Below are 47,309 nucleotides of genomic sequence, written 5' to 3' on the forward strand. Positions count from 1 at the left end.
TCGGGCACAGCTATTTTTCCAATATCATGTATTAAGCTTGCCCATTTAATATTTGTTTCTTCCGTACGTGACAGCTTTAATTCTCTGCTAAGCGCAACAGCTAATTTCATCACATTGATACAATGGCCATTTGTATATTTGTCTCTTGCTTCTGTCGCTTTCGCTAATGAGGAAATAATCGATGTTCCTATTTCATCTAAATATTTTTGCTGCTTCCGAAAGCGTTCGAACAGCAATCCTGCTAAAAAACCAAAAGAAGCAAAAAAAACTAAACGCAGTTCCCAATTTACGGAAGTCTGCTGAATATTGTGGATAACATCAAAAGGCATAAGCGGTCCGACTAAAAGTCCAGCAGCTATTCCAACAAGTAAGCCTCCGAATCTTCCAAATCCATATGCAGTTAAAATAATCGAAAAATAAAATAAATGTGCATACACACTTGAAGAACCATTTTGGATATAAACAAGGAGCCAGGTTAATAGGAGTGTGAAGGTGATGATGCTGGCAAATGCAAAGTGGTGTTCACGAAGTTGAGTAAGTATATTCTTTTTTTCCTATTCATTTTTCACCTCCTCAAGCTATTGTTCTTGCTGCTTGAATAGATAGGTTCATAGTAATGTACTTAAGTATCTAAATATCTAAATCTAATTCAATAATGTATCATACAATTATTTCAAGTGCAAGCGAATATTAACATATGTAAATAATTATTAGGGTAAGGGTAGACTGTCACAAAGTGGACAAATAAAAGCAGGGGATTTTTTGAATTTCAGAAGGCAGTTTTAGGAGGGTACTACGAAAGGTACGCTTGCCTCTTGGTTTCAAGTTAAGTGTTGATTTCCTGGCTGATGTATAGCACATACATAATAGACAAGCGTTCTTCATTAAGCTTTATCCTAAAGAGAAAATGAATTATTCAAATGGATAAACGATTCCCCATTTATTTCGAACTTCTGTCATAATATCCATAACATCTAATGACAAATCCAACGTTTCTTTGCTGCTCTTATTTTGAATGTATTTTTCCATATCTTCGATTTCATAATGCAAAGCTTTTGCTGTGTCGCCAGCTTCTATTTTTTCTTGTGATCCATCAAGATATGTAATGGTTGCTTTTTGTGCTCGTGGGAAATTCTCAACAGTGATATAGCCTAAATCACCTGCTACGACACCAAGCTTTGGCATTTTCGCTCTCATTGTCAGTGTTATTACGGCCATTTCATTATCCCCATTTTTTAAAACAATGCCGGATTGTTCATCCACACCTGTTTCAAATTCTTTAACGGTTGTAATAATTTCATGTGGCTGGCTGGTAAGAAAGAATCGTGTAAAGGATAGTGCATATGTACCAATATCTAAAAGTGCTCCGCCAGCTAAATCTTTATTAAAAAATCGATTGGATGCATCGTTTTCTTTACAGCTTCCAAACGAAACCGTAACCATTTTTAAAGTACCGATTTTTCCAGATTGAACGACTTCGCGAAGCTGTTTAAATAACGGCATATGATAGATGGTCATTGCTTCTGCTACAATTAACTGTTTTTCTTCTGCTAAGCGCACAATTTCATCTAATTGCTTACTATTTACAGTGATTGCTTTTTCACAGAGTACATGTTTATTATTTTCTAAGCTTTGTATGATATATTCATAGTGGTTCGAATGAGGGGTGGAAATATAGACAACATCTATTTTTTCATCTTGAAGCATTTCTTCGTAGTCACCGTACGCTTTTTCTACATGATACTTTTTGGCGAATTGTTCGGCCTTTTCTAATGTTCGTGATCCTACGGCATAAATAATGCCGTTCATTTCATTAACCGCTTCTGCAAATTCTGCTGCAATTGTTCCAGGTCCTAAAATAGCCCAATTTAATTTCATCATGCTATCACCCCATTGTTATTTTTGGAGATTACTTGAAAACCAGTTTCTGTTGCAATAAGTAGTTTCGTTACTTCTTTTGTAAATAAAGATGTTTCCACTACGCCGCTAATTGATTTCAACTTCGTTTGAAGAATCTCAAAATCCTCTGTTTTTTCAAAGTGGACGTCCATTAATAAATTTCCATTGTCACTTATGGTGTAGCCATCTTTTTCTGCCGAATGGCGAATAGTAGGTGATCCGCCAATGTCACGAATTATTTTTTGAACAAATGTTAAACTGTCTTCTAAAATTTCTAAAACAACTGGATATTTATTTGTCAATGATGAGACAAATTTGCTTTCATCGATGAGAAGGATATACTCATCTGCCATACTGGCAATAAGCTTTTCTTTTGTATGAATGCCACCGCCGCTTTTTAAAGCATAAAGCTGTTCATCGACTTCATCACAGCCATCAAATGCAACAGAAACTTTCTCTACACTGCTTGTAGGAAGCACCTCTAATCCACGTTTTATGCAAAGCGTTTTCGTTTTCGCGGAAGGGGTTACAATTTTTACCGAAAGGTTGGCAGATTGAATATATTCGATTAAATAAGCAATGGTGCTGCCACCCCCTAATCCGATGATTGTATTTGGCTGAATAAATTGCAGCGCTTCCTTGGCACACCGTTTTTTAATATTGTCCATGTTACTTTTCACCTCCAAATATGTATTTCAATTCCACTCTAAGTTTATGCCTCCTGTTTTTTTCTGTCAATTAATTAAACTAATAGTTTTTGAGTGAAAATAGGATGCAGATAATCGTGTCGATAGTTATTCATATGTTTTTATTATAGAATATTTAGGGTATAGAAATATTTTTGATTTTCAAGTGTTTTTTATCTATTCAAAATAGTGAATGGCATGTAAAATAATGAAGGGTAAAAAATTTAATAATAAGGTGGAATACAATTGGATAAAGCCAAAGACACAAAGCGGATCAGATTAGCATTGCTGCTTGGATCACTTGCTATTTTAGGTCCGTTCACTATTGATATGTATTTGCCATCTTTTCCAACAATAGTAATAACGTATCAAACGAACGCCTCTTTCGTACAAATCAGTTTAACGACTTGTCTTTTGGGACTTGGTCTTGGCCAATTGATCATTGGTCCCATGAGTGATGTACAGGGGCGGAAGAAACCATTGCGCTTATTTTTGATTTTATATTTTTTGGCATCCATAGCATGTACATTTGCTCCAACTATTGCTTTTTTTATTGGAGCTCGATTTGTGCAAGGTTTTGCCGCTGCAGCAGGGCTCGTTATTTCACGGGCAATTGTTCGGGATGTTTATAGCGGGAAAGAACTGACGAAGTTTTTTGCTTTATTGATGCTTATCAATAATCTTGGACCAATTATTGCTCCTGTGGCAGGCAGCAGTGTACTCTCTCTAACAGAATGGAAGGGTGTTTTTGTTGTCTTGGCTGGTGTGGGCATTATTTTATTTTTGATGGTTACCGCTAGATTAGAAGAAACGCTGCCTAAGGAGAGAAGAGTGCCAAGCAATATTTCTCAAACAGTAAAGAATTTTGGCACCTTATTTAAAGACAGGCAATTTATTGGGTATGCCCTAACACAAGGTTTTATCGTTGCTGGGGTATTTGCTTATGTATCAGGCACACCTTTTGTTTATCAGAATATATACCAAGTTTCACCACAAACCTTTAGTTTGTTATTTGGAATGAATGGAATTGCTTTAATGATTGGAACTCAACTAGTCGGCCGTTTTACCGATGTTATTCCTGAGAAAACCTTTTTGAAAATCGGCTTGTTTATTTCAAATCTTGCTGGAATCTTATTAATAACAGCTATTATATTAGAAGCACCGCTCCTGGCTATTATAATTCCTATTTTCTTTTATGTTTCATCTATCGGGATTATCTCGACAACCTCCTTTTCCTTAGCAATGGAATCACAAGGGCATATTGCAGGAAGTGCTTCGGCATTATTAGGATTATTGCCATTTATGCTAGGATCGTTAACAGCGCCGCTTGTTGGTATAGCAGGAGATGGAACCGCTGTTCCAATGGGAGTCATTATGTTTTCTGCTAGTTTTATTGCCATGCTTTCGTTTTTTGTTTTAGTTAGAAAAGGAAAAAGAGTTATGCCTGTTTCTAGAATATGAAACGATGTTCAACTGCTGAATTTTGAGTTTAGCAGTTTTTTTGTGCGGAAAACCAGAGGGAAGCGGCGGAAAAACGGAGGGAAGCGGCGGAAAAACGGAGGGAAGCGGCGGAAAAAGCGGAGGATGCGGCGGAAAAACGGAGGGAAGCGGCGGAAAAAGTGAGGGTGCGGCGGAAAAACGGAGGGAAGCGGCGGAAAAAGTGAGGGTGCGGCGGAAAAACGGAGGGAAGCGGCGGAAAAAGCGGATGAAGCGGCGGAAAAACGGAGGGAAGCGGCGGAAAAACGGGAGGAAGCGGCGGAAAAACGGAGGGGTGCGGCGGAAAAAGCGGAGGAAGCGGCGGAAAAACGGAGGGAAGCGGCGGAAAAACGGAGGATGCGGCGGAAAAACTGGAGGATGCAGAAAAAAACCAGAGGATGCTACGAGAAAAACGAGGGAAGTGTTGAGATGGACAAAAAGGAGAACATTGAAAATGAATTTCTAGTTTAAAAGCATAATGAATTAGGTTACGGTGGAGCATATCCAACGGGATAATAGATTTTCCCTTTCGTTTTTCCTATAGAAGGCAAATTCATTCTCCAGAGTAATTTAGTTGCTGTGTCGCTCGAATTAAGTTGTACGAAATGTCGAAATTCTTTATTTGTAATAGAGCGTTTAATAAGGAGAAAATAGTCTGATACAGCATGAACATGTCCATCACGGCTGCTATTGCAGCAATGAGAACAAATCCACTTCCCATCTATACGATTCATGCCAAAATTTTTACATTGTTCGCATTGCACTCCTGTTATAATATCTGATTCTACCAATCCGTACTTTTTCAATATATTAAGATCTTCAGGAGCATCATTTTTTAGTAAAATCTTTGCGATTTTGCGAAGCATTTTTACGTCTATTGCTACCTTTTTGTGATAAGATGATAAGTTCTTCCATCTTTCGAACAATTGATGACTATGGATAACATGATGTTTAATAGCATCATTTCCTTTGATGATGGTAGAAGGACTGCTAATAACTACTAGGCATTCTACTGGAATAAAAGGGAGATTGTTTGCTTTTAAAAATTGTAGGAATTGCTGCTGTTGTCTTTTTACTTGAGAAATGGGATCTGCAAATGCCTCGGATTGGTCATTTGCTGTGCGGATTAACTGATGGAAGGTAGTATCGAAATGCAATTCACCATAAATATTTTTACATTCGATAATGAGGGCAAAGCTGAAGGATAAAACTAAATAGTCTATTTGAAAATAGGATTTACCGTTCCACAACCGGAGATTATGAAATATATAGCACTCTTTTTCCGGAAAAAAATCTAAATAATATTTTAAATTTTTTTCTCCTTTATAGCCTGCTAAAAGCTTTTTCAAATCTTCTACTACTTTTGGGCTTACGGGATGATTCTTTACAAGCCGATTTATTAAGGCTTCTGTTTTAAGTATTCTTTCATTCTTGCAAACTTCCTTATAATACAAAAATTCCACATCCTTTCAATATAATTAGTTCTCTAAAATTAATTAGTTTCCTTCCTAATTTTTTATCAAAAAAAAAGGAGGAAAACCACCCAAAATAAATCGAGTGGTTTATATATTTGCATGTTGAAGTACAATGCTTTCTAGCACATCTATTCCTATTAAAATATCTTCAAGGTCTGTATGTTCGTCCGGATGATGACTTAATCCATTTACAGATGGAATAAAAATAAGGCCAACAGGTCCAAACAAGTCCATGTTCATTGCATCATGCCCTGCACCGCTTTGCATTAATTTATAGGCTAATTTATGCTCTTCGCAAATAGTTTTAAGATCATGTACAATTTCGGTTGATAATAATACAGGTTTTTCCATACTGATTTCTTCAGATTCTACTGCTAATTGTCGGTTTTTTTCAATCATAGCGATCGTGTGGAATAAATGATCGATTACACGTTGTCTAGATTTAGTGGAGGAAGACCGTATATCCACCTTTAATTCTACTTTGCCTGGCACAACATTCATTGCACCTAGAGGTAAATTTAAAACACCGACCGTGGCGACTGTACCAAAATCTTTTTCCTCGTTTGCTGCTTTTTCCAGTTCCAGCGCAATCTCAGAGGCTCCAAGCAGGGCGTCATTTCGCATATTCATCGGAGTTGTGCCGGAGTGGGACGCCTTTCCATTTATTTTCACAATGAATCTTGCTGGAGCAGCAATGCCAGTAACAACCCCGATTTTTTTGCTTTCGTTTATGAGAACAGGTCCTTGCTCAATATGCAGCTCCAAAAATAACTTGAACTTTTCTCCTGCTCTGCTTGCTGTGTCGATTTGGTCAAAATGGAGGGCGCAGTGGGAGAATGCTTTTTCCATTGTAATTCCATCCCGATCCTTAAGTCGGCGGTATTTCTCTTTATCGATTAAACCGGCCATTGCTTTACTTCCAACGGTTGCAACACCGAATCGAGCAGATTCCTCACAAGCGAAGGAAATAATTTCAATTGGATGATCGGTTGTAATATTCTTTTCGTTTAATCGTTTGATGACTTCTAAAGCAGCAGTAACGCCAACAACTCCATCATATTTTCCACCTTGATAGACAGTATCTAAATGAGAGCCCAAAACAACTGGAGGCAAGTCATTGCTTTTTCCTTCTCTTCTGGCAATAAGGTTTCCACAGCTATCGAGACGAATATCAAGTCCTTCATTTTTACACAATCGCATAAATGCATGGGTGCAGGCCTGTTCTTCATTGGAATAAGCAATTCTGGTAATACCTATTTGACCAGAATTATATTGATTTATGTTATTTAAAAGGGCTTCGTACCGTTTTCTTTTTTCCATAAGTGTCTCCTATTAGCTTGAAAAATTTGTGGAAATGCAAGTTGCATGATAATTTTTTGTTAAAAAAACAATAAATGTATGTCCACCATACATTTATTATGCAGTTCATATGTAGTTTATCCCATTCTTAACTGGCAGTAAGACCCCCACTGATGGAAGTTTACTTTATAAAATGAGCTCGTTTTTGTTATCATACTAAGCAACTTTTTTTCTGTCTACTATAAAAAACAAATACGTTCTTTTATTAAACCTCTATTCTATTATTTTTCTCAAGTTATCGATTACTCGACTCATGGCTGAAATAGATGCTATAGTATTTAATTTCTCTACATCCAACGAATGATCAGCATTTGCGATAACCTCAACTAGTAATGACGTTTGCTGAATTTGTTTTAGTTTGTTTGAATCATAATGTGGGTCTTTGTCTCCGATTATAAGAATCCCGTTATGATTACTAGCAGCAATGGATTCACACATACCATCCATTTTTAATAATGGGGTAAGCAAAATCATTTTTGATGCTGAGAAGCGGCTGTTTTTCATGATTCCATTCACTAAAGGAATCGTGCCAAGCGATTTTCCTAAAAAAAGGCTTTGGGAATAATCATGCTTTTTAAGCACCTCATCGATAATGGGCTCGATATCACCCAGCATAGCCTCTGTAATCAATTCAGGAGACTGTTTAATAAATTCATTTTGATAGGAATAATTGACTTGCACAACATCGATCTTTTTTTCGAGCATCAGCATAGTGGAATAATAAAACAACGGTTTGTCATAGGTGTATCCCAATCCGGAAAACATGAAACAAACTGTATCAGATCCTGAATCAGTGAATGTGTATTTTATTTCTTTCTTTTTGGATTGCAAAATTCTTTTCGTGCTGGTCACAACATATCCTCCTATTTTGTTCTTATTCTACTTATTCGACAATTTGGTAAAAATACCTTTTTAATAGGAGAAATTATCTAGTGGAAGCAAGAACATAAATAGTATAGGAAAAAAATAATAGAAAAAGAATTTAATTTTCTTATACAAGTAGGAAGCTTTCACTTTTCCCATAATATACACTCAAATATCTCATTTTGATACTAAAATCTCTAATTTCTTCATCCGCGTAATCTAGAGAACTAATTTACAAACTTCTGGATGAAAATTACTATTGTAGGATGATTTTATTTTGGGAAAGTCCTATAATGGAAGTTTTTCCATTAATAGTTGTTTGTAACATTTTCTGACATGATTGTAGACTTTTTATCCTATATGGTACATAATTTAGAATATTCATAAAATACTATATGATAAGGCTTACTTATGGTGAGAAGAGGTGAACTTATGTCACGATCACAATATGCAGTGGAGATGAAGGACATAGTAAAAAAATTTGGTGACGTAGTCGCTAGTGATCATGTCAACTTCTTTGTTAAGAAAGGTGAAATCCATGCTTTATTAGGTGAAAATGGTGCTGGAAAAAGTACGATTATGAGCATGCTTTCCGGAATTTATAAAGCGGACAGCGGATCTATTGCCATACAAGGACAACCTTGCAGAATCCGTTCCCCAAAGGAATCAATGGAATTGGGAATTGGGATGGTTCATCAAAATTTTAGGCTGGTTGACACATTAACTGCCATTGAAAATATTATATTGGGTGAAAAAAGAAATATTTGGAGAGGCAGCTCCTGGAGAAAGAAAAAAGAAAAAGAGATAAAAGATATTGCAGAAAAATATGGCCTGTCATTTCCGACGAATGTCCCGATATGGAGATTGTCGGTTGGAGAACAGCAGCGGGTGGAAATCATCAAAACGCTTTATCGTGGAGCAGATATTATTATTTTTGATGAACCAACTTCTGTTTTAACGCCTGGTGAAGTGGAGCAGCTTATCCTGACAATGCAGGAATTAAAAAATGACGGGAAAACAATGATTATTACGACGCATAAATTAAAGGAAGTAATGGCCATTTCTGATCGAATTTCGGTTATGAGAAAAGGAAAAATGATTGCACATATGAATAAGTTGGATACTTCGGTAGAAGAGTTGGCACAGTTAATGGTTGGTCGGGAAATGACTAACGGGATTTCTATTGAGACAGAACAAATAGGAAAGCCAATTCTTGAAGTGGAAAACTTAGTAGTAAAGGCTGAGCATGGCATCGCTGCAATAAATGATATTGATTTAACTATTCATGAACATGAAATTGTCGGGGTGGCTGGAGTTGCTGGGAATGGGCAAAAGGAGCTTGCAGAAGCTTTGACTGGTCTCATTCCTTGGTCAAGTGGCAAGGTTTGCTTCTATGAAGAAAACTTGCAATCTCCAACTGTACAGCAGTTAATTGATAAAGGGATTGCCCATATTCCTGAAGACCGCATGAAAAGTGGACTTGCCGGCAGTTTAGGTATTATCGACAATTTGCTTGCTAAAACATATAGAACGAAAAAACGAACAAAATATGGACTGCTGCAAAAGAAAAAGAATGAAGAATGGGCAGCAGAGCTTGTTGGAAAATATGATGTACGTACACCTGACTTGCAAAGTCCAGTTCGTCAGCTGTCAGGGGGAAATCAGCAAAAATTATTATTTGCAAGAGAAATGGACCAAAACCCTAAATTGATGGTTGCTGTTCATCCAACGCAAGGATTGGACGTCGGAGCAACGGAAGCGGTTCATCAAATGCTAGTAGATTTGCGGACCACCGGAGGCGGTGTTCTTCTTATCTCAGAAGATTTAGATGAGGTGATGCAATTGTCGGATAAAATACTTGTTCTATATAATGGGAAAATCAGCGGAGTGCTCGATCGTGGACAGGCTGACAAAGAATATATTGGCCAGTTAATGGCAGGGTTAAGCCAAAAGGAAGGAGCCATGGCATGAACCAAAAAGCATCTATTGAACAACAGCAGCAGAATGCCAACTTAAAAGAAAATGCGAATAAATTATCTTTTCTTCCGTTTACATTAGAATTTGATCCGATGAAAAAGGCCGGGAGCTTCTGGGTGCCAATTATTTCGATCATTGTGGCCCTTTTTATTTGTGCTCTGTTTATTTTGCTCAATGGAATGAACCCTATCACAATTTATGCAAGAATGGTGCAGGGAGCATTTGGCTCAAGCTTTGGAATTAGTGAAACATTAGTGAAGGCCATTCCGCTTTTGCTTTGTGGCCTTGGTGTTGCGATCGCTTATAGAATTTCGATCTGGAATATAGGTGCAGAAGGACAATTTATCGTAGGTGCGATTGGGGCTACTGCTGTCACGGTTTACTTTCCCGATTTGCCTGGACCAGTTTATCTTCCATTAATGGTATTAGCAGGAGTACTGGCAGGTGCTGTATGGGGACTGTTTACAGCTATTCCACGTACATATTTTCAAGTAAACGAATTAATTACATCTCTTATGTTAAATTATGTAGCCTTATTACTTTTAGATTATTTTGTTTTTGGACCATGGAGAGATCCAGATGGATTTAATTTTCCTGGAACAGCTATTTTTACTCCTTTTCAAATGCTTGCAAACATCGGTGGGACAAGATTGCATATTGGCGTTATCATTGCATTGATAATCGTACTTCTGTTTGCATTCGTAACAGCAAAAACCCGCTGGGGATATGAATTAAGATTGCTTGGAGCAAACCCTTCGGCGGCAGCTTCTTCAGGAATCCGCATCAATAAGCATATTCTTATCGTCATGATGATAAGCGGCGGACTTGCAGGGCTTGCAGGAATGCTGGAGGTTTCTGGAGTAGCACATCGTCTTATGTATGGTATTTCTCCAGGTTATGGCTATACAGCCATTATTGTGGCATGGCTTGCAAAACTGAATCCTTGGGCAATGATCGGTACTTCCATCTTTATAGGAGGATTAACGGTTGGAGGGTTTAGTGTGCAGACAATCGGCCTGCCTTCCTCTATGTCACTGATGCTGCAGGGAGCCATTCTTTTCTGTTTAATCGGCGGCGAAATGATGAGCAAATATCGTTTCAAATGGAAGAAAAATAACATTTAGAGTGTGTTAATTAGAGAAAGGAGGCTATTTCCATGGAAATAACGATTTTAATTATCGCTGCAGCAATATCTTCCGGTTCTTCCTTATTATTTGCGATTTTAGGTGGGATCATAAGTGAAAAAGCAGGTGTCATTCATTTAGGAACGGAAGGGATTATGCTGATTGGAGCAGTGATGTCCTGTATAACGTATATTAAAACCGAGAGCCTGTTTCTTTCCCTTGTTGTTGCATTGGTATCAGCCGGCTGCCTTGGATTGATTCATGCATTTTTATGTGTTACTTTACGTGCAAACCAAATCGTTTCTGGATTAGCAATTACTTTATTTGGGACAGGTTTCAGCGCTTATTTAGGAAAATCTGTTGCTGGTGCTGCTTTATCTGTTTCTGTTCCAAAAGTAAATTTATCCTTCCTTGAACCAATTCCTTTTATCGGAAGAATTTTTTCGCATTTGGATATATTTATTTGGATCAGTATTGCATTAAGTATTCTTTTATATGTTTACATGTTTAAAACATCATGGGGGCTGCATTTAAAAGCTGTAGGAGATAGTCCATCTACATCCGACGTAATGGGGATTTCTGTTATGAAAATTCGCTATCTTCATGTTATTGCCGGCTCTATGCTAATGGGATTTGCCGGTTTTTATTTAATAATGGTATATTCGCCAAACTGGATAGAAGGCATGACGGCAGGAAGAGGATGGATTGCAATTGCACTCATTATCTTTGCCCGCTGGAATCCGCTTCTTGCTCTCCTTTGTGCGTATTTTTTCGGGGGACTCGATGCGATTGGATTCCGTATTCAGCTGTTCGATATTGGCATTCCATCTTATTTCCTAAAAATGATTCCTTATATTGCAACAATTGTCGTGTTGATGTTTATTGGATGGAAAAATAGAAAGAAACAAACAATAGAACCTAAATCATTAGGAATCCCTTATTTCCGGGAACAGAGATTTTAAATTCTGTTTATTGGAAAGGATGTGATGCTGGTACTTAGGAACACTTATTCAATCACTCTTGTTAAGAAAAACTAGTTTAAAAGATATATGGGGGGCTATAACTTGAAAAAATTATTTCGCTTATTCGTATTTATTCTGGTCGTTGCTTTAGCAGCGGGTTGTTCTCAGGCATCTACTACTCCAAAGGAAAACAAAAAAGAAAATACTAGTGGCCAAACAGAGAAAAAAGAAAAGCCTAAAGTTGCATTTGTGTACATTGGCGTGCCTGGTGATGGCGGATGGACATTTCAACATGATGAAGGAAGAAAAATGGTGGATGAAAAGTTTGGCATTAAATCTACTGTTGTAGAAAACGTTCCAGAAGGACCAGATGCAGAACGTGTAATTGAAGAGTTGGCGCAAAAAAATGATATTATTTTTACAACGAGCTTTGGCTACATGGATCCTACTTTTAATGTGGCAAAAAAATATCCAAAAGTTGTTTTTATGCATGCTACAGGCTATAAAAAAGCAGAAAATATGGGAACATACCAAGGAAAAGGCTGGGAATCTGGTTATCTAGCAGGAATTGCAGCAGGAAAGCAATCAAAAAACAATAAAATTGGCTATGTTGGAGCATTCCCAATTCCTGAAGTTATCTATACCATTAATGCTTTCACATTAGGAGCACAAAGTGTAAATCCTGATGCAGAAGTTTCTGTCGTATGGAGCAATACATGGTTTGACCCTGCAACTGAAAGACAAGCAGCAGTCAGCTTATTAGACCAAGGGGTAGATGTGTTGGCAAACTATCAAGATTCACCAGCAGGCATTCAAGCTGCTGCAGAGAAAAAAGTTTGGGGAATGGGAAATGACTCAGATATGAATCGTTATGCACCAGATACTTATATAACAAATCCTACATTACATTGGGGAGAATATTATGTTAGTGTCGTGCAAAGTGTAATGGATGGAAATTGGAAATCTGAGGGCTATCTTGGAGGATTAAAAGAGGGAATGGTGGATATCGCACCGTTTGGAAAAAATGTTCCAAAAGATGTGCAAGACTTAGTGAATACGAAAAAACAAGATCTAATAGATGGGAAACTTTCTGTATTTAAAGGTCCAATCAAGGATCAAAGCGGAAAAGTTAGAGTAGAAGATGGAAAAGAATTGTCTGTTGAAGATATACTAAGCATGAATTGGTTTGTACAAGGGATCAAAGGGAAAATCCCACAATAATAGGGGGAGATGTCTCGAATGTTAGTACAAGATCCAGTTTTACTTCAGAAATGGCATCCTGTCATGGTTTCGAATGAACTGTCGGAGCTTCCAAAAGCAGTCGAAATACTTGGCGAAAAAGTGGTCGTTTTCCGTACTTCTTATGGAGTTCATGCGTTTAAGGATTTATGTATTCACCGAGGGGTTCCTTTATCCCTCGGTAAAGTAGTAAATGATGAAATTGTCTGTCCGTATCATGGGTGGACCTACAATCATTGTGGAAAATGTACACGAATTCCTTCAATGCCCGAAAATAGAGCCATTCCAGCAAAAGCTAAAGCAGCTGCTTATGCTTGTGCCGAGGAATATGGATTTATTTGGGTTTGTCTTGGAGAGCCAGAGCAAGAGAAACCAACAATAGGGGATGAAGCCTTAAATGATCCTGCATTAGTTCGAGTGACAATGGGGCCATATGAATTAGAAGCTGCAGGTCCAAGAGTAGTGGAAAACTTTTTAGATGTATCTCATTTGATGTATATTCACGAAGGAATATTAGGAGATAGTCAATTTTCGGAAATCAATGATTATCGTGTTCATGAAAAAGGTGGTGTTCTTTACACAGATGAAATTATCGTCTATCAGCCAGATCCTGATGGGAGAGGACATGGAGTTAATTCACGGTATACGTATAAGATTTTTCATCCACTTTGCGTTTCGTTTACAAAAAGAATAGATGATTCCGATGATTATTTTCATCTGTTTCTGATGGTACTGCCGCAAAATGAACAAAAGAGCATGGCATTTATGATAATGGAGCGAAATTACGCATTAGATGAGGAAGCAAAAGCCTTTGTTGATTTTCAAAATATGGTGCTCGAACAAGATCGAATTATTGTTGAAAATCAAAAGCCAGAGCTGCTGCCCCTTGATCTGCAAGCCGAATTGCATCTTACATGTGATCGATTAAGCATTGCCTATCGTAAAATGCTGCAAGAAGCCGGCATCACATTTGGAACAGCATAATATTGTAAAAGAGGCTGGGACATAACTAGCTTCAAATATTGAAAAAGGTGAATTACGCAAGGAAGGATAGATAGTATCCTCCCTTGCGTTTTTTTGTATTTTTAAAGATAGTCCTTTATCCCATTCTTAACGGGCAGTAAGACCCCATCTCGGGGATGCCGAGAAATCGAGGAAGCTAGGTGGGGGATAACTGCCCGTAAAGGTCCGATAAGTGCAACTAACCATCAGTGGGGGGATGAGGAAAAACCCCCACTAATGGAAGTTTACTTTATTTAAGCCATGGTTTTATTCTCTGTTCCTATTAATTATTTTCAAATGTGTAAATTATATGTTAAGAATTTACCTTTAATTAACAAAAAAATCAGTTTTATCATCCTCTAAATACTGAAAAGGTAAGCTTTTTTCATTTAATTCTACTTTTTAAAGAGAATGTAAACAAATTCCATTTACATTGCTTTAAAGAAATCTATAAATCTTCTATATATGAACTTTATAAAGAAGTCTTAACATTAAAGATGTAAGGAGGGAGGAATTGGGATGAAGATCGATTTACATATGCACACTACTTGTTCAGATGGAGAGCTGTCTCCAGAAGAATTAGTTTTTCTAGCAAGACAAAAAAGCGTAAATATCATGGCCATTACGGATCATGATGAAATTGCTGGGTACTGGTCAGCTAAAAACAACGCGGAAAGATGCGGGATTTCCTTGATACCTGGAATAGAGATAAACACAAGTGGACCTAATGGAGAATTGCATATTCTTGGATATGGAATCAACTTTGATCATCCGAAACTCCAACAATACATAATTTGGCGTAAACAGGAGAGAAAGAGATGGAGTAGACAAATAGTAGAAAAGCTTCGAGAGCTTGGCTACAACATAGAATGGGAAAATTGCTTTAAACGAGCTGAGGGAGGAGTGATCGTGCGAACACATATTGCAGAGGAACTTGCAAGTAATCAATATTTTTCTAATGCTAAAGAAGCATACGATGCATTGTTGATAAAAGGAAAAGCTGCATTTGTGGAGCGTTCTCCATTTTCGTCATTAGATGCAATTGAACTAATTCACCTTTGTGGAGGAAAAGCTTTTATCGCCCACCCAAGCCTTTATACCTTTTCTTGGTCGCTGGAAGTGTTGGTAAAAGAAGGAATTGATGGAATAGAAGCTTATTATTTCACACATGATCAAGAGGCAACAGAATATTGGCTTAATCAAGCAAAACACCATCAACTGCTTATAAGTGCCGGAAGTGATTTTCATGGAAAATCCAGAAGGGAGAAGGTTGGTTCGGTTGATTGTGACCCAAAACTAATTTTGCCTTGGCTGGAGTCTATTAGGAAGGTAGATGTTAGAACATGAAACTGTATGGATCTTCCACATTATTATGGGGGAAATCATGGGAGGAAATATGCAAGGAGTTTGCTGGTCTTGGTTTAAGCGGGATTGAATTATGGGCCGAACAATTTTGGCATCATCATTTTTCCGAACATGATGTTGTTAGATTAGCAGACCAATACGGTTTGGAATTAACATTGCATGCTGCTAGCTGGGACTTGAATCTTTGTTCATTAAACAAGGGAATTCGCCAACAATCGATAGCAGAAGTTCATCGTTCTATAGAGTTAGCGTCAGCTATACAAGCAGTAAATATGACAGTTCATCCTGGAAGGCTAACATTGTCTGGCGATTGGGCGGATTGGCATTTGCAGTGTTTGCATGAAACAGTTGATTTGATTGAGGAATTGGGGATTCAAAATGATGTCATTATCTCGCTGGAATTAATGGAAAATGTGAAAAAAGAGTTTATCACGATGCCGGAAATAATGAATGAATTAACGAAGAACCGATCTGAAAAAATACAAACTACTTTTGATGTAGCACATACGCCTATTCATATTGATCCGTTATTGTATTTAAAAAAACTAAAAAGAATTAACAAAATTCATTTAAGCGATTCACGTGATAACGTATTTCATATTCCATTAGGAGAGGGGGGAATAACATTATTCCCTATTTTAAAGGAATTGACTTCATTCCATTATCCAATCGTACTGGAAGGGTATGATCCTTTTGGCCAGAAATTATTGCTGAAAAAACATCTTAAGTATTTAAGTGCATGCTTGTTAGGAGAAGAAAAGGGGAGAGTTATATGAGATTTTTGGTCACAAATGATGATGGAATATTTGCTCCAGGTGTTGCGGCATTGGTGGAAGTATTACAGCATTTTGGAGAGGTATATGTTGTTTGTCCTGACCAAGAACGAAGTGCTATCAGTCATTCTATTACACTGCGAATGCCGCTTAAAGCCACACCGGTTTCCGTGTTTGGACAAAATGTAAGGTCCTGGGCTGTGAATGGAACACCTGCTGATTGTGTGAAATTAGGAGTAGATGTTTTAGTCAACAAAAAAGTGAATTATGTGTTTTCCGGAATGAATCTTGGTGCCAATTTAGGACGAGATGTCCACTATTCTGGAACGATTGCCGCTGCAATGGAAGCAGCACTATTAGGAATTCCAGCAATTTCTTTGTCGCTTAACCGCTACGATATAAATACAGTCGATTTTTCTATTCCAAAAAGACTGCTTTATGACGTGCTGGAATCCATACTTGCTAATAAAATTCCAAAAAATATTGTGTTGAATATGAATCTTCCATACATTTCAAAAGAATTGTGCAAAGGTGTTAAAGTAGTCCCTCTAGATTTATCAGTGTCCCGCTATAGACACGTAGGGATAAATGATCCGAGCGGACAAGTTTTTTATTGGTTAAAAGATCATCTACCGCAATTAGATAATTTTAAAGAAGTAGGAGATTATGCTTTTTTAAGAGAGGGGTATGTAACGATTACTCCAATTGAAGGGAAAATGAGTGAACGAAAACATATAAAAAAATTACAGCGCTTCTTTGAAGAACCGTTGCAAATAAATTCTTAGGAGGAATTTAATGATGAAAAAAGCCCTTGTCTTTTTATTGCTTTCCTTTATTTTATTGCTTAGTGCTTGTGGAAAAACCAAAGATACGGCCTCTTCCGAAACAAATACAGAAAAGAAAAATGGTGCTGATGCTATTTCAGGAACACTGCAATTTTATACTTCACAGCCTGATACTGATGTAACAGAGCTTGTGAAAGGATTTAATAGTAAATACCCAGATGTAAAAGTACAAGTTTTTCGTTCAGGAACAGAAGAAGTAGTCGGAAAAGTATTAGCAGAAAAACAAGCAGGAAGTGTACAGGCGGATGTTCTATTAGTTGCTGATAATGTAACGTTTGAAAATTTAAAGGAACAAGAATTGTTAATGCCATACGAATCGAAAGAACTAGCGGAAATTCCTGCTGATTTTGTCGATCAAGATCATATGTACACAGGTACAAAAATAATGTCTACTGTTCTTGCTGTAAATACGAATAAAGTGAAAGAACTTCCATCTTCTTGGAATGTCTTAATTGATTCAGCAGGAAAGGGGCAAGGAATTATGCCAAGTCCCCTTTATTCTGGCGCTGCTGCATATAATGTTGGTGTCATCAGCCGTGATGCTGGGTTTGGCTGGGATTATTTTAAAAAGCTTCATGAAAACAAATTAACGGTAGTTCAAGGAAATGGAGCAGTATTGAAAGCCATTGCAAGCGGAGAGAAACAATATGGCATGGTGGTTGATTATTTGGCAGCACGTGCAAAACAAGAAGGTTCACCCGTTGATCTAGCGTATCCAAAAGAAGGAGTGCCAGTTATTACAGAACCAATCGGCATTATGAAGGATGCAAAAAATAAAGCAGCCGCAGAAGCATTTGTTGATTATGTATTATCTGAAGATGGCCAATCATTGGCAAAAGGACTTGGATATACACCAATCCGCAAAGGAATGGATGCTCCAAAAGGATTAAAAACAATGGATGAAATGAAAATTTTATCAGCACCAACAAACGAATTATTAAAGACTCGAGATGCAGACAAACAGCAATTTAAACAGCTGTTGGGAGAATAACAAGAAAAGCGTAAGCGTCCGGTTATCGACGTATGGACTGGAGCAATCCGAAGAGCAGAGCGATTCGATGTTGACTTATCGTAAGGAGGAGTGCAAAGTACATTAGGCGCTGGCCGGCTAAATACGCTACGACCTGTGGCAACGTCGATTGACTCGCATCCTTCGAGCTTCAAATTGCACAATGGTATCGTTCTGTTGGCAGTTTGAGCTCTTTTAAAAAATGAAGAGAGAAATGAGGTGTATATCATGTCAGTGCCTTTATTAGAAAAATTGAATGTTTCGTCTATTTTGATCCCAACGAAACGAAGTATTGTGATACATACGATAAAGGCATTTTTTCTTGTATTGCTAGTGATTTTTTTTATGGTTCCGATCATTCGGTTAGTTTGGATGAGTTTTTCTAGTGAGCAAGGAATTTCATTGGATAACTATCTAAATATTTTATCGGAAAAAGCTACATGGACGATGCTAAAGAATACTTTCTTCATTGTAAGCGGATCTACATGCATCTCTCTATTGCTTGGTATAGTGATGGCATGGATAGTAGCTTACAGTGATATTCGTTTTAAAAAAGGACTGCAATTTTTAATTATTCTTCCTTTTATTATCCCTTCCTATATCGTTACGTTATCGTGGACTCAATTTACAAATGAAAATGGATTTCTGATGAAGATGCTGTCCTTGCTGCCTTGGCAAGTGGAATCCATTAATTTATACAGTTATGAAGGCATCATATTTGTTCTTGGCATTTCCCACTATCCTCTTGTCTATTTATTTACGGTAAATGTGCTGCGCCGCATTCCCCGAGACTTAGAATGGGCAGTTCGATCGTCAGGTGGATCAAACAGAACACTTTTCCTTCATGTAACGCTCCCACTTGCTTTTCCAGGCATTGTCAGTGGTGGATGGATTGTGTTTTTAACGAATTTAGATAATTTTGGAATTCCTGCTTTCCTTGGCATTCCAGCAAATATCAATGTGTTAAGTACAGCTATTTATCAGGAAATGGTCAGTTTTGGTCCAAATTCATTTGCTAGGGCAGCAACATTATCCGTTATTTTAGGCATGGTAGCATTGCTTGGAACTTTTCTGCAATGGGGATTATTAAGGAGATCTAACCAAACTGAAACAACTATTCCCGATAAAGCTCCCAGATTTTCTTTTGGCAAATATCGTTTAGCTGTTGAGTTTATTATCTGGTTCTTTTTAATTTTTATTAGCATTGTTCCTATTTTATCCATGATTGCAGCTTCGCTGATAAAAGCATATGGTTTGCCTTTTACGTTAAAAAATATCACGTTTGATCATTATCGATATGTATTATTTGAATATGATAAAGCCCAGCAAGCCTTGCTAAATAGCTTAAAGCTATCTGTTTTCACAATGGTTGTCTGTCTAATTGTTGGGACGGCTGCTGCTTATTATCGTGTACGCAAAAATAATGCAGCTGCAAAAGCAATGGAAATTATCATGGGAATTCCTTATGCTCTGCCTGGCATGGTATTGGCTCTCGCCATGATTTTTGCATGGATGCAGCCTATTTCAGGCTGGAACCCAGGTATTTATGGCTCCATATGGATATTAATTATTGCCTATGTTACACGATTTATGATCTTGCAGCTTCGTGGAAGCATGACTGCAATGTCGCAAATATCTGTTGAAATGGAGGAGGCAGCACATGTATCAGGTGCAAGTGGAATCGCAAAATGGCGCAATATTATGCTTCCCTTGTTAATGTCAGGTATATTAAGTGGTGCATTTCTTGTACTAGTTACAACATTTACAGAATTAACTGTGTCCTCCTTATTATGGTCGAGTGGTTCCGAAACGATTGGTTTAATTATTTTTAATTTTGAACAAGCCGGATATACAATGTATTCCACTGCTTTTTCCGTTTGTATTATTGGAACGATGCTGCTGCTTAGCTTAATCGTTAGGGTCATTCAAAAAATAGGAAAAAAGAAGGTGAACAATTCATGAGCACAAGCATTCGTCAAGTTAGTAAGAGGTTTAATCAAACATCGGCATTATCTTCTATCGATTTATCTATTGAAGATGGAGAATTTGTGGCAATCTTGGGGCCTTCTGGTTGTGGAAAAACAACTTTGCTGCGATTATTAGCTGGTTTTGATACCCCCACAGAGGGAGAGATTGATATGAATGGAAAGCTCGTTGCTCAAAAGGGAAGAAGAATACCGCCAGAACAGCGGAATATCGGAATGGTTTTTCAATCATTTGCACTTTGGCCACATATGAAAGTGAAAGAACAGATTCGCTTTCCTTTAAGATATCACCACTTTGTTGAAAAGCAGCTACAGGAAAAAGCAGATGAGCGGGTTGGGGAAATGTTGTCTCTTGTAGGATTAGAGGATTTTGGAGAGAGGATGCCACATGAATTATCAGGAGGACAAAAGCAGCGTGTGGCCATTGCTAGGGCTCTTGCTCCTAAGCCATCTTTATTATTGATGGATGAGCCGTTAAGTAGCCTTGATGCTGAATTGAGAATGGAATTGCGAAATGAAATTCAAAGAATTCATCGAAAAACACATATATCGATTGTGTATGTAACACATGATCAATCAGAAGCTTTGGCAATGGCAGATAAAATTGTAGTAATGAAAGATGGAAAAATAGAACAAGTAGGCACACCAGAAGAAATTTATAGAAAACCAAAGACTGTTTTTGTTGCTGCCTTTGTGGGCAAGGCAAATATTTTTCGTGGGAGTTGGAATAATAGCATCTTTCATCCATTTGGCGATAACAGAATTCATTGGACTGTTCCTTATGTATCAGAAAATTTATATAAAGAACAGCTTTGTCCTATTCGTCCAGAGCAATTGGGTTTATCGAAGCAAGGCTCAGGGGTAGAGGGAATTGTGCGCAATGCTCAATTTCAAGGAAAAGAGATGCATTATACAGTGGAAGTACAAGGTGAACTGATTCTTGTCCACTGCGGTTTATTTGAACAATTTAAAATAGGTGACAAGGTTGTTATTCAGCTAAAACAACAGAATACGGTAAACGATTTTTTGTTTGATGAACGGTTGGGAAATGACAGAAGCAAGCTTAGAGAAACAATTCCGCTCCACTAGAAAAAAACTGATTTATTTATTAGTAGTATAAGGTGAAGTGAAAATTAGAGGAACGCGGAATTATGGAAAGAAACGGGGGGAAACGAATCATAACGCATAAATGTTTTCTTCCAAGCGATTGAAAAAGTGCGACTAATAGAGTGAACCTTCCATAAGTGAGGGGGGCTTCATCCCCTATAGCTTCCTTGATTTCTCAGCATTTTTGAGATGGGGGTTTTACTCAATGTCATCAAGTTAAATTTCAATATATTAGAAATCGAATGAAAAATGTGAGTATACGTAGGTTTTCCGAGGCTTACCGCTCGCTTTCCATGGGGATACGCTTGAGCCTCCTCGTCGCAGACACTCCTTGTGGGGTCTCAATTGTCTCGCAATTCCCATAGGAGTCGAGCAGACGCCTCTCCAAACCAATCACTTTTAAAATATTACAATTTATGGAATCTAAGTTGATGACATTGGGGTTTTACTGCCCGTCAAGAGTGGGATAAATGATTTCGACCAAGACGATAAGACTTCTTGATTAAAAGAATCAGATGCCTTATCAACTTGGTTATTTTTATTGGAGTTTAGGAGCCCCTGGTGGATAATAATAAGGAGGCACTTTAATCCAGCCTCTTTTTCTCATAAGATCCTTTAATGTGGTTCCAAATTTGATTTTTTCCAGCATACATTGTGTAAAAAGAACGCTGACATCATTTCGGACGCATTGTGAAGCTGCTGTAGCACAATGAACAACAGCAGCAACTGTTTTTATGCTTAATCCGTTCATAATTTCATCATCTGTTAACTTCGTTCCTAAAGGAACGCCATTTGGATCTGATTGGGGACGCTCCTCACTCGAAGGAGGCAAGTGTATCCCTTCCTTTTCCATAAACTCTTTGAATCCTTGCCCCTGAGAATCCATTGTTTTAAACTATCTTGCAGCATTTGTTTTACATCATCATCTGTTGTTGTATTTAATCCAATTTGAATATAAATAGCAGCTTCATCCATAATGGTTAAATAGAGCCATGTGTTCATTACTTCCCCAACATGCATTGGATTTGTTGGTTCATCATCTAAATTCATCTGCAAATTATCTTTTACAGCATCTATTATGGTAGTCATTAAATTCACCCTAACATTTTTTGTTATTTTTTACAAAAAGCTTCATTTGATACATAAACTATATTTTTTTAATAAAAAATTTTTCTAATAAATAGGGAAACTTAAAAGAAAAAGTCAACCGGATGTGGGAAGAAAGTCCGCAGGATAAAAAGGAAAAATCACCGTAAAAAACAGAAACTCTCCTGCAAAAAGATCCGTTTTTCGTTAGGGAAACTTTTTCGGTACAAACTTAAACTGTTTTCCTGTTACTTCAAGTGTGAAGGGTATCAACACTGTTTCTATAGACCCACTGTATTCTCATTTGTTAAGATACAATGGTGATTTTTTATGAGGGGAAGGTTTATGTTGTCGACAAGAGAGTCTTTAGCAAAAAAGGTAGCTTGGATAAGTGTTATCAGCAATATTCTTTTAACAGTAGGCAAGTTAATGGTCGGGTGGATCGGAAATAGTGATGCTGTATTTGCAGATGGTATTCATTCAGCAGCCGATGTTTTTGCTTCTATTATTGTTCTGTTAGTAATAAAAATTGCAAATAAGCCTGCTGATCAGGAACACCCTTATGGACACGGGAAAGCAGAAATTATTGTGTCGGGGATTGTTGGAATTGTGCTGCTCGCTGTTTCTTTTTATGTTGTATATGAGGCAGCTGTTGGATTGTTTCATCCAATCGCTACACCAAACTTGCTTGCTATGTGGATTGCGGTTATTTCATATGGGGCAAAAGAATTTCTTTATAGATATTCGATGAAAATTGCGGAAGAACAGAACAGCAAGGCGATTGAGGCCATTGCTTATGATCATAAAGCAGATATCGTTGCCAGCATTGCTGCAGCTGTAGGGGTTCTATTGTCCATCATTGGAGCAAAATTTCACATTCATTTTCTGCTGTTTGGCGATAAAGTAGCGAGTATTGTTGTAGCTTATTTAATTTTTAAAATAGCGAGGGAAATGCTGAAAGAGGCATTTGATATTTTATTAGAGCGAAATGTTGATTCTGAAATACTGGTAGATTACCGTGCCATTATCTCTTCTTTTTCGGATGTGAAGAGAATCGACCGGATCAGGGCTAGAGAACACGGTCATTATGTATTAGTAGATCTCAGGATCGCAATTGATTACAATAAAACGATCAAAGAAGGACACGATTTGTCCAGAGAAATAAAAAAGAAGCTGATGAAAAAATACGATAATATCGAAGAAGTGCTCATTCATTTGAATCCTTATTTTGAGGAAGAATAAAGTAAACTTCCATCAGTGGGGGTCATACAGCCCGTTAAGTGTGGGATAAATAATAGTCCATCTTTTTGGATATGTAGTTCCGATATTGTGGAGAAAATGGAAAATAATATATTAAAAAAGATTGAAAATCTCAACAGAAATAGCGGTTCAAATAACAATATAATTAGAACGAAAAAACGCTTGGATTAAAAATTAAATCCAAGCGTTTTAATTTACTTGTCCCATTAAAAGATTAAAGTATTATACCACTTAGAACCATACCAATATTCACAACAAAGTGAAATATTATTGCAGGATATATGCTATTCGTTTTTATTACGACAAACCCATAAAACAATCCACCGAAAGAAAATAATAGACTAATAATGAAGGGGATCCCCACTATAAGGTGCAATAAACCAAAGCCAATACTCGTAATGATAACTGCATTAGTAACGGAAATATACTCTTTCAAACATGTTAGCATTATACCTCGCCAAATAAGTTCTTCAAGTGTGGCGTTGATTATCGAAAACAATAACCCAAAGAGTAAAATTGATTTAATATAACTAAACTCTTGTTCAAGAATAAATGGGATAAAAACTGTTCCAGATATGATTACTCCAATTATCATAAAGTATGATAATTTAATTGAATGGAAAGGCATAGAAATAGAATTACTCCATTTTACTTTGTGGTTAAAAAAGGATATTTTCTTTTTGTGAAATAGGTTAACTGTACTCAATCCAATAATGATAATGATAAGTAATCCTCTATTTATAAGAACTCTTAACTCTCTTGAAATTTCAAATTTATCTATAAATATATTTGCTAGTTGATAGAGTAAAAAACTCATAAGGAAGGTGATAAAGATTGAAGTTACAAAACGATTATCTACATTTGCAATGTAGATAATCAATAAAAGGAAAATAATACCTGCAAAATCAAGCCATATACTATATGTAATAAAGATGATGCCAATAAAAAAAAGTGTAGCAATTAATGATAAAGTTAAATTTTTTTTAATAGATGAAAACACCTCAAACCCCCTATATAAAAAAAACAATATTATACCTATTTAAATGTACTATTAGTTTAAGTACATATCTACACATTCCATAAATTTATTTTAACAATTCCTTTTCAGACATAACATAATTAGTGTAGTGATTAACAGACTTTTTAACATTTCATTTAACACTTTAACCATAACTATTGTCACTATGTTATTTAGTGAGTTAATTGCTATGCAATTATATATGTTGAAAAACCCTAAATTAGTATTCGATTTAGGTTGTTAATTGATATGTTATTTCCTATGTTTCTCCACGAACGGAACAATTTACTTTTTTTGAGGTAGGGCTTTTATTATTTGTGCAGTCCACTTTTTAGGGAGCGGGTTCGTAAGTAGGGCCTGCGCAGAAGAATTTCCAATTCATTGGCGATCCTGCTGTTCCACTATTAATCACATTGATTATTGCTGTTTATACATTAGGATTAAAGAAAGGAAAATCGTTAGCTTCCATCATGAAAAGTTTAGAAGCATCGGTAATATCGATCAATCTATTGAACAATTGTGAATATCGTTAAGATGTTATTTTTTAATGTATAAACGATTAGGGAATTTTATCTATTTTATTGAAAATCTTTTCTACTATTCATATCAATTTAAGGGACTTTACTACCCTGAAATGTTATAATTTTCAAAAAAGCATAGAGTAAATGGAATATGTATTCGTTTTAAGTTTAAAAGAGAGATGGGGATGTTTAAGTCTCCTGCTTTAAAGGTCATAAATGGATATTGCAAAATTAATAGATTGTAAAGTCAACTTCTATTAAAAGGCTCTGTTATAGCTTAATGTTGTTTTTTAGATATTAGAGTGCTTATTTTCAGTGTAGACACCCATGCAAAAGAAATTTGCACCATGGCACATGAAAAGAAGCAGTATCCCTATTTTTTAGCACGGAGCAGCCGGCATACACGAAGACTCCTATGGGATTAGCGGGACAGCCGAGACCCCGCAGGAGCGAAAGCTCCGAGGAGGCTCGACGCCCGCCCCATGGAAAGCGAAGTGTATGCCGGCTGCGGACTACTCACAAGAACACCACACTTTTCAGGGTTGCCATTTGAAATATATAGATGAGGATATTCTTTTTATCCCACTCTTAACGGGCAGTAAGCCCCCCGCCTCAAGATTCCGAGAAATCGAGGAAGGTAGATGGGGATAACTGCCCGTAAAGGTCCGATAAGTGCAATTAACCATCAGTGGGGGATGAGGAAAACCCCCACTGATGGAAGTTTACTTTATCTATCTTTTAAGGCAGAAAAACCACTCTACTGATGAAGGTTCCACTTACTAATCATAAGAAAGGGTTGTCAGAAATAGAGGTTTGGTTTAGGAGGAATAGGCATGGAGCGAGAAAAAATCCTGATTGTGGATGATGATGATGACATTAAAGAGGTTTTGAGTTTATATTTACATAAAGAGGGTTTTCAAATTTTTTGTGCATTCAACGGATATGAAGCATTAAAGATAATTGACGCAAATGAACCAGATTTAATTTTCCTGGATATTGTTCTTCCTGATCTTGATGGATTTGAAATTTGTCAATTAATACGAAAAAAAACAGATGTTCCCATCGTATTTTTAAGCTCTAAAGATGATGATGTTGATAAAATATTAGGTTTAAGAATAGGTGGGGATGATTATGTTACAAAGCCCTTTAGTCCGGGTGTTTTAATTGCAAGAATAAAAGCCCATTTAAGAAGAAGCCGTCAAAATCGATCACAATGGAATGGCAATGAAAAAATAGAAAAGAGAGAAGGTGTATTATCATTTCCTGGACTATCCATTGACATGGAAAGCTGTGTTGTAAAGAAGAATAATACGCCTATTTCTCTCTCTGCAAAAGAATTTCAGTTAATATGCTTATTAGCTAAAAATCCTGATCGAGTCTATCCTATTGAGCAATTATTTCAGCACATATGGGGTGAAGAGAGTTTAGGAGATAATCGAACGGTTATGGTACATATTAGCAACTTAAGAAAAAAGATAGAAAGTGATCCTTCAAAGCCTATGTACATTATTACAGTTAGAGGAATTGGTTATAAATTTAATGGCTTTCGGGATTTGTAATGCGTCGTTCCTGTAAAAATTTTCTCACCTCAGAAGTAGTTAATCCTAATTTTTTTGCTTTTATAATCAGAAGGTACCATTCCTGATCTATTTTTTGTTCTAATTGATTAAGGTTAGGCTTTACGAAATGAATATTTTCAAATTGATTTTTCATTTTTACCTCCATATTATCCCACCCACAATTGAAGGAAGTTTCAATTAATAATATTTCTACTAACAGAATAATAGAAATATTATAAATTTCGTATAAGTCTACCTTAAGTTTTGCTAAAGTTTTGAGTCGAAAGATGTTGTGCAAAAAATCCAGAAAATAGCTTGTGAATTTCAGCTCCATTTGGTTATCCGCTCTATGGATTAAATAGAATACTTCAACTAATAACGCTCATGTCCTGTGAGCAACGTTGGAGTTGCCACCTTCTTTAGAAGCACGGTGCTCTAAACTGAACTGCCTTGAACTTCTAGGCTCTTTTCGCCTAAATGCTTAACACTCATTTAAAGTAAGGAAGGAAGAATAATGAATAATTTAATTGGCTATAAAGTGAACCAACTAATAGAGTCAAATACATTTTGGAATTATTACGCAGCTTATTCGACTATTGATAAAAAAGAAGTCATCATTAGAATGCTAAATATGCGTTATAAAGACATGTATCATGCAGATGATTTACAAAAAGAATTTCAATTTTTATCTAGTCTTCCTTTTGCTTCCAACCTTCCTTTATTAAAGTATGAGAAAAAAGGGGATAGTGGATTTTTTGTATATACACCTTTTCATGTAAAGTCCTTAGAAGTATTTTTAGCCTTAAGCTCTGTAACATTAACTGAATTTTTTTCCTTTGCTCTGCAATTGACAGAGATTATTATTGGCATCCATGCAGAGAATATCTTAATAAGGAATCTTCACCCTGCTAATATTCTTATTGATTTCACCAATCAGCAAGTTGATTTAATCGGTTTCCAGGAAGCCGTCGCAAGTCAAGAAAAAACATCTACTGAAAAGATAAAAGGAATAAATGATGTCAATCAAATTGCCTATTCTGCTCCAGAAATCACTGGAAGAATGGATCGAGAGGCTGATGTTCGGACAGACCTATATGCTTTAGGCGTTATTTTTTATGAAATGCTTACCAAGACGCTGCCTTTTGCAAAAAATGATCTAGGTGACTTAATCTACGCTCATTTTACAAAAATTCCTAAATCTCCCATCGTCATCAATTCTCAAATCCCTAAAAGTTTGTCCAAGATCATTGAAAAATTACTATTGAAAATGCCAGAAGACAGATACCAAACTGCTAATAGCCTATTGTTTGACTTGAGAAAATGCTTTAAAGAATATAACGAAACTGGAGAAATTCAAGATTTTTTTCTTGGAAGCTACGATCAGAACAAACCAAAAGCACAGATAATGTATGGTCGCAAGGAAGAATTGGAGTTTCTTATTGATGCTTATGAGAAGGTAAAGACAGGGAAGATGGAAACTTTGTTTATTTCTGGTCCCTCAGGCAGTGGGAAAACGACCCTCGTTAACCAATTAAAAATGATGATGAAAGAAAATGAGGGCTTTTTTCTTTCTGGGAAATTTGATCAATTAACAAAAAATACTCCATTCGTTCCGATTACTCAAGCTTTTCAGATGTTTGTTAGGAAAATAATATCCTCAGGTGAAAAAAACATTCTAGAGTGGAACTACTTGTTAAAGAGGAAGTTAGGGGAGCAAATGAATGTTATCACTTCCTTTCTTCCCGAACTAGAGTGGATTGTTGGTGAAATGGAGCAGCCAGAATATTTGTCTTCTGTTGAAACTCATACACGATTTTTATTCACTTTTCAATCTTTTATTCAGGCGATTACAGAAAAATCTCCCGTCGTCTTATTTATTGATGATATTCAATGGGGGGATTCAGGTACTTTTGAAATACTCAATTATTTAATCAAATCTCCGGAACTAAAAAATATTTTGTTTATTTTAGCGTTCAGAGATGGTGAAGAGATGGGAAATACCGAGTTTATTGATAAGCTTCAAAAGGATTTGAAGGCAAGTAACAGATCCTACCTTCAGATTCCAGTATCATTGTTAAAAAAAGAAGAAGTGCAAGCATGGATTTCCAATCACTACGAGCTATCTTCTGCTCCATTAAGTGAGCTGTCATCATACATTTATCATGTTACGTTAGGAAATCCATTTTATATTCATCAACTATTGCAAACAGTTGAATTTCAAAAATTAATGAAACGGTACATAACGGAAAAGGGTAAGAAACCAATTTTAGAACCTATTCTTCAGCTGAAGTTGAATGATAATGTTATTGATTATTTAATTTTTCATATTAATAAACTGCCGGATGCTTTAAAAATACTTTTAAAAATGGCAGCTTGTTTTGGAAATGAGCTGTACTTAGATGATTTTTCTTTTATTTATGGTCAAAGGAAGGAGAGTGTAAGAAAGCAGCTATTGGAAGCAGTAGAAAAAGGCTTTATGCTTTCTAAATATTCCCCCCTTATGAACCATGATGGAGAAGGGGATTCACATTTTTTATTTATTCATGACAGAGTCCAGCAAGCACTTTATCAAATGATGCCCACATCTGAAAAAGAAAAAATGCATAAAAGAATTGGTTATTTTTATGCTGAAAAACTTCAAAGGCAAAGAGACAAAAATGATATATTCAACGCTGTCGAGCATTTGAATAATAGCAGGAATATCTTAGATGAAAACGACCGTTTACAATTAGCTGTATTGAATAAAGATGCAGGTGAAAAAGCAATGCTTACATCTGCTTTTGAATCCGCGTTTCAATATTTTCAAAATGCAAAGGAGCTTCTTCCACAGAATCCTTGGATGCATAACTATTCATTAACCTTTCAAATTTATATAGGCTTTGGTGAATCTGCCTATTTAAATAGGCGTTTTGAATTATCGGAACATGCATTTAATGATTTATTAAAGTATGGAAACACAATAGAAGAGAAGCTTGAAGTTTATAACTTGAAAATCATTTTATACAATTATTTGTTTCGAGTCGAAGAGGCTGTTTGCACCGGTATGGAGGCACTAAAACTGTGCGGTTGGAAAATATCGAAAAACCCTCATAAGCTTGCCATTCTAAAAGAACTTATATTAGTAAAATGGAGATTAACGACAAATAACAATAAAAACCTTTTGGAATTGCCGGAAATGGAGGGGAAACAGAAAAGATTATTAATCCAAGTCATCAATAATATGAATGGTTCAGCTTACCATGATGATCAAAATTTATCCGCCCTCTTAATGCTTAAAGCTTTAACATACACATTAAAATACGGTGATACGGACCTTTCTGCGATCGTATATAATAACCATGCTTTAATTCAAAGTGCAGCTTTTGGAAGGATAGACAAAAGTAATGAATTTGGAGAGCTTTCGATTACACATGCAAAAAGAGAAGGAAAAAAGAGTATTTTGGCACAAGTGTATCTTGTCTATGGAATATTTATTAATCAATGGAATAGTCACATTCATCATAATATAACCTACTTGCAAAATTCTCAGAAATATAGCATCGAGTCAGGTAATCTTTTTCTAGCTAGTGCAGTAAGTCCATTTATTTCTTTGATTAAGCTGATAAATGGAGACTCCCTAGAAAAAGTATTAGAGGAGGTAGACAAGCAATTTGAATTTGTAAAACGAATGAATCATGAGTTATCTATAAAGTTTCTTTATGAAATGAAGTATTGGCTTCAATTCATGATGGGGGAGGATTTGAAGCCTAACTTTGGCATTCCTTTTTTGCAAGACAGTACTTCAAATGAAATAATGCATAATACATTACGATTGCAAATGGCGTATTTAATAGATGAAAAGGAGGAAGCCATAAAAATTATCCAAAAATTAAAACCTTTAATCAATAGTACTTTCATTTTAGTGAATGCGCCTGAATATTATTTTTATCATTCATTATGGATATGCCGTTTGTACCGAGAGGTCTCGAGATCTAAACAGAGAAAATATAAAAAAGCACTCTTGTTTGATTTAAAAATAATGAAAAAATGGGCGGAACAGTCCCCGCAAAATTATCAACATAAATACTTAGTCATAAAAGCGGAAATAGAATCGATTGTTTATTTAAACAAAAATATGGATGGAATGTACGATCATGCTTTCCGTGCAGCTATGGAAAATGGCTTTGTTCAAGATGCAGCTATTATTAGTCAATGTACGGGGAAATATTACGATGGAAAAGGGCTTTCAAAGTTAGGTAGCATATTTCTGAAAGATGCATATGACCTTTTTCAAACTTGGGGAGCTGTAAGAATCTGCGAAAAAATGGTAGAAAAATATCCAATTATTAAAAATGACGTTTCAGATGATGATCAAAAAAGTTATCTTCAGACAGAGATGGATGTAAAAGCGATTATTAAAGTTTCACAAGCTTTATCCAGTGAAATAAAATTAGAACAGCTCGTCAAAAAAATGATGCAGACTTTAATGGAAGTTGCAGGCGCAGAAAAAGGATTTTTATTAATAAAAGAAAAAAATCATCTGCACAAAATAATCAAAGGAAGTAGTCAAAGCGGAATACATCTGCTTGGAAGCATGGAACTCGAAGCACTTAAGAATGAACTGGCTGTAGAATTAATACATTATGTAAATACAACACTAGAGCCAATTGTTCTTGAAGATGCAGCTAATATTGGACTGTTCACTAATGAGCATTATATGAAAACGTACAAACCTAAATCCGTTCTTGCTTTTCCTATTTTGCATCAAAACCGTTTAATTGGAGTATTGTATTTAGAAAATAATTTAATTACGCATGCTTTTACACAAGAAAGAATGGAAGTGCTCTCCTTACTCGCTTCTCAAGCAGCGATCTCTATTCAGAATGCCCAAATTTATTCGATTCTTGAGGAAAAGGTAAAAGAAAGAACGATAGATTTAGAAAAAGTAAATCAACACCTTGAAGAAGAAAAGAAAAAAAGAAGTGAGCTTCTTTCGGATATATCGCATGATTTGAGAACACCCATTACATCTATTCAGGGCTATATAGAAGCAATTCTAGATGGAATAGTGGATAATCCAAAGCAGCAAATTTTCTATTTAGAACGGAGTTTCGTTCAGATTAAATCCTTAAGTCGACTAATTCGGGATCTATTTGATTTATCCCAGCTTGAAATTGGAGGTATTTCCTTTTCTTTTGAAGCAGTATCGGTTGGTAAACTATTTAGTCATATTACAAAATTATTTGAATTAGATGTACAGGCTAAAGGAATTGAATATAAAGTTAGTATGCCAAATTTGAATGAACTAGAGTTCCCAATAATTTTCGTAGATCCTGGGAGAATAGAACAAGTTTTTGCTAACCTGATTTCCAATGCAATGAAATTCATTCAAGAAGGTTCTATTGAAGTTCGATTAGAAATCAATCAAGAACAGCAAACTGTTACCATATTTGTAACAGATACTGGCTCAGGTATTGACCAAGAGGATTTACAGCATATCTTTGTAAGGTCCTTTACAAGGAGAGGAAAAGCGAATCAGGAAGGGCATGGATTAGGTCTTGCAATTTGTAAAGAAATTATAACGGCCCATAATGGAAATATTGGTGCAGTGAGTCAAGTTGGTAGAGGAACAACCATATATATCAACCTTCCCATTGTCAAAATAGAATAGTTGCCTTACACCTTCCGGAATTTGTAGTTTTTTTATTAAGGGGAAGTGACAAAATCCGGGAGGTGATAGGCATATTTATCGGAGGTACACAAACTAAGGTCGCCACATCCTGTGGCAACGTTTGTGTGATCCACATCCTGTGGACCGCAGCTAACCATCAGTGGGGGATGAAGAAAATCCCCACTGATGGAAAGGTTCACTTTATAATTCTTTCCTTTCAATAGGAAGGGTGCAGCAGCGGAATGCTCCGCCTGATTTGATGATTTCTGAAATGTCTACTTCGATGACGGTATATCCTCTGATTCGCAGCTCTTTGTTTACTTCATAGTTCATTGGCAGGCTAAAAACTTTTTTGTCTCCAATCGATAATACATTGGTTCCTAACGTTGCTTGTTCTTTTGTTGACACTTTAATTAAATCGTATCGTTCTTCTAATAGCTTTAAGACTTCATTATGAATTTCGCCAGGGTAAATAAGTGCTTCTGTTGGAGACAGAATATTAAACACACAATCCAGATGAAGAAATGTTTCTGTGAAAGGAACAGCAATGACCTCAAAATCGGGCAAGAGGGTCTGCAAATGCCCAATCGCCTGTTTATTTGTTCGGTTGCTTACACCGACATAAATAGTATTCCGATCGATGATGACGTCTCCGCCTTCAATTTTGTCTCCGCTGAATTTGGTGTATGGCATATCTTTTTTCTCCAGCCATTCTATTAAAGCATTTTCTTCTCCTTTCCTTATATCATGTCCCATTTCAGAAACAAAAAGGCTGCTGCCTAAAACAAATCCAATATCTCTAGTAAAAACTTGTTCAGGATATTTTTTTAATGGGGGTAAAAGAATAACTTCTATTTCTTGCTCTTTCAATTTTTCCACAAATACTTGATGCTGCTGTATGGCTATTTCAGTATCAATATTATCGTCTAAAAATTGCTGTTGGGTTGCATTAATCGGTTCTTGTATAGTCATATATGTTGGAGGTGCTAAGATCACTTTTTTTAGTGGATGATATTCACTCGGACAATAGACGTTTCTCTTTTTATCACTCATAGTAAACCTCCTGTTGTTATATTTATTATTTTCTACAATAAAATAAAAAAGTTGACACTATTTGGGTGGAGTTGATTTTATTATTTGATGGAGTTTGTATTGTCCTGTTCTATTAATAATATAATCTGTATATTTTAACTATTTGCAGAATGGAGTATATTTTTACTAAATACTACCATGCATTCCGATTGGCTGTCTGCTTTTTTTACTAATAAATGATTGAATTTATGATTCTCATTTAAAATAATGAATATTTTATGGCAATTGCCAATTTCTCTTCACTGGGTCCATAAGCATATTTTATATTATTTATTATCTCAATATTTGTGAATAAATTGCATTGGTTACTACATACTATTCCTGTTATTGATTTTTCGAAAAAATTTTTAACAAAAAATAATGTCTGCGCAAGTGTTAGTATTATCGTACTTTAGGGGTTTTCTCTAAGAAGGTAACCATGCGTAGATGCTAAAATGTCTACATTTCGTAAACAGGAGGAGATTACATTGATGCAAAATCAAAATGGACAAAATCAAATGCACCAAAATGTACAAACAGGGCAGGTTCCTCAAAACTTAAATCACGGGGGACACGAAATATTCGATGTGCATGAAGTGTTGACTGGAGCTATTAATACACTAAATATGTTTAAGCTTTTAGAACAGCATGTTCAAGATCCTGAATTGCGTGATATCATGAACCGACAATATCAATTTATTCAAGAAGAGTACAACCTAACATTACAAAGCTTTCAAACAGGGCAGGAGCCTGCTAAAAGAACAGAGCCGTATATGATGAAAGAAAACAACGATTTCATTTACGGTTTAGTCCAAACGCCTCCTGAAAAGCCAATTCAAAACGTATCAGAACTGACAGATCAACAAGTTTCTGTTGCCATGCTCAACCTAGCAAAGGCTGCTGCATCTATGAAATCGATGGCTGCAGCAGAAACAACAAACCCAGTTGTTCGCAGAGTAATTGCTGCCTCTATTCCAAACTGCATTGAAATGGCGTACGAAATCTCATTATATCAAAACAAACGTCATTATTATCAAGTGCCGCAGCTTGCAGAACAAGATATGCAGCAGCTGCTAAATGCTTATGCTCCAGCAGCATCCATGCAAATGCAGCAGCAATTGGGCAATAACACGATGCATTGATAAATTAATCAGAGTAATATTGCTTCAGAAAATGCTTAGTTTATGCGTAGACTAAGCATTTTTTTTATAACTAACTCAAAGTTCGCAAAGAGAATGATGAAGAGACAGCTTGTTAAAACAAGGTATTACTAATTATTTCATAAAAAAAGGGAGGAAATAAAATGCTTGAGTAGCATAAAAAAGTGGAGCATTTTATAATTAAATAAGCTTTTCATTTAAAGATTAGGAAGATAAAACGATTTCAAATCTAAATGGAAGATTTTTATCTATATACATAGTGAAAATATAGCTCTATTGTGGTATAAAGATAAAATAATTAATGAAAGTAGAAAGGGGTTGGACATTCATGATTCATAATCCAACAGGAAAAGAGAGGCTGGGATTTGCTTTTCTTCTTGGAATGCTTGGAATATTAGGACCGCTAAATATTGATATGTATTTACCAAGTTTTCCCGATATCGCAGATGATTTAGGTGCCACTGCTTCACTTGTGCAGCTTAGTTTAACATCGTGTTTAATTGGACTCGCAATTGGCCAGGTTATTGTTGGACCAATCAGTGATGCGAAAGGGAGAAGACAGCCTTTATTAATTTCCATTTTCTTATTTGCTTTGTCATCCCTTCTCTGTGCATTTGCACCGAATATTACGACATTGGTGCTCGCCCGTTTTTTGCAAGGTTTAACTGCCTCAGCAGGGCTTGTTCTTTCGCGCGCTATCGTACGTGATGTGTTCAGCGGCAGAGAGCTAACGAAATTCTTTTCGTTATTAATGGTAATAAATGCAGTTGCTCCAATGGCTGCACCTATGACTGGTGGGGCAATCTTACTCCTGCCATTTGCAAGTTGGAATACCATTTTCTTCTCTTTGGCTTTGCTTGGACTTTTAATTGTTTTGATTGTTGCGCTGCAATTAAAAGAAACCTTGCCGCAAGAGAAGAGAATCCCGAGTTCAGTCGGGCATTCGCTTCGTACAATGGGCAGTTTGCTGAAGGATCGTTCATTTATTGGCTATGCTTTAATCGTTGGATTTATTCATGGGGGAAGCTTTGCTTATGTGTCAGGAACTCCATTCGTGTACCAAGGCATCTATGATGTGTCGCCGCAAGTCTTCAGCATCCTATTCGGAATTAATGGTATAGCCATTATTGCGGGAAGCTGGATCATCGGTCGTTATGGAGGAGTAATAGATGAAAAAAAATTGCTCCAAACGGGTGTAATGATGGCTGTAGGTGCAACATTTATTCTCCTTATCATGACGATAATAAAAGGTCCGCTGGCACTGCTCGTTATACCTATTTTTATTTATATGACTGCTATGGGAATGATTGTAACAAGCTCCTTTACCTTAGCGATGGAACACCAAGGACATCGTGCCGGAAGTGCAAGTGCTGTGTTAGGTATGTTTCCATTATTTATCGGTTCCATTGTCTCTCCGCTCGTTGGCATTAATGAGGAGACAGCTGTACCTATGGGAGCAACCTTATTTATCACTTCCTTTATTGGTTCTATTGCTTTTGTAAAATTAACAAAGAAGAATCAGACAGGACAAAGGGTAGAGGTGAAAATGGAGGTTTAAGCACCTCCATTTTTCATTTGGCTCTTTTCGTATAGATAATTCCTATCTAATCCGCAGTTTGAAAACACTTCGCTTCTAGCTTAGCGAGCGCCGAGCCGCTTCGGCGCTTTGCTCCTGCAGGGTCCCGTCTTTCTCGCTTTTCTAAGCAGGAGTCTCTATTTATTCAGGCGGCTTTCTATCGGCAATTAACCCTTTTTTCCTTTGTTGGAAAGTTGATGGATCTGTTTTTCAATAGAACTAGGTTCTTCATCCTTCGTATGGTATTGTGCTCTTTGAATTTCCATTCCCAAAGTTTGTTGATAAGTAACTGGAACCTCTTTTTTAGCCATAAGTTCACCTCCATTGATAGTGTTTCCTAGATCGTTCAAATTATAGAAATTGACTAACGGTATAAACATCATCCTATACTTCCAAAAGAACCCATCAAGTTCATAATAAATTTTTGAAAAATGGACTCATCATTAATGGAAGGTTCTATTCTTCAAAAGAAATTCAATCGTATCTCTGAACAAATTATTCGTTGGCACTCCCTTTATGGTTTACATTCCCGAGTGGACAAAGAACATATAAGGGAAATCACGATGCTGCTGGAAGAGCAGGGGACTGCATGCAGCAAAAAGAAGGAAGAAACAAATTGTACAGTTGGACACAGTACAAAAAAGATTTAGACAGTTTTTGCTGCGAAGTAAGCAGACACTTCCATAAAGGAGAGTGCCTTATTTGCTGATAAAAAGCTAGTCATTTAAAATAAATAGGGCCAGAGGATAGTGATTGTTCGAATATAAGTATACAATAAGTATAAATAGACGACGGTCGACAAATTATACAAAAATATGTACATAAAAGGGAAGGTATTATAGCAATGAAAAGTGTAAAAAAGAGTCTTGATACACTTCGAGAAATATATTCAAACAATCTTTCTGTTGCATTAATAGCAGAAGAATTATTAGCTTGTGCTCCAGAAGACAATGCAATCAGCATCAAGCTGCATTTGGAAAAGCTTGATTTTGATTTTTATGGAGTAGAAAGGCAAGGGAAGATTATAGGTTATATTATTCAATCCGAATTAAGAGATGGATTGATTTCCGATTATATGCATCCTTTTAAGATGGAAGAGATTGTTTCTGACTCCACTTCCTTAATCGAAGTTTTAGAAATATTAAGAGACAAGCATCCTGTTTTTGTGTTGGAAAGGAACCAAATAAAGAAGTTGATAACCGTTGCAGATTTACAAAAGCAGCCAATACGCATGCTTGTATTCGGGCTAATTTCCATGCTTGAAATGAATTTAGTTGAGTTAATAAAACAGAATTACGCGCATGAACAGTGGAAAGCTTGTTTAAATGAAAACAGAATTCAAAAGGCAATAGAAATATTTAGAATGAGAAAAAATAAAAATGAAGGATTAGGGTTGATTGATTGTCTGCAGTTATCCGATAAAGGAGAGATTATTCTAAAAACACCTTCTTTATTGGATATGCTTGGTTTTCGTTCCAAAACGGAAGTAAAACAATTTTTTAAAGCAATCGAAGAATTAAGAAATAACACCGCCCATTCACAGGAATATGTGTACGAAGATTTCACTGATTTTTTGGACATTATTACTAGAATGGAGAAAATGTTGAGTGTTTTTCGGTGAGTCCATAAATGATTCCCCTTTTGGGAAAACTATGGGTGAATAGAAACTGGGGTTCCTATTGGAACAATCCTTGATAATTCCTCTACATCTTTATTATACATTCGAATACAGCCTTTTGAAACGGATTTGCCAATCGAACTCGGGTTATTTGTTCCATGGATACCATAATGTTCTTTTGATAAACTCATCCACATGGTTCCAAATGGACCTCCTGGATTTGGTGCTTTATTGATAATGATAAAATTCCCAACGGGTGTCCTGAATAACATTCTGCCAACAGCAATGGGATACTGTTTTTGCAAAACGCCATTTTTTAGCAATTTTAGCCAACGACTGTTAATGGACACATCAATTTGATATGGAATAGTTTGAGGCAAAGGAAAACCAGGTATCACAATGGATTGGCCTGGATAAATAACATTTGGATTTATGGAAGGGTTAGCACGAATGATTGTTGATAGTGGTGTTCGATAATCTTTTGAAATTTGAGTCAGTGTTTCACCGGGCATAACTGTATGAATCAGTCTAAACACCCCCACAAGTTATAGTTGTTACTACATTCTATGTAGATTACAGAAAGTGATTCATACTGATTATTGATTTGCACGTTATTTAATAAGGAACGCATTCTAAACGGATGTGGTTTTTAAGATGTTTCCCTTATCGGAGAGATAATTTGAAATAGCGAATCTGTTTGGTGACTGAAAACAGTCAGGGTAGATTTATTAGCAAATAAATTTAAGCACCAAAAACAAACCAGGCAGTTGAAAAACGTTCGCCGCGGTAACTCAGCTCCGCAAAAAAGCTCGTTCCTTAATAGATAAAGGTTTTCCATCAGCCTGAAATTTAGCAGCCTTGCTTTCTCCACACTCTGAAACCTTTTTGCATATAAAAAGGTTGTGAAACGGTTATTCTTCATTGTGGATCTATTTTTTATTTAAATCTAAAGCATAAAGTGCATCCTTTACAGTAGACATTTTGGGTATGGAAGTAAACCTATCTATATCTTGTTGCATAGTCTCGAGAGCAAGTTCTGGCCTTAACCCTGTTATAATAGAGTGCACACCAATCATGGACATGATGCTAGTCATTTTAATAAGGTCATCGATTATAAATGCATCTAAATTATAGATGCTAGAAAAGTCTATGATTAAACATTCTATTTTTTTTTTCTTTACATTGATTGGATAATTCTATTTGAAGCTAATTGAATGTACATACTGCTATGAATCAGTTCTGCAACAGGTTTTTCTTCTAAATTGGTTCATCTAATTACCCGTATTGTTATATTTAATTCTTTATGTTATAATGAACTTAATTATTTTTGTTCGGTGTAAGATTGAGAGAAGAGATTGTCTTCATTAGAAATTTTATCTTAAGATAGTATAGTTGGGCAGGGGTAGTAATATAGTGTGGAGTATTCCACAACAGGAGGCAATATTATGGAAAAAGGTACAGTAAAATGGTTTAATGCAGATAAAGGCTTCGGTTTTATCGAAGTTGAAGGCGGAGAAGATGTATTCGTACATTTCAGCTCCATTCAAGGTGAAGGCTTTAAATCTTTAGAAGAAGGTCAAAAAGTGACTTTTGATATTGAACAAGGTCAACGCGGAGCACAAGCTGCTAACGTAAATAAAGTAGCATAATCAAGAAGAGTAAAAAAAGACTCCATATTGGAGTCTTTTTTTACTCTTGATTGCACTAGCTAGAAAAATAACTAGTATGCGAAATTCTTATAAAGTGAACCTTTCCATCAGTGAGGGTTTTCTTCATCCCCCACTGATGGAAAGCTTGCGGTCCACAGGAAGTGGATCACACAAACGAAGACATAAGGAAGTGGCGATCTTAGTTTGTGTACCTCCCTCGGACCTTTACGAGCAGTTATCCCCCACCTAGCTTCCTCGATTTCTCAGCATCTTGAGGTGAGGGTCTTACTGCCCGTTAAGAGTGGGATAAATGGTAATTTGTCTAACACTGAAACCAGACTTAAAAGTCTGGTTTTTTGGATAAAATAAACCATAAAAGGGATATAGGGTTCTTGTCCAATTACCTTAAAGAGTACCGATTTGTATTAAAAACAGGGCACAATAGAAAAATAGGAAGAAAAGAAGCAGTTGGTCGTAAAAATTCCTATCAAAAATAATAGTTGCTTGTTGATCTTTACTTGTGAATAAGTATAAACATTTATAACACGACAACTTTAATGAATAATCCTTATGATAATTGGGAACTAAAAAATATCCAGCAAAAGAGCTGGTTGAAAATAAAACATCATGTGAAATTCAAATGATGTCTCACAAAGAACGGTAAGTAAAGTTTAATGTTTTATTATTTTTAATTCTAGAGAGGGTGAGCACTATGAGGGAAAATATATTCAGTACTGGAGAAACAGTAAGTATAAAAGCATCTAATGAAACAGTGACCATTTTAAAATATCATTATGTGAAAAACATGAAAAGATACTCTTATACTGTCAATAAATATCCAAATACTTTTTTCTTTGAAGAAGAATTAATGAAACAAGAATCATAATCATTCAATAACCTTTTAAGTTGAATTATTTTGTCAAAATGTTTTAAGTAAAAACAGACTCTGAAGATAGGGTCTGTTTTTATACTTTACTTAGATTTGTGCTGGGGGGCGGCGTTGACATTATTCCACATTAAAAACCGCTTCTCGACCAACACTCTCAATAAATCCAAAACCCTTATCTGCATTAAGCTATTTCACTTGCCTTTTTCCATTTTTTCTTTCCTCCAAAAATATAAAAAATACACTAAATTATAAAGAAATCTAGCTTATTTACTATTTTCTTCGATGGAGACATTTAAAGTCTAAATTGAAACTTTTTCCAATTTACTTCGTCTCCTATCAATAAGGGGGAATGAAAGTTGAGAAATAAATCGGTTTCTATTCTAATTTTCTTAGCTGTTTTTCTTACTGCCAGCAGCAAGGCAGTAAATCCCAAGGATCATTTGGGGGAAATATACAAGGTTGCACTGAACTCCATAATGGAAAAAGATGAGGCATTAAGCAGTGGTATGAGATTTATTGCGGTTGATATGAGTAATTTTGATAAATTAGACGAGAAAGTTAAAGAAGAAATCATCATTTATTTAAAAGAAAAATATAAAGTGGATGTGATGGACGCAACCTTCGAAGAACTGAAAGAAAAGGGGTACTATAATCCGGACACTTTAGCTTTGGATGGGGTACTTCTTAGAATAGAGGATATAGATTTTCCATTTAATAACCATTTTTTTTGAAGGATCTAAATATAGATCAGGAAAAGGTGCTGTTGGTGTAGAAAGCACCGTTCATTATAAAGATGGTAAATGGAAAATAAACGAGTCGATAGAAACGTGGGTAAGCTAATCCATGTAAAGAAATTCAACTAAAATGAGTCTGTACATTAAATTTAAAACGATGGAGAATTAGTACAAGGGTTCAACAATATATATAGAATGGGCGTGATTTTAAAGCAAGGGAGTGGGGACAATGGCGAATCCAATTGTGGCTAGGTCATTAGATGAAATTGAATTTTGGTCTAGGATTATGAAGGAGCATGCTTTATTTTTAAGCTTGGGATTTACGTATGAACAAAAACAATTGATCATTGAATCAAAGCAGTTTATCTCTTTGTTTGAAAGAATAGAGGAAAAGCTAACTAAATTTACGGTGAACTCTGAATTACGCCAAGTTCAAGCTTTTAATACGGAGGTTTACCAAGCTGCAGCTTCTATATGGAGCTTTAAACGAAAAGTATTAGATTTAACTTTGCGCTGTGAAATTCGTACAAACAATTTCCCTTTATTAGTTGATCATATAAGTAGAGAAGCAGCATATTTTGCGAACCGATTAAAAGAATTAAATGAAGGAAAATTAGCACCAACTCCAGATGCCGTTATTGAAGAAAATGTATTCTTTCTAAAAATTATGGCGGACCATGCTAAATTTATCGGACATCTTTTAGATCCTTCTGAAAGAAAATTAGTAGATCAGGCAAAAGAGTTTAGTCATGATTTTGACCAGCTGTTATTTCAAGCCATTGATTTAGATAGCATGCGTCCTCAATCAGAAACAAAACCCATTTTAAGTCAATTCTTAGATCAAAATAAAGTATCAGTTGTCTCATTAAGAGATTTTAAGAAAACTGCAAGAGAGTTGATAGAAGCATGCCGTATTAAGAGCAATATCCATCCGCTTCTAGCAGACCATACCTTTAGAGAAGCAGAAAGGTTTTTAGAAATCATTGATTTATTTGAAGCGGATCTAAATAAAAGAGCACAATTTTAATCGTTCACTATTGGATAATCGCAAGTTTTTGGGGGACACAGCTACTATTCTTAGGAAAAAGACAATCGAACACGATCATTATGCCAAATGATAAAGGGGATACATATTATTTGTGCACTAGAATGAGAGAATCATGCAAAATCAGCTGAAATGGTCTAGTCAGTAAACCTGGATTAGGTTGATGTGAAGTTGATTTTCCATAATTAGATGGATAACTTTAAAAGAGGTGGTTGTATGGCTGGGATAGGAAAAAATGATTTTGTAAAAGGGTTTGTACCCAATCATAATCACGGTTCTGTTGATTATACTTCGGTTGAGGATGGCCATGTTCATCAGTGCTTAGATGTCACTTCGCCTCCTATACAAACGCAGGATCATAACCATATTCATTTAACGGAGGGATATGTAGTCTTTGAAGATGGGCATACCCATTATTATAAGGCATATTCTGGACCAGCGATTGCAGTAGGAAATGGAATGCATGTCCATTATTATGATTTTTACACAACGGAAGATGACGGGCATCGACATCGAATAAAAGGTGTTGATCAGCCTGCTCCAGGAAATAAATAAAAAATTAATTGCTTAAATAACCGACCTAGTAATTGTTAGGTTGGTTATTTATTTGCTTACCAATTGGATTAAATATGGCCATCATCTTCAGAGAAGTAATGATTTCAAGTAATCAAACGATATGATTTTTAATGAAAACAGAGGTGCATAGCATAAAATTTTGCTAACAGTTATAATAACTTAAAAGACGTATATTAAGAGGCTCCATTATATATAATTTATCCTGGTGGTTGATCGATGTCACTAATACTCTGAAAAGAGAGGTGGAGTTAGTAATGACTAATTCTTATAAAGTATATAATACTGCAGTGGAGGCGACGTTGGAAGTAATTGGGGGAAAGTGGAAACCTGTTATTCTCTTTCATCTAACCTTTGGCAGAAAACGCAACAGTGAATTGAAGAGCTTGATACCAGCAATTACACAAAAAATGTTAACGCAGCATCTGCGTGAACTGGAAGAGGAAGGCATCATCTTACGAATTTCCTATAATCAAGTTCCACCAAAAGTGGAGTATGAGTTGACAGACTATGGCTGGAGCCTAAAGGAGATTCTGCATGTAATGTGCAGATGGGGAGATATGCATATAGAAAGAAAGTATGAAGGAAGGGCTACCGTACTTTCCAATGCACAGCTTGAAGACGTTGATAACATATAAGAAGCCGACCTAATATATACATAGGTCGGCATTTCTTTTTATTCCACACTTAACGGGCAGTAAGACCCCCGCCTCAAGATGCTGAGGAATCGAGGAAGGTAGGTGGGGGATAACTGACCGTTAAGGTCCAAGGAGGTGTACAAACGAAGGTCGCCACTTCCTTATGTATTCGTTTGTGTGATCCACATCCTGTGGACCGCAAGCTTTCCATCAGTGGGGAGGAAGAAAACCCTCACTGATGGAAGGTTCACTTTATGGGATGACTTTCCGCTTGCGGAAATCGTTAAAGATATTAATAAACATTGCTTCAGTATCAACGTATTCGTGAAAACCAAGGCGGCGGGCCTTTGTACCGTCAGCGAAGAAATCATAATCCCATGAGAAGACAAAATCACCGAATTGCCAGGAAGATACTTCTTTATACGAATGGGAGGCAAGCCCGTGTTTCTCAATCATTTTGTTCCAAAGTTGATCTTTATCGGCCATAACCACATCAAGTGACATCTGCAGCGGAGACGCAGTTTCCAAACCGAAGTAGTGAGCGATCTTCGGCCATAATTCATTCCATCTGAACAGATCACCGTTTGTGATATTGAATGCCTGATTGGCACATTGTTCTTCAGTCGCTGCCCATACCGTTGCCTTTGCAAGAAGCCCCGCATCTGTCATTTCCAAGAGGCTCGTATATGCACCTGGCTTGCCCGGAAATCGCAGCGGAATCCCGAGCTCTTTCGAAATGGAGGCGTATATTGCAATAACCATAGCTAGGTTCATCGGATTTCCAAGAGAAAAGCCGCAAACGACAGAAGGACGGATTGCCGACCAAGTCCATGACTTGCCTTTTTGCCTTTCCTCTAAGAAATCTTGCTGATCAACATTAAATTCGGGCGGCATATGGTTAGCATCTGTTTCACGGGCTGGTGTCTTGAATGGGCCGAGATGTGCACCGTATACTTTGTATCCCTGCATTAAGCTGATATGCTTTAATCCCAACGCAATTGGTTCGATAGTCTCTACGGTGTTCACCAGCATGGCTAAGTTAGGTGGTACAAGTTCTGCCCAAGTTGGTCGGTCTTGATAGGCGGCATAGAAGATATGTGTTACCTCAGTCAATCCGCTTAGCTTCTTGAGGGTATCGTCTATATCAAGTAAATCAACAGCAACATATTGAACACGGCCAACAGATTTTCCACCTCGACGGGATAGGCCAATCACGTCCCAATCAGGGAGTGTAACGAGATAGTCAATAAGGTTGCGACCGATGACACCATTTGCTCCTACGACCAAAGCGACATTGCGATTTGCTAGAGAGTTATTATTCATTGTTTTTGCAGCTCCTTCTCCAATGTGATGTGCACTTTTATTTTCTATCAAGGAACTATATTTGAGAAGTACGCACTTTAAAGTGGCAAAAGCACTTTTTTGTCATTTAGCAGTGATTTTGCGGTTTGCATGGCTGAAAAATTGGAGAGCCAATTTTTACATGAAGAAGGAAAAAAGAGCTTCATAATAAGCAACATGTGTGGGGGGAACTCGAATATGGTAGAAATGAGAAAAAAACTTTCAGTTGGAGGAATAAGAAGTTTAAAAAAGAATTGTTATCGATGAAAAAGTCTGTGGAACAAGGCAAAGTTCTTTCTGCCGTTGGGTATTTAATTATAAGAAGATATTTAACTATTTAAGAATAAAAATCAATCCGGCATGCTACTAACATGCCGGATTGATTTCGTATTATCGCAAAGATTTTTTAGTTTTGTACAAAAAGGACTGGAGCCATTGTTTCTTTTAATACTTTAACAGAGTGTTCAAATTGTTGTTGTTCTTTTTCTGTTAAGCTCATTTCCACTACTTCACGGATTCCGTCGCGGTTGATAACAGCTGGAACGCCGATATACACATCTTCTTGTCCATATTGACCATCAAGGTAAGCAGATACAGGTAAAATTGCATTTTCATTATTTAAGATGGCTTTTGTAATGCGTACTAGAGACATTCCGATGCCATAGTAGGTTGCACCTTTTCTTTCGATAATATGGTAAGCTGCATCACGAACATTAACAAAAATTTTATCTAAGTCTTCTTGTTTGTATGCTGGGTTTTTGCTGACTAAAGACTCTACACTTTCCAATCCAACCATTGCTTTGCTCCATACTGGCAATTCAGTGTCGCCATGTTCCCCAATAATAGCAGCATGTACGTTTCTGCTGTCCACATTAAAGTATTCACCAAGCATATAACGGAATCTTGCACTGTCTAAAGTTGTTCCAGAACCAATCACTTTTTCTTTTGGCAAGCCAGATTCTTTCCAAGTTACATATGTTAAGATGTCCACTGGGTTTGTAGCGATTAAGAAAATGCCGTCAAATCCGCTGTCCATAACACTTTTAATGATTTGTTTAAAGATAGCCGTATTTTTAGCAACTAAATCTAAACGAGTTTCGCCTGGTTTTTGTGGCAATCCTGCAGTGATGACAACTAAGTCAGCAAGGCCGCAATCTTCATATTTTCCACTCCAAACTTTTACTGGAGATGGAGCGAATGGCATGCCATGATTTAGATCCATTGCTTCTCCTTCTGCTCTTTTTTCATTTACATCAATTAAAACCAACTCTTCTGCTACACCTTGGTTAATAAAAGAATAAGCGAAGCTGCATCCAACTGCTCCTGTACCAATTAATACAACGCGGTTAATATTTTGTTTTTTCATCGTATATCTCTCCTTATTTTCTATTCAAATTTAAAATGTATTTATTAGAATAATGACAAGCTAAGCAATCGTTTTATAATCAAAAGCATTTTTTAATGGTTTCTGTGTTTGTTGAAATGATGTTTGCTTTTGATACTTTTATTATAGTAGATAATTTGTGAAAACAATCACATATATGTGTCTAAAATGTGAAATGAACAAATAAAACGCTTTCTTATAAAATGTTGTTCACATCTTTGTAACAATTTAACATGCTTATTATTGTGATGAATGTTTCTTTATAGTATGTGTACTAATTTTTCTTTTATTCTCCGTTTGCTTCTCCAGTGTTCGATTTCTGCCAGATATATAGTGAAGTGGAAAATAAGAAAGTAAATAATGTAAACGCTTTATTGACAACGTACAATTACGTGTTATATTTAACTTGTATTAACTGGTTAAATATAACAACAGCTGCATGACTAATAGTTATGACGAGATTAATAGCGTTGTAGTTGAATTAAGGATAATCATCATGAAATCCATTTAATTAGGAGATGGTAAGATGAAAACGGAAAAAGAAAAGATGCTGGCTGGAGAACTGTATGACCCTTCTGACCAAGAATTGGTGGAAGGCCGTTTAAATGCAAGAGAATTGGTAGGACAATATAATATAACAACTGTGTTTGAAAAGGAAAAACGCTCTGAAATACTGCAGAAGCTTTTAGGTTCTTCTACTGATTCAAAAGCCTATATTGAACCTACATTTCGCTGTGACTACGGCTATAATATTTACGTGGGAAATAATTTCTACGCCAATTTTGAATGCGTTATCTTGGATGTATGTGAGGTAAGGATTGGCGATAATTGTATGCTGGCCCCTGGTGTCCATATTTATACTGCAACACATCCTTTGCTTCCTAAAGAGCGGTATTCTGGCAAAGAATACGGAAAGCCGATATCCATTGGAAATAATGTATGGATTGGTGGGAGAGCCGTCATTAATCCTGGTGTTAATATAGGGAATAATGTAGTTGTTGCTTCAGGAGCAGTAGTGACTAAGGATGTTCCGAGCAATGTCGTTGTAGGAGGAAATCCTGCCAGAATTTTGAGAGAACTAGATATTCCTGATTTTTGATAAGAATCATATTATTTTATCTTTATGCAGTAAAAAGTATTTAATAGATAAGACAAAAAAGACAAAAAAGACAAAAAAGACAACCAATATTGATTGTCTTTTTTTCCTATTTATTAGAGATAATCTGAGTTTAGCAAATGTAGTATCAGCTCCATCTTGCGCTAAATACCATGATGACCACGTATGCCATCCAACCTATTTACAGTATAAATGAAAACGTTTACAAAATCAAGTTTTATCCCACTCTTAACGGGCAGTAAGACCCCAATGTCATCAAGCTAAACTTCAAAA

The 47,309-nt window shown here is 36.3% G+C and carries 42 protein-coding genes and 1 pseudogene (1 of these 43 running past the window's edge); 28 read left to right on the forward strand and 15 right to left on the reverse strand.

The genetic code is table 11. The features are described 5' to 3' along the window. From ACTYBU_RS02290 to rpiA, 3 genes are all read right to left on the reverse strand, one after another. On the reverse strand, positions 1-437 hold the 5' portion of the coding sequence (locus tag ACTYBU_RS02290; RefSeq protein ID WP_445486821.1) for an HD-GYP domain-containing protein. It extends 379 nt beyond the left edge of the window; 437 of the gene's 816 nt are visible here — the first part of the coding sequence; its start codon is at positions 435-437; its stop codon lies off the left edge, out of view. 475 nt (positions 438-912) lie between these two features. After that, positions 913-1,881 (reverse strand): Gfo/Idh/MocA family protein, encoded by a 969-nt coding sequence (locus tag ACTYBU_RS02295; RefSeq protein ID WP_445486822.1) that lies wholly within the window; start codon positions 1,879-1,881, stop codon positions 913-915. Next, positions 1,878-2,567: a ribose 5-phosphate isomerase A gene (gene rpiA, locus ACTYBU_RS02300; RefSeq protein WP_445486823.1), complete on the reverse strand. Its 690-nt coding sequence runs from the start codon at positions 2,565-2,567 to the stop codon at positions 1,878-1,880. Before rpiA ends, ACTYBU_RS02295 begins: the two co-directional genes overlap by 4 nt. A 264-nt stretch (positions 2,568-2,831) precedes the next feature. Between rpiA and ACTYBU_RS02305 the strand changes: the two genes are divergently transcribed. After that, a complete protein-coding gene (locus tag ACTYBU_RS02305; RefSeq protein WP_445486824.1) occupies positions 2,832-4,046 on the forward strand; it encodes a Bcr/CflA family multidrug efflux MFS transporter in 1,215 nt (404 codons plus the stop codon). 22 nt (positions 4,047-4,068) lie between these two features. Continuing rightward, the gene (locus ACTYBU_RS02310; RefSeq protein ID WP_445486825.1) at positions 4,069-4,527 is read left to right on the forward strand and encodes a hypothetical protein; all 459 of its coding nucleotides are present in this window, start codon (positions 4,069-4,071) and stop codon (positions 4,525-4,527) included. 22 nt (positions 4,528-4,549) lie between these two features. Here ACTYBU_RS02310 and ACTYBU_RS02315 read toward each other — a convergent pair whose 3' ends face one another. The 3 genes from ACTYBU_RS02315 to ACTYBU_RS02325 all read right to left on the reverse strand — a co-directional run bounded on the left by ACTYBU_RS02315 (position 4,550) and on the right by ACTYBU_RS02325 (position 7,747). After that, positions 4,550-5,515, reverse strand: a complete 966-nt coding sequence (locus tag ACTYBU_RS02315; RefSeq protein WP_445486826.1) for a nuclease-related domain-containing protein — start codon at positions 5,513-5,515, stop codon at positions 4,550-4,552. Between the two features lie 108 nt (positions 5,516-5,623). Beyond that, positions 5,624-6,856: a M20 family metallo-hydrolase gene (locus ACTYBU_RS02320; protein WP_445486827.1), complete on the reverse strand. Its 1,233-nt coding sequence runs from the start codon at positions 6,854-6,856 to the stop codon at positions 5,624-5,626. 252 nt (positions 6,857-7,108) lie between these two features. Continuing rightward, positions 7,109-7,747 carry an alpha/beta family hydrolase gene (locus ACTYBU_RS02325; protein WP_445486828.1) on the reverse strand — a complete coding sequence of 213 codons (639 nt, stop codon included), beginning with the start codon at positions 7,745-7,747 and terminating at the stop codon, positions 7,109-7,111. Positions 7,748-8,191: 444 nt separating this feature from the next. Between ACTYBU_RS02325 and ACTYBU_RS02330 the strand changes: the two genes are divergently transcribed. The 11 genes from ACTYBU_RS02330 (at position 8,192) to ACTYBU_RS02380 (ending at position 21,129) form a co-directional block, all read left to right on the forward strand. Continuing rightward, the gene (locus tag ACTYBU_RS02330) at positions 8,192-9,730 is read left to right on the forward strand and encodes an ABC transporter ATP-binding protein (RefSeq protein ID WP_445486829.1); all 1,539 of its coding nucleotides are present in this window, start codon (positions 8,192-8,194) and stop codon (positions 9,728-9,730) included. Further along, positions 9,727-10,860: an ABC transporter permease gene (locus ACTYBU_RS02335; RefSeq protein WP_445486830.1), complete on the forward strand. Its 1,134-nt coding sequence runs from the start codon at positions 9,727-9,729 to the stop codon at positions 10,858-10,860. The genes ACTYBU_RS02330 and ACTYBU_RS02335 overlap by 4 nt, the downstream gene beginning before the upstream one ends. A 32-nt stretch (positions 10,861-10,892) precedes the next feature. Then, positions 10,893-11,822, forward strand: coding sequence for an ABC transporter permease (locus ACTYBU_RS02340; protein WP_445486831.1), 930 nt, complete (start codon positions 10,893-10,895; stop codon positions 11,820-11,822). A gap of 102 nt (positions 11,823-11,924) precedes the next feature. Then, entirely contained in the window at positions 11,925-13,043 is a 1,119-nt protein-coding gene (locus ACTYBU_RS02345; RefSeq protein ID WP_445486832.1) for a BMP family ABC transporter substrate-binding protein, read from the forward strand. Between the two features lie 18 nt (positions 13,044-13,061). Next, positions 13,062-14,045, forward strand: coding sequence for a Rieske 2Fe-2S domain-containing protein (locus tag ACTYBU_RS02350; protein WP_445486833.1), 984 nt, complete (start codon positions 13,062-13,064; stop codon positions 14,043-14,045). A gap of 537 nt (positions 14,046-14,582) precedes the next feature. Next, positions 14,583-15,410, forward strand: a complete 828-nt coding sequence (locus ACTYBU_RS02355) for a PHP domain-containing protein (RefSeq protein WP_445486834.1) — start codon at positions 14,583-14,585, stop codon at positions 15,408-15,410. After that, entirely contained in the window at positions 15,407-16,204 is a 798-nt protein-coding gene (locus ACTYBU_RS02360) for a sugar phosphate isomerase/epimerase family protein (RefSeq protein WP_445486835.1), read from the forward strand. Before ACTYBU_RS02355 ends, ACTYBU_RS02360 begins: the two co-directional genes overlap by 4 nt. Then, positions 16,201-16,986 (forward strand): 5'/3'-nucleotidase SurE, encoded by a 786-nt coding sequence (gene surE, locus ACTYBU_RS02365; protein WP_445486836.1) that lies wholly within the window; start codon positions 16,201-16,203, stop codon positions 16,984-16,986. Before ACTYBU_RS02360 ends, surE begins: the two co-directional genes overlap by 4 nt. A 10-nt stretch (positions 16,987-16,996) precedes the next feature. After that, positions 16,997-18,037 (forward strand): ABC transporter substrate-binding protein, encoded by a 1,041-nt coding sequence (locus ACTYBU_RS02370; RefSeq protein ID WP_445486837.1) that lies wholly within the window; start codon positions 16,997-16,999, stop codon positions 18,035-18,037. A 246-nt stretch (positions 18,038-18,283) separates the two neighbouring features. Beyond that, complete coding sequence (locus ACTYBU_RS02375) at positions 18,284-20,017, forward strand: ABC transporter permease (protein ID WP_445486838.1); 1,734 nt, start codon at positions 18,284-18,286, stop codon at positions 20,015-20,017. Further along, the gene (locus ACTYBU_RS02380; protein ID WP_445486839.1) at positions 20,014-21,129 is read left to right on the forward strand and encodes an ABC transporter ATP-binding protein; all 1,116 of its coding nucleotides are present in this window, start codon (positions 20,014-20,016) and stop codon (positions 21,127-21,129) included. The genes ACTYBU_RS02375 and ACTYBU_RS02380 overlap by 4 nt, the downstream gene beginning before the upstream one ends. Before the next feature lie 556 nt (positions 21,130-21,685). On the opposite strand, the gene ACTYBU_RS02385 is transcribed toward ACTYBU_RS02380, so the two are convergent. After that, positions 21,686-22,000, reverse strand: a complete 315-nt coding sequence (locus tag ACTYBU_RS02385) for a DUF3231 family protein (RefSeq protein WP_445486884.1) — start codon at positions 21,998-22,000, stop codon at positions 21,686-21,688. Continuing rightward, positions 21,925-22,236 (reverse strand): hypothetical protein, encoded by a 312-nt coding sequence (locus tag ACTYBU_RS02390; RefSeq protein WP_445486840.1) that lies wholly within the window; start codon positions 22,234-22,236, stop codon positions 21,925-21,927. The genes ACTYBU_RS02385 and ACTYBU_RS02390 overlap by 76 nt, the downstream gene beginning before the upstream one ends. 342 nt (positions 22,237-22,578) lie before the next feature. On the opposite strand from ACTYBU_RS02390, the gene ACTYBU_RS02395 reads away from it, so the two are divergent. Beyond that, positions 22,579-23,475 carry a cation diffusion facilitator family transporter gene (locus ACTYBU_RS02395; RefSeq protein WP_445486841.1) on the forward strand — a complete coding sequence of 299 codons (897 nt, stop codon included), beginning with the start codon at positions 22,579-22,581 and terminating at the stop codon, positions 23,473-23,475. 232 nt (positions 23,476-23,707) lie between these two features. Here the strand turns inward: ACTYBU_RS02395 and ACTYBU_RS02400 are convergent, their stop codons facing one another. Next, positions 23,708-24,493 carry a CPBP family intramembrane glutamic endopeptidase gene (locus tag ACTYBU_RS02400; protein ID WP_445486842.1) on the reverse strand — a complete coding sequence of 262 codons (786 nt, stop codon included), beginning with the start codon at positions 24,491-24,493 and terminating at the stop codon, positions 23,708-23,710. Positions 24,494-24,882: 389 nt separating this feature from the next. Here ACTYBU_RS02400 and ACTYBU_RS02405 point away from each other — a divergent pair. Together ACTYBU_RS02405 and ACTYBU_RS02410 are read left to right on the forward strand one after the other, a co-directional pair. Further along, positions 24,883-25,044 (forward strand): annotated as a pseudogene (locus ACTYBU_RS02405) (GntT/GntP/DsdX family permease); the annotation flags it as partial. An 821-nt stretch (positions 25,045-25,865) separates the two neighbouring features. Further along, the gene (locus ACTYBU_RS02410) at positions 25,866-26,591 is read left to right on the forward strand and encodes a response regulator (protein WP_445486843.1); all 726 of its coding nucleotides are present in this window, start codon (positions 25,866-25,868) and stop codon (positions 26,589-26,591) included. On the opposite strand, the gene ACTYBU_RS02415 is transcribed toward ACTYBU_RS02410, so the two are convergent. Beyond that, positions 26,569-26,745: an anti-repressor SinI family protein gene (locus tag ACTYBU_RS02415; protein WP_445486844.1), complete on the reverse strand. Its 177-nt coding sequence runs from the start codon at positions 26,743-26,745 to the stop codon at positions 26,569-26,571. The two genes, ACTYBU_RS02410 and ACTYBU_RS02415, sit on opposite strands and share 23 nt — an antisense overlap. Before the next feature lie 360 nt (positions 26,746-27,105). Here ACTYBU_RS02415 and ACTYBU_RS02420 point away from each other — a divergent pair, with 360 nt between their 5' ends. Continuing rightward, positions 27,106-32,241, forward strand: a complete 5,136-nt coding sequence (locus tag ACTYBU_RS02420; protein ID WP_445486845.1) for an AAA family ATPase — start codon at positions 27,106-27,108, stop codon at positions 32,239-32,241. Positions 32,242-32,442: 201 nt separating this feature from the next. Here ACTYBU_RS02420 and ACTYBU_RS02425 read toward each other — a convergent pair whose 3' ends face one another. Then, positions 32,443-33,294, reverse strand: coding sequence for a dimethylarginine dimethylaminohydrolase family protein (locus ACTYBU_RS02425; protein WP_445486846.1), 852 nt, complete (start codon positions 33,292-33,294; stop codon positions 32,443-32,445). Positions 33,295-33,803: 509 nt separating this feature from the next. On the opposite strand from ACTYBU_RS02425, the gene ACTYBU_RS02430 reads away from it, so the two are divergent. Next, positions 33,804-34,454 (forward strand): spore coat protein, encoded by a 651-nt coding sequence (locus ACTYBU_RS02430; RefSeq protein ID WP_445486885.1) that lies wholly within the window; start codon positions 33,804-33,806, stop codon positions 34,452-34,454. A gap of 346 nt (positions 34,455-34,800) precedes the next feature. Next, positions 34,801-36,030 (forward strand): Bcr/CflA family efflux MFS transporter, encoded by a 1,230-nt coding sequence (locus tag ACTYBU_RS02435; protein ID WP_445486886.1) that lies wholly within the window; start codon positions 34,801-34,803, stop codon positions 36,028-36,030. A 185-nt stretch (positions 36,031-36,215) separates the two neighbouring features. Here the strand turns inward: ACTYBU_RS02435 and ACTYBU_RS02440 are convergent, their stop codons facing one another. Beyond that, positions 36,216-36,359, reverse strand: coding sequence for a hypothetical protein (locus ACTYBU_RS02440; protein WP_445486847.1), 144 nt, complete (start codon positions 36,357-36,359; stop codon positions 36,216-36,218). 120 nt (positions 36,360-36,479) lie between these two features. On the opposite strand from ACTYBU_RS02440, the gene ACTYBU_RS02445 reads away from it, so the two are divergent. Together ACTYBU_RS02445 and ACTYBU_RS02450 are read left to right on the forward strand one after the other, a co-directional pair. Next, on the forward strand, positions 36,480-36,698 hold the full coding sequence (locus tag ACTYBU_RS02445; RefSeq protein ID WP_445486848.1) for a hypothetical protein: 219 nt from the start codon (positions 36,480-36,482) through the stop codon (positions 36,696-36,698). A 194-nt stretch (positions 36,699-36,892) separates the two neighbouring features. Beyond that, a complete protein-coding gene (locus ACTYBU_RS02450) occupies positions 36,893-37,669 on the forward strand; it encodes a hypothetical protein (protein WP_445486849.1) in 777 nt (258 codons plus the stop codon). 29 nt (positions 37,670-37,698) lie between these two features. Here the strand turns inward: ACTYBU_RS02450 and ACTYBU_RS02455 are convergent, their stop codons facing one another. Beyond that, entirely contained in the window at positions 37,699-38,193 is a 495-nt protein-coding gene (locus tag ACTYBU_RS02455; RefSeq protein WP_445486887.1) for a L,D-transpeptidase family protein, read from the reverse strand. A gap of 918 nt (positions 38,194-39,111) precedes the next feature. Here ACTYBU_RS02455 and ACTYBU_RS02460 point away from each other — a divergent pair. The 6 genes from ACTYBU_RS02460 to ACTYBU_RS02485 all read left to right on the forward strand — a co-directional run bounded on the left by ACTYBU_RS02460 (position 39,112) and on the right by ACTYBU_RS02485 (position 43,194). Beyond that, positions 39,112-39,315 carry a cold-shock protein gene (locus ACTYBU_RS02460; protein ID WP_445486850.1) on the forward strand — a complete coding sequence of 68 codons (204 nt, stop codon included), beginning with the start codon at positions 39,112-39,114 and terminating at the stop codon, positions 39,313-39,315. A 712-nt stretch (positions 39,316-40,027) separates the two neighbouring features. Further along, complete coding sequence (locus ACTYBU_RS02465) at positions 40,028-40,201, forward strand: hypothetical protein (RefSeq protein ID WP_445486851.1); 174 nt, start codon at positions 40,028-40,030, stop codon at positions 40,199-40,201. A gap of 359 nt (positions 40,202-40,560) precedes the next feature. Next, positions 40,561-40,935 carry a peptide ABC transporter substrate-binding protein gene (locus ACTYBU_RS02470; RefSeq protein WP_445486852.1) on the forward strand — a complete coding sequence of 125 codons (375 nt, stop codon included), beginning with the start codon at positions 40,561-40,563 and terminating at the stop codon, positions 40,933-40,935. Between the two features lie 232 nt (positions 40,936-41,167). After that, a complete protein-coding gene (locus ACTYBU_RS02475; protein ID WP_445486853.1) occupies positions 41,168-41,965 on the forward strand; it encodes a DUF2935 domain-containing protein in 798 nt (265 codons plus the stop codon). 234 nt (positions 41,966-42,199) lie between these two features. Then, entirely contained in the window at positions 42,200-42,538 is a 339-nt protein-coding gene (locus ACTYBU_RS02480; protein ID WP_445486854.1) for a YmaF family protein, read from the forward strand. Between the two features lie 275 nt (positions 42,539-42,813). Then, positions 42,814-43,194 (forward strand): winged helix-turn-helix transcriptional regulator, encoded by a 381-nt coding sequence (locus ACTYBU_RS02485; protein WP_445486855.1) that lies wholly within the window; start codon positions 42,814-42,816, stop codon positions 43,192-43,194. A gap of 252 nt (positions 43,195-43,446) precedes the next feature. Here ACTYBU_RS02485 and ACTYBU_RS02490 read toward each other — a convergent pair whose 3' ends face one another. Then, on the reverse strand, positions 43,447-44,517 hold the full coding sequence (locus ACTYBU_RS02490) for an SDR family oxidoreductase (RefSeq protein ID WP_445486856.1): 1,071 nt from the start codon (positions 44,515-44,517) through the stop codon (positions 43,447-43,449). Between the two features lie 424 nt (positions 44,518-44,941). After that, positions 44,942-45,901, reverse strand: a complete 960-nt coding sequence (locus ACTYBU_RS02495) for an L-lactate dehydrogenase (protein WP_445486857.1) — start codon at positions 45,899-45,901, stop codon at positions 44,942-44,944. Between the two features lie 544 nt (positions 45,902-46,445). On the opposite strand from ACTYBU_RS02495, the gene maa reads away from it, so the two are divergent. Next, positions 46,446-47,018 carry a maltose O-acetyltransferase gene (maa, locus tag ACTYBU_RS02500; RefSeq protein ID WP_445486858.1) on the forward strand — a complete coding sequence of 191 codons (573 nt, stop codon included), beginning with the start codon at positions 46,446-46,448 and terminating at the stop codon, positions 47,016-47,018. Positions 47,019-47,309: the final 291 nt, after the last annotated feature.

This window comes from Niallia sp. 03133 (genome assembly GCF_052663225.1).

Coding starts and splice junctions, on each gene's coding strand:
- ACTYBU_RS02320 (WP_445486827.1), bottom strand. CDS start 6,856: ATGGAAAAAAGAAAACGGTACGAAGCCCTTTTAAATAACATAAATCAA.
- ACTYBU_RS02360 (WP_445486835.1), top strand. CDS start 15,407: ATGAAACTGTATGGATCTTCCACATTATTATGGGGGAAATCATGGGAG.
- ACTYBU_RS02295 (WP_445486822.1), bottom strand. CDS start 1,881: ATGATGAAATTAAATTGGGCTATTTTAGGACCTGGAACAATTGCAGCA.
- ACTYBU_RS02355 (WP_445486834.1), top strand. CDS start 14,583: ATGAAGATCGATTTACATATGCACACTACTTGTTCAGATGGAGAGCTG.
- ACTYBU_RS02490 (WP_445486856.1), bottom strand. CDS start 44,517: ATGAATAATAACTCTCTAGCAAATCGCAATGTCGCTTTGGTCGTAGGA.
- ACTYBU_RS02440 (WP_445486847.1), bottom strand. CDS start 36,359: ATGGCTAAAAAAGAGGTTCCAGTTACTTATCAACAAACTTTGGGAATG.
- ACTYBU_RS02420 (WP_445486845.1), top strand. CDS start 27,106: ATGAATAATTTAATTGGCTATAAAGTGAACCAACTAATAGAGTCAAAT.
- ACTYBU_RS02445 (WP_445486848.1), top strand. CDS start 36,480: ATGGACTCATCATTAATGGAAGGTTCTATTCTTCAAAAGAAATTCAAT.
- ACTYBU_RS02475 (WP_445486853.1), top strand. CDS start 41,168: ATGGCGAATCCAATTGTGGCTAGGTCATTAGATGAAATTGAATTTTGG.
- ACTYBU_RS02330 (WP_445486829.1), top strand. CDS start 8,192: ATGTCACGATCACAATATGCAGTGGAGATGAAGGACATAGTAAAAAAA.
- ACTYBU_RS02380 (WP_445486839.1), top strand. CDS start 20,014: ATGAGCACAAGCATTCGTCAAGTTAGTAAGAGGTTTAATCAAACATCG.
- ACTYBU_RS02350 (WP_445486833.1), top strand. CDS start 13,062: ATGTTAGTACAAGATCCAGTTTTACTTCAGAAATGGCATCCTGTCATG.
- ACTYBU_RS02395 (WP_445486841.1), top strand. CDS start 22,579: ATGTTGTCGACAAGAGAGTCTTTAGCAAAAAAGGTAGCTTGGATAAGT.
- ACTYBU_RS02425 (WP_445486846.1), bottom strand. CDS start 33,294: ATGAGTGATAAAAAGAGAAACGTCTATTGTCCGAGTGAATATCATCCA.
- ACTYBU_RS02430 (WP_445486885.1), top strand. CDS start 33,804: ATGCAAAATCAAAATGGACAAAATCAAATGCACCAAAATGTACAAACA.
- ACTYBU_RS02335 (WP_445486830.1), top strand. CDS start 9,727: ATGAACCAAAAAGCATCTATTGAACAACAGCAGCAGAATGCCAACTTA.
- ACTYBU_RS02340 (WP_445486831.1), top strand. CDS start 10,893: ATGGAAATAACGATTTTAATTATCGCTGCAGCAATATCTTCCGGTTCT.
- maa (WP_445486858.1), top strand. CDS start 46,446: ATGAAAACGGAAAAAGAAAAGATGCTGGCTGGAGAACTGTATGACCCT.
- ACTYBU_RS02465 (WP_445486851.1), top strand. CDS start 40,028: ATGAGGGAAAATATATTCAGTACTGGAGAAACAGTAAGTATAAAAGCA.
- ACTYBU_RS02495 (WP_445486857.1), bottom strand. CDS start 45,901: ATGAAAAAACAAAATATTAACCGCGTTGTATTAATTGGTACAGGAGCA.
- ACTYBU_RS02450 (WP_445486849.1), top strand. CDS start 36,893: ATGAAAAGTGTAAAAAAGAGTCTTGATACACTTCGAGAAATATATTCA.
- ACTYBU_RS02375 (WP_445486838.1), top strand. CDS start 18,284: ATGTCAGTGCCTTTATTAGAAAAATTGAATGTTTCGTCTATTTTGATC.
- ACTYBU_RS02435 (WP_445486886.1), top strand. CDS start 34,801: ATGATTCATAATCCAACAGGAAAAGAGAGGCTGGGATTTGCTTTTCTT.
- ACTYBU_RS02415 (WP_445486844.1), bottom strand. CDS start 26,745: ATGAAAAATCAATTTGAAAATATTCATTTCGTAAAGCCTAACCTTAAT.
- ACTYBU_RS02370 (WP_445486837.1), top strand. CDS start 16,997: ATGATGAAAAAAGCCCTTGTCTTTTTATTGCTTTCCTTTATTTTATTG.
- ACTYBU_RS02385 (WP_445486884.1), bottom strand. CDS start 22,000: ATGGAAAAGGAAGGGATACACTTGCCTCCTTCGAGTGAGGAGCGTCCC.
- rpiA (WP_445486823.1), bottom strand. CDS start 2,567: ATGGACAATATTAAAAAACGGTGTGCCAAGGAAGCGCTGCAATTTATT.
- ACTYBU_RS02460 (WP_445486850.1), top strand. CDS start 39,112: ATGGAAAAAGGTACAGTAAAATGGTTTAATGCAGATAAAGGCTTCGGT.
- ACTYBU_RS02390 (WP_445486840.1), bottom strand. CDS start 22,236: ATGACTACCATAATAGATGCTGTAAAAGATAATTTGCAGATGAATTTA.
- ACTYBU_RS02410 (WP_445486843.1), top strand. CDS start 25,866: ATGGAGCGAGAAAAAATCCTGATTGTGGATGATGATGATGACATTAAA.
- ACTYBU_RS02480 (WP_445486854.1), top strand. CDS start 42,200: ATGGCTGGGATAGGAAAAAATGATTTTGTAAAAGGGTTTGTACCCAAT.
- surE (WP_445486836.1), top strand. CDS start 16,201: ATGAGATTTTTGGTCACAAATGATGATGGAATATTTGCTCCAGGTGTT.
- ACTYBU_RS02485 (WP_445486855.1), top strand. CDS start 42,814: ATGACTAATTCTTATAAAGTATATAATACTGCAGTGGAGGCGACGTTG.